This window comes from Streptomyces sp. NPDC098789 (assembly GCF_044759975.1).
Taxonomy (GTDB): Bacteria; Actinomycetota; Actinomycetes; order Streptomycetales; family Streptomycetaceae; genus Streptomyces.
Genome location: NZ_JBIWAJ010000012.1, coordinates 113,662 through 169,689, shown reverse-complemented (window position 1 = coordinate 169,689; position 56,028 = coordinate 113,662). Strand labels below are relative to the sequence as shown.

49 protein-coding genes and 1 pseudogene (2 of these 50 cut by a window edge) are annotated in these 56,028 nt (G+C 73.4%); 21 read left to right on the top strand and 29 right to left on the bottom strand.

The window, feature by feature from the left end; translation table 11 throughout:
- A protein-coding gene (locus ACIQWR_RS24130; RefSeq protein WP_404013035.1) for a PRD domain-containing protein crosses the window boundary here: on the top strand, positions 1–586 show its 3' portion. The gene continues 272 nt to the left of window position 1, outside the view; the window shows 586 of its 858 coding nt (coding positions 273–858); its start codon lies beyond the left edge, outside the window; its stop codon occupies positions 584–586.
- Between the two features lie 55 nt (positions 587–641).
- Here the strand turns inward: ACIQWR_RS24130 and ACIQWR_RS24125 are convergent, their stop codons facing one another.
- The 4 genes from ACIQWR_RS24125 to ACIQWR_RS24110 all read right to left on the bottom strand — a co-directional run bounded on the left by ACIQWR_RS24125 (position 642) and on the right by ACIQWR_RS24110 (position 6,266).
- Positions 642–1,238 (bottom strand): flavoprotein, encoded by a 597-nt coding sequence (locus ACIQWR_RS24125; protein WP_404013032.1) that lies wholly within the window; start codon positions 1,236–1,238, stop codon positions 642–644.
- Between the two features lie 56 nt (positions 1,239–1,294).
- On the bottom strand, positions 1,295–2,644 hold the full coding sequence (locus ACIQWR_RS24120; RefSeq protein WP_404013029.1) for a lanthionine synthetase C family protein: 1,350 nt from the start codon (positions 2,642–2,644) through the stop codon (positions 1,295–1,297).
- On the bottom strand, positions 2,641–5,976 hold the full coding sequence (locus tag ACIQWR_RS24115) for a lantibiotic dehydratase (protein ID WP_404013027.1): 3,336 nt from the start codon (positions 5,974–5,976) through the stop codon (positions 2,641–2,643). Before ACIQWR_RS24115 ends, ACIQWR_RS24120 begins: the two co-directional genes overlap by 4 nt.
- A gap of 110 nt (positions 5,977–6,086) precedes the next feature.
- Entirely contained in the window at positions 6,087–6,266 is a 180-nt protein-coding gene (locus ACIQWR_RS24110) for an FDLD family class I lanthipeptide (RefSeq protein ID WP_404013024.1), read from the bottom strand.
- Between the two features lie 189 nt (positions 6,267–6,455).
- Here ACIQWR_RS24110 and ACIQWR_RS24105 point away from each other — a divergent pair, with 189 nt between their 5' ends.
- Complete coding sequence (locus ACIQWR_RS24105; RefSeq protein ID WP_404013021.1) at positions 6,456–7,289, top strand: PIG-L family deacetylase; 834 nt, start codon at positions 6,456–6,458, stop codon at positions 7,287–7,289.
- Between the two features lie 60 nt (positions 7,290–7,349).
- Here ACIQWR_RS24105 and ACIQWR_RS24100 read toward each other — a convergent pair whose 3' ends face one another.
- From ACIQWR_RS24100 to ACIQWR_RS24090, 3 genes are all read right to left on the bottom strand, one after another.
- Complete coding sequence (locus ACIQWR_RS24100; RefSeq protein ID WP_404013018.1) at positions 7,350–8,261, bottom strand: carbohydrate-binding protein; 912 nt, start codon at positions 8,259–8,261, stop codon at positions 7,350–7,352.
- Positions 8,262–8,411: 150 nt separating this feature from the next.
- Positions 8,412–9,356: an AraC family transcriptional regulator gene (locus tag ACIQWR_RS24095; RefSeq protein WP_404013015.1), complete on the bottom strand. Its 945-nt coding sequence runs from the start codon at positions 9,354–9,356 to the stop codon at positions 8,412–8,414.
- Positions 9,357–9,488: 132 nt separating this feature from the next.
- Positions 9,489–10,133: a dihydrofolate reductase family protein gene (locus ACIQWR_RS24090; RefSeq protein WP_404013012.1), complete on the bottom strand. Its 645-nt coding sequence runs from the start codon at positions 10,131–10,133 to the stop codon at positions 9,489–9,491.
- Between the two features lie 257 nt (positions 10,134–10,390).
- Here ACIQWR_RS24090 and ACIQWR_RS24085 point away from each other — a divergent pair, with 257 nt between their 5' ends.
- Complete coding sequence (locus ACIQWR_RS24085) at positions 10,391–11,146, top strand: alpha/beta hydrolase (protein ID WP_404013009.1); 756 nt, start codon at positions 10,391–10,393, stop codon at positions 11,144–11,146.
- A 321-nt stretch (positions 11,147–11,467) separates the two neighbouring features.
- Here ACIQWR_RS24085 and ACIQWR_RS24080 read toward each other — a convergent pair whose 3' ends face one another.
- From ACIQWR_RS24080 to ACIQWR_RS24055, 6 genes and pseudogenes are all read right to left on the bottom strand, one after another.
- Positions 11,468–12,247, bottom strand: a complete 780-nt coding sequence (locus ACIQWR_RS24080; protein WP_404013006.1) for an SDR family oxidoreductase — start codon at positions 12,245–12,247, stop codon at positions 11,468–11,470.
- A gap of 91 nt (positions 12,248–12,338) precedes the next feature.
- The gene (locus ACIQWR_RS24075; RefSeq protein ID WP_404013003.1) at positions 12,339–13,709 is read right to left on the bottom strand and encodes an erythromycin esterase family protein; all 1,371 of its coding nucleotides are present in this window, start codon (positions 13,707–13,709) and stop codon (positions 12,339–12,341) included.
- A 133-nt stretch (positions 13,710–13,842) separates the two neighbouring features.
- Positions 13,843–14,331: pseudogene (locus tag ACIQWR_RS24070) on the bottom strand (hypothetical protein); the annotation flags it as partial.
- 75 nt (positions 14,332–14,406) lie between these two features.
- Entirely contained in the window at positions 14,407–15,411 is a 1,005-nt protein-coding gene (locus ACIQWR_RS24065) for a 3-oxoacyl-ACP synthase III family protein (RefSeq protein ID WP_404013000.1), read from the bottom strand.
- Complete coding sequence (locus ACIQWR_RS24060; RefSeq protein WP_404012998.1) at positions 15,408–15,671, bottom strand: acyl carrier protein; 264 nt, start codon at positions 15,669–15,671, stop codon at positions 15,408–15,410. The genes ACIQWR_RS24065 and ACIQWR_RS24060 overlap by 4 nt, the downstream gene beginning before the upstream one ends.
- 349 nt (positions 15,672–16,020) lie before the next feature.
- Positions 16,021–17,871, bottom strand: a complete 1,851-nt coding sequence (locus tag ACIQWR_RS24055) for a ThiF family adenylyltransferase (protein ID WP_404012995.1) — start codon at positions 17,869–17,871, stop codon at positions 16,021–16,023.
- 216 nt (positions 17,872–18,087) lie between these two features.
- Here ACIQWR_RS24055 and ACIQWR_RS24050 point away from each other — a divergent pair, with 216 nt between their 5' ends.
- On the top strand, positions 18,088–19,077 hold the full coding sequence (locus ACIQWR_RS24050) for a helix-turn-helix domain-containing protein (RefSeq protein ID WP_404012992.1): 990 nt from the start codon (positions 18,088–18,090) through the stop codon (positions 19,075–19,077).
- Positions 19,078–19,199: 122 nt separating this feature from the next.
- Here the strand turns inward: ACIQWR_RS24050 and ACIQWR_RS24045 are convergent, their stop codons facing one another.
- Positions 19,200–19,562, bottom strand: a complete 363-nt coding sequence (locus tag ACIQWR_RS24045; protein WP_404012989.1) for a hypothetical protein — start codon at positions 19,560–19,562, stop codon at positions 19,200–19,202.
- 190 nt (positions 19,563–19,752) lie between these two features.
- Complete coding sequence (locus ACIQWR_RS24040) at positions 19,753–20,547, bottom strand: MBL fold metallo-hydrolase (RefSeq protein ID WP_404012986.1); 795 nt, start codon at positions 20,545–20,547, stop codon at positions 19,753–19,755.
- 81 nt (positions 20,548–20,628) lie between these two features.
- Here ACIQWR_RS24040 and ACIQWR_RS24035 point away from each other — a divergent pair, with 81 nt between their 5' ends.
- Together ACIQWR_RS24035 and ACIQWR_RS24030 are read left to right on the top strand one after the other, a co-directional pair.
- On the top strand, positions 20,629–21,237 hold the full coding sequence (locus ACIQWR_RS24035; protein ID WP_404012983.1) for an ABATE domain-containing protein: 609 nt from the start codon (positions 20,629–20,631) through the stop codon (positions 21,235–21,237).
- Positions 21,238–21,532: 295 nt separating this feature from the next.
- Entirely contained in the window at positions 21,533–23,155 is a 1,623-nt protein-coding gene (locus tag ACIQWR_RS24030) for an RICIN domain-containing protein (RefSeq protein WP_404012981.1), read from the top strand.
- Between the two features lie 57 nt (positions 23,156–23,212).
- Here the strand turns inward: ACIQWR_RS24030 and ACIQWR_RS24025 are convergent, their stop codons facing one another.
- Complete coding sequence (locus ACIQWR_RS24025; protein WP_404012978.1) at positions 23,213–23,530, bottom strand: UBP-type zinc finger domain-containing protein; 318 nt, start codon at positions 23,528–23,530, stop codon at positions 23,213–23,215.
- Between the two features lie 177 nt (positions 23,531–23,707).
- On the opposite strand from ACIQWR_RS24025, the gene ACIQWR_RS24020 reads away from it, so the two are divergent.
- From ACIQWR_RS24020 to ACIQWR_RS24010, 3 genes are read left to right on the top strand one after another with little or no spacing between them, the layout of a single operon-like run.
- Positions 23,708–24,295 carry an RNA polymerase sigma factor gene (locus ACIQWR_RS24020; RefSeq protein WP_404012975.1) on the top strand — a complete coding sequence of 196 codons (588 nt, stop codon included), beginning with the start codon at positions 23,708–23,710 and terminating at the stop codon, positions 24,293–24,295.
- Positions 24,286–24,981, top strand: coding sequence for an Asp23/Gls24 family envelope stress response protein (locus tag ACIQWR_RS24015; RefSeq protein ID WP_404012972.1), 696 nt, complete (start codon positions 24,286–24,288; stop codon positions 24,979–24,981). Before ACIQWR_RS24020 ends, ACIQWR_RS24015 begins: the two co-directional genes overlap by 10 nt.
- Complete coding sequence (locus ACIQWR_RS24010; protein WP_404012969.1) at positions 24,978–25,364, top strand: Asp23/Gls24 family envelope stress response protein; 387 nt, start codon at positions 24,978–24,980, stop codon at positions 25,362–25,364. Before ACIQWR_RS24015 ends, ACIQWR_RS24010 begins: the two co-directional genes overlap by 4 nt.
- A 13-nt stretch (positions 25,365–25,377) precedes the next feature.
- Here the strand turns inward: ACIQWR_RS24010 and ACIQWR_RS24005 are convergent, their stop codons facing one another.
- Positions 25,378–25,920 (bottom strand): helix-turn-helix domain-containing protein, encoded by a 543-nt coding sequence (locus ACIQWR_RS24005; protein WP_404012966.1) that lies wholly within the window; start codon positions 25,918–25,920, stop codon positions 25,378–25,380.
- A gap of 216 nt (positions 25,921–26,136) precedes the next feature.
- On the opposite strand from ACIQWR_RS24005, the gene ACIQWR_RS24000 reads away from it, so the two are divergent.
- Positions 26,137–27,426 carry an NAD(P)/FAD-dependent oxidoreductase gene (locus ACIQWR_RS24000; RefSeq protein ID WP_404012964.1) on the top strand — a complete coding sequence of 430 codons (1,290 nt, stop codon included), beginning with the start codon at positions 26,137–26,139 and terminating at the stop codon, positions 27,424–27,426.
- Positions 27,427–27,432: 6 nt separating this feature from the next.
- Here the strand turns inward: ACIQWR_RS24000 and ACIQWR_RS23995 are convergent, their stop codons facing one another.
- From ACIQWR_RS23995 to ACIQWR_RS23985, 3 genes are all read right to left on the bottom strand, one after another.
- Positions 27,433–28,488: a biotin/lipoate A/B protein ligase family protein gene (locus ACIQWR_RS23995; protein ID WP_404012961.1), complete on the bottom strand. Its 1,056-nt coding sequence runs from the start codon at positions 28,486–28,488 to the stop codon at positions 27,433–27,435.
- An 83-nt stretch (positions 28,489–28,571) separates the two neighbouring features.
- Positions 28,572–29,789, bottom strand: coding sequence for a cytochrome P450 (locus tag ACIQWR_RS23990; protein ID WP_404012958.1), 1,218 nt, complete (start codon positions 29,787–29,789; stop codon positions 28,572–28,574).
- Positions 29,790–29,960: 171 nt separating this feature from the next.
- Positions 29,961–32,030, bottom strand: a complete 2,070-nt coding sequence (locus ACIQWR_RS23985) for a phosphocholine-specific phospholipase C (protein WP_404012956.1) — start codon at positions 32,028–32,030, stop codon at positions 29,961–29,963.
- A gap of 363 nt (positions 32,031–32,393) precedes the next feature.
- Here ACIQWR_RS23985 and ACIQWR_RS23980 point away from each other — a divergent pair, with 363 nt between their 5' ends.
- From ACIQWR_RS23980 to ACIQWR_RS23970, 3 genes are all read left to right on the top strand, one after another.
- Entirely contained in the window at positions 32,394–33,209 is an 816-nt protein-coding gene (locus ACIQWR_RS23980) for a GNAT family N-acetyltransferase (RefSeq protein ID WP_404012953.1), read from the top strand.
- Between the two features lie 50 nt (positions 33,210–33,259).
- Positions 33,260–33,502 carry a translation initiation factor IF-1 gene (infA, locus tag ACIQWR_RS23975; protein WP_399263887.1) on the top strand — a complete coding sequence of 81 codons (243 nt, stop codon included), beginning with the start codon at positions 33,260–33,262 and terminating at the stop codon, positions 33,500–33,502.
- Between the two features lie 287 nt (positions 33,503–33,789).
- Positions 33,790–34,875: a hypothetical protein gene (locus ACIQWR_RS23970; RefSeq protein ID WP_404012950.1), complete on the top strand. Its 1,086-nt coding sequence runs from the start codon at positions 33,790–33,792 to the stop codon at positions 34,873–34,875.
- An 8-nt stretch (positions 34,876–34,883) separates the two neighbouring features.
- Here the strand turns inward: ACIQWR_RS23970 and ACIQWR_RS23965 are convergent, their stop codons facing one another.
- Positions 34,884–35,981, bottom strand: a complete 1,098-nt coding sequence (locus ACIQWR_RS23965) for a saccharopine dehydrogenase family protein (protein ID WP_404012947.1) — start codon at positions 35,979–35,981, stop codon at positions 34,884–34,886.
- Between the two features lie 140 nt (positions 35,982–36,121).
- Here ACIQWR_RS23965 and ACIQWR_RS23960 point away from each other — a divergent pair, with 140 nt between their 5' ends.
- Positions 36,122–37,057, top strand: coding sequence for a helix-turn-helix domain-containing protein (locus tag ACIQWR_RS23960; protein ID WP_404012944.1), 936 nt, complete (start codon positions 36,122–36,124; stop codon positions 37,055–37,057).
- 8 nt (positions 37,058–37,065) lie between these two features.
- On the opposite strand, the gene ACIQWR_RS23955 is transcribed toward ACIQWR_RS23960, so the two are convergent.
- The 4 genes from ACIQWR_RS23955 to ACIQWR_RS23940 form a co-directional block, all read right to left on the bottom strand.
- A complete protein-coding gene (locus ACIQWR_RS23955) occupies positions 37,066–38,112 on the bottom strand; it encodes an EcsC family protein (protein WP_404012941.1) in 1,047 nt (348 codons plus the stop codon).
- Between the two features lie 168 nt (positions 38,113–38,280).
- Entirely contained in the window at positions 38,281–38,898 is a 618-nt protein-coding gene (locus ACIQWR_RS23950; protein ID WP_404012938.1) for a hypothetical protein, read from the bottom strand.
- Complete coding sequence (locus ACIQWR_RS23945) at positions 38,895–40,484, bottom strand: ATP-binding protein (RefSeq protein ID WP_404012935.1); 1,590 nt, start codon at positions 40,482–40,484, stop codon at positions 38,895–38,897. The genes ACIQWR_RS23950 and ACIQWR_RS23945 overlap by 4 nt, the downstream gene beginning before the upstream one ends.
- Before the next feature lie 190 nt (positions 40,485–40,674).
- Positions 40,675–41,379, bottom strand: coding sequence for a response regulator (locus ACIQWR_RS23940; protein WP_404012932.1), 705 nt, complete (start codon positions 41,377–41,379; stop codon positions 40,675–40,677).
- A 189-nt stretch (positions 41,380–41,568) separates the two neighbouring features.
- Between ACIQWR_RS23940 and ACIQWR_RS23935 the strand changes: the two genes are divergently transcribed.
- The 3 genes from ACIQWR_RS23935 (at position 41,569) to ACIQWR_RS23925 (ending at position 44,472) form a co-directional block, all read left to right on the top strand.
- Positions 41,569–42,441, top strand: a complete 873-nt coding sequence (locus tag ACIQWR_RS23935; RefSeq protein WP_404012930.1) for an SGNH/GDSL hydrolase family protein — start codon at positions 41,569–41,571, stop codon at positions 42,439–42,441.
- Between the two features lies 1 nt (position 42,442).
- Entirely contained in the window at positions 42,443–43,756 is a 1,314-nt protein-coding gene (locus ACIQWR_RS23930; RefSeq protein ID WP_404012927.1) for an acyltransferase family protein, read from the top strand.
- Positions 43,757–43,848: 92 nt separating this feature from the next.
- Positions 43,849–44,472 carry a hypothetical protein gene (locus ACIQWR_RS23925; protein WP_404012924.1) on the top strand — a complete coding sequence of 208 codons (624 nt, stop codon included), beginning with the start codon at positions 43,849–43,851 and terminating at the stop codon, positions 44,470–44,472.
- A gap of 39 nt (positions 44,473–44,511) precedes the next feature.
- Here the strand turns inward: ACIQWR_RS23925 and ACIQWR_RS23920 are convergent, their stop codons facing one another.
- The 4 genes from ACIQWR_RS23920 to ACIQWR_RS23905 all read right to left on the bottom strand — a co-directional run bounded on the left by ACIQWR_RS23920 (position 44,512) and on the right by ACIQWR_RS23905 (position 53,209).
- Positions 44,512–45,771 (bottom strand): RICIN domain-containing protein, encoded by a 1,260-nt coding sequence (locus ACIQWR_RS23920; RefSeq protein WP_404012921.1) that lies wholly within the window; start codon positions 45,769–45,771, stop codon positions 44,512–44,514.
- 208 nt (positions 45,772–45,979) lie between these two features.
- Positions 45,980–50,236, bottom strand: coding sequence for a caspase family protein (locus ACIQWR_RS23915; RefSeq protein WP_404012918.1), 4,257 nt, complete (start codon positions 50,234–50,236; stop codon positions 45,980–45,982).
- Positions 50,233–51,105 carry a hypothetical protein gene (locus ACIQWR_RS23910; protein ID WP_404012915.1) on the bottom strand — a complete coding sequence of 291 codons (873 nt, stop codon included), beginning with the start codon at positions 51,103–51,105 and terminating at the stop codon, positions 50,233–50,235. The genes ACIQWR_RS23915 and ACIQWR_RS23910 overlap by 4 nt, the downstream gene beginning before the upstream one ends.
- A 136-nt stretch (positions 51,106–51,241) precedes the next feature.
- Entirely contained in the window at positions 51,242–53,209 is a 1,968-nt protein-coding gene (locus ACIQWR_RS23905; protein ID WP_404012913.1) for a GTP-binding protein, read from the bottom strand.
- Between the two features lie 309 nt (positions 53,210–53,518).
- Here ACIQWR_RS23905 and ACIQWR_RS23900 point away from each other — a divergent pair, with 309 nt between their 5' ends.
- The 4 genes from ACIQWR_RS23900 to ACIQWR_RS23885 form a co-directional block, all read left to right on the top strand.
- Positions 53,519–54,040, top strand: a complete 522-nt coding sequence (locus tag ACIQWR_RS23900) for a hypothetical protein (RefSeq protein WP_404012910.1) — start codon at positions 53,519–53,521, stop codon at positions 54,038–54,040.
- A gap of 20 nt (positions 54,041–54,060) precedes the next feature.
- A complete protein-coding gene (locus tag ACIQWR_RS23895; protein ID WP_404012908.1) occupies positions 54,061–55,254 on the top strand; it encodes a sensor histidine kinase in 1,194 nt (397 codons plus the stop codon).
- On the top strand, positions 55,251–55,925 hold the full coding sequence (locus ACIQWR_RS23890; RefSeq protein WP_404012905.1) for a response regulator: 675 nt from the start codon (positions 55,251–55,253) through the stop codon (positions 55,923–55,925). The genes ACIQWR_RS23895 and ACIQWR_RS23890 overlap by 4 nt, the downstream gene beginning before the upstream one ends.
- A gap of 96 nt (positions 55,926–56,021) precedes the next feature.
- On the top strand, positions 56,022–56,028 hold the start of the coding sequence (locus tag ACIQWR_RS23885) for a HisA/HisF-related TIM barrel protein (protein ID WP_404012902.1). The gene runs 827 nt beyond the window's last position; the window shows 7 of its 834 coding nt (coding positions 1–7); the start codon lies at positions 56,022–56,024; its stop codon lies beyond the right edge, outside the window.

Sequence of the window (56,028 nt, the reverse complement as noted above, 5' to 3'; positions counted from 1 at the left end):
CACCCTCGCGATCGCCGTCGCCGACCACGTCGCCGGCGCGCTGGACCGGGCCGCACGGGGCATCGTCGTCGAGTACCCGCTGCAGGCCGAGGCCCAGACCCTGTACGCCGCCGAGTACGCCCAGGCGCGGCGCCTGCTGGCGGCCATCAACGAGCGCGTGGACCCGCAGCTGGCCCCCTCCGAGGCGACCGCGCTCACGTTGCACCTGGTCAACGCCGGCTTCGCCTCGGGCGACCTGTCCTTCACGTACACGATGACCGGGGTCATCCAGCAGATGCTCGCCGTCGTACGGGAGCGGTACGGGCTGGAGGTCCCCCAGGAGTCCATGAGCGCGGCGCGGTTCATCACCCACGTGCGCTACCTCTTCGTCCGCGTCCAGCAGCACCGGCAGCTGAAGGGGCACGAGTCCACGATCGGCAAGGGCATCCGCCAGCACTACCCGGAGGCGACCCACACCGCGCAGCAGCTGGCGACGATCGTCGAGCTGCGCCTGGGGCAGCAGCTGAGCGAGGACGAGGTGTCCTACCTCGCGCTCCACGTGGCCCGCATGACCGCGGAGACCGACACCGACACCGACACCGCCTGACGCGCGGTGTGGCCCGCCGGGACCGGGGCCGTTCCCTCGCGTGCGGCGGCGCGCGTCAGGCCTCCCGGACCTCGGCGAACGCCTTCGCCGCGCACTCCAGCGCGGACCCCAGCTCGCTCCCCCACCCGTCGGTGCTCCTGCCCTCGTGCACGGAGGTGCCCGCGCCGGGGGGCACCACGTGGAAGCCGTCCTCCGCCAGGGTGCGCAGGTTCCGTCGGACCGCGGGGCGGCGCAGCGCGGTGGCCGGGATCGACGGGCCGATGACCACGGGGGCCAGGGTGTTCATGACCATGGTCAGCGCGAGGTCGTCGGCGATGCCCGCCGCGCACTTCCCGATGAAGTTGACGGTGGCCGGCAGCACCAGGACCAGGTCGGCCCACTCCGCCAGCTCCTGGTGCGGCACCCGGCCCTGCTCGGTGTCCCACGCGGGGCCGCTGACCGGCGCCTGGGCCGCGGCCGCCAGGGCCCGCCGGGAGACCAGGAGATCGGCGGACGCCGTCAGGCAGACCCGTACCGACCAGCCGCAGGTCACCCTCAGCCACATCACCCAGGTCGGCATCTTCACCACGTCGAAGGCGCCCGTGCCCACCATCAGGACCTGCCCCCGGGGCAGCGGGACGAGGTCGCGTGCCGTGGCGGTGCCAGAACTCATGGTGGGTCTCCTCGGAGGGGCGGCGCGGGGTGAGGTGCGGGCGGTCGGGGTGTGCGTCAGGACAGGAGCAGCACCCGGTCCCAGTGCGGGCCCTCCTCGGCTCCCCCGGGCAGCATCGACAGGAGGGTCGCCGCGACCCCGGCCGCCCCTTCCAGGAGCCCGCCGTTGTCCACGGCCCGCAGCGGCTGCGCACGGTCCCAGCCCCGGTCGGACCGTACGGGTGACAGGTGACGGAATCCGAAGGGTGCCTCCGGCCGCGCCAGGGCGGCCAGCTCCTCGGCCAGCGGTGCGGTCCGATCGAGCAGTTCCCGGTCCCCGGTGAGCCGGCCCAGCCGCCACAGGCCCTGGAGGAACCCGGCCCGGCCGTGGCACAGCGTGGGGCCCTTGAGGTGGTGCTCGGTGTCGGGACGGCGCAGCAGCGCGCGGGCGGCGTCGAGGGCGAGCCGCTGCCAGCCCCTCTCTCCGGTGAGCCGGGCGGCCCCGGCGAGCGCGTTCGCGATGCCCACCGCTCCGTAGCACCATGCCCCGCCCGAGGCGGCGGCGGCGTGGGCGGAGGGGGGCGTACTGCCGCCCGCACTCCGCACGACTTCGTCCTCGAAGGCCAGCCGCGGCTCCCAGTAGGGACCGGCCGCATCGCGGTCGGCCCGGTCCGCGAGCCAGCGGCCCATCCGCTGGACGGCGTCGAGGTGCCCGTCCACCGTGACCCCGGCTTCGGCGCAGCGGACGAGCAGCGCCAGCGGGCCCGCGATGCCGTGGGCGAGACCGAGGTTGAAGTCCCCGCGGGGGAACAGCTCCTGGTCCGCGGGGGTGGCCTGGAGCGGGCCGGGCACCCACCAGCCGGGGACCGGGTGGCCGTCGACCGTCACCGGCCGGGACAGGGCGGCGAGTCGGGTGAGGGTGGCCCGCAGGGCCGGTTCGGCCGCGGCCCGCTCCTGGGGATCCCCCTCGGCCACCGCGCCGAGCAGCAGCCGCCCGGTGCCGGCGGCGCCGGAGATCACGTCGTACGTCGACCAGTCCACCCCGGTGCGGGACGGCGGGGCGGCGATCCCGGCCAGCTGCCGCGTCGCCAGGTGCTCGGTCAACTGGTGGCGCAGCCGCGGGTAGTGCCCGCCGCGTCGTGCACAGGCCTGCGCGGCCGCCAGTACCGCGGCGGGCCCGTGGTAGAGCCCCGCCGAAGCCGTCCCGTTCAGGGCCCGCGCGGCTACCGAGAGCTGGGCGTGGGCGGCCGGGAGCCGGCCCGGATCGCGACCGGCGAGCTCCGCGAGGAACAGCGCCGCGCCGGCGTTGCCTTCGAGCGACACCGGGTCGCCGCGCTCGCCGCGATGCCGGACGAGTGCCTCGGGGTCGGCGAGTGCGTCCGCCACCCGTGCGACGGCCGACTCGATCAGGGTGGTGGCCGTGGTCACCGCTGGTGCCTCCTTCGGTCGGCGTTGCCCGTCAGGCAGGAGCGGGCGGCGGCGTAGGCCCGCCGTTCGGCGTCCCGGTCGGGGCCGAGCAGGCGGTTGCAGGTCATGTGCAGGAGGCCGGCGAGCACGCGGGGCAGCGGCGACCAGCTCTCGCCGGCGTCGGCGAGGGCGTCGAGGACCTCCCGGTACGCGCGCAGCCGGGCGGCCTGGTCGTTCAGCGCGGCGAGCACCTCCCGCCCGGCCGGGTCTCCCCCGAGCACGGGCCACCCGCCGACCGGGTCGACCAGGCGCAGCCACTGCGCCCGGTCGACCCGGAACCCCTGCGGGAGGTCGTGGCCCGCCGTGTCGGCGGCGAGCCAGGCGGCCCCCGGCTCCTGGGGCCCGTACCGTTCCCGCGCGGACGGGCCGCCGGCGGCGCGAGTGGGACCGGGAGCGGGAAGGGGCGCGGGGTCGGGCGGCGGGCCGAAGGCCTGGGCGATCGAGGCCATCGACATCGCGGCGAGGGTCTCCGGTGCCCACCGGAGCCCACCGGCCGCCTGGCCGCGGGCCGCGCGCGGCAGGGCCAGGGCCACGCGGCTGTCGGCGGCGAAGAAGCGTTCGGCGGCCTCCTGGGCCCGCGGTCCGCCGTAACGCTCCCACTCGGGCTCGTAGGCGTCGAGGACGCACCGCCCGATCAGGCCCGCGGCGGTCCACTCCCGGACCGCCGCGCGCAGGGCGGGCAACAATCGCTCCCACAGCGGTCCGGCGGGGCCGTGGAAACGCAGCCGGAGGTGGTCCTCCTGGTCCCGGTAGCGGATGAAGAACCACCGGTCGACGAGCTCCCGGCACTCGGCCGGCAGGCCGGCCAGGAACGGGGTGAGCCGTTCGAGGAGGAAGGCGGGGACGTGCCGTTCGGGGAGGTAGAGCTTGGCGTAGAGCCATTCGCCGCCCACCTCCGACGACCGCGTTCCCGCGGTCCGCGCCGGATCGGCGGTGCGCGCCGGACCCGCGGGCCGTGCCGCGCGCGGCGCCACCGGTTCGTCGGCGCCCGTGAAGGCCAGCGCCAGTTCGGCCGGCCGGGACGCGCCGTCCGGGTCGCGGAGCCAGCCGCCGGTGCGTTCCCCGCCTCCGGGGACCTCCGTGGCGAGGAGGTCGCCGTCCTTGGCCAGCGCGTCCCGGAGCACCTCCAGGTGCCAGGCGTCGGACAGGTCGAGGCGCAGCCGGTGGTCGAGCCGGCTCAGTACGATCCGCTGCGGGACGCCCCACTGCTCGCGCCACCGGGCCACCGCGGCGGACCACGCGGCCGGTCCGTGGGCCGTGTGCTCCGCCAGTTCGTCGAGGCGCCAGGTCGCGGCGAAGAGGATCGTGCGGCCGTAGCGGACGCGCGGCATGAAGGGAGCGGTCCTGACCGGGCCCCAGTCCCAGGGGGTGCACATCCGGGTGCCGTCCCGGCCGAGTTCCAGCAGGAACCGGGCGGCGTTGGGCGCCTGGCCGCGCAGGTCGAGGGCGTGCGAGGTGTGCGGGAGCAACCTCAGACCGGTGGGCAGGTGGACCGGGTAGAGGTGGTCGGCGTTCCCGGCGACACCGATCTCGTCGAGCCGTACGGCGTGCGCGCTCGGATCCGGCGGCAGCCCGACGGCCACCTGGCGTCCGGCGGTGCGCGGGCTGTTCGCGATGTTGAGCGCCCGTGCGGTGCGCGGTTGGAACGCGACGGTGAGGTGTGCGGCGCCGGGTACGTCCCGGTGCACGGCGGCGGCCAGTTCCTCGGTGATGCCGCCGGTGAGCCCCGCGAACCGTCCGAACGTCGCCCCGGCCTCGGCGGGCGCGGGGCCCGGCCCGGCGACGAGCAGGAAGTCCCCGCGGTCGAGCGCCTCTTCGGAGTCCGCGACCAGCGTGCAGAACATCTCGCAGGACCTCGGCAGCCGTGCGGGATCCGGCTCGCCGCGCACGAGCCGCGCCACGAGCTCGTCGTCCAGGACCACTTCGGGGGCCGCCCCGTCGCCGGCTCCCTCACGGGCCCGCTCACGGGCACCGGCCCGGACCGCCGCCGCGGCCAGTCGGCCGAGCAGCAGGTCGCGGGCGCGCTCCGGCGCGGTGTGCGCCTCCTCGGTGCGCGAGGAGGCGGGCCACTCGTAGCCCGCGGGCGCACCCAATCCGACCGTGTCGTCGAGCAGTTCGAGGACCGGGACGACCCGGTCGGTGCCGTAGCGCTCGATGAAGTCGCGGTGGTACGAGCGGAGCGCCGGCATTCCGGGGCCCGGCGGCGACAGGCGCCACAGGACGTCCACCGCGCGGGCGGCCTCGTCGGCCACGGGCTGCGGCAGCCGCACGTCGGCGCCCAGGGCCAGGTCCACGTGGACGAGCCGGTCGTCCTCCCGCGCCCCTCCGAGCCCGCGCAGTGCGGCTTCGAGGTCGGCGAGCGCAGCGCGGCGCCCGCCGGGCGCGGCCGCGTCGACCCGGTCCCGGGCCGCGGCCGCCTCCCGGAGCCCGGTCAGAACCGGGAGCGGTGCGCCGGCCGACTCCTGGGCGCCGGCGAGCACCCCGATGAGGTGGGTCAGCGGATCGCCGCCGTCGAGCACCGGCCGCAGGCCCGTGACGAGGAATTCCTGCCGGACCAGTGTGGTGAGGAGTCCGGCGACGGCGCCGGCCCGGGCCGTGGGGAAGCGTCGTTCGAGCGAGGTGATCGCCTCGCCCGCGCGGATGCCGTCCGGGGACGAGGCCAGTTCGAGGGCGGCGGTGACCACGGGAGTGACCCGCACGGACACCTCGCTGCGGGCGGCGTCGCCCGCGCCGGTGCCGGGGTTGGAGGGCGTGGCCATCACGAGCCGGCCGCCGCGCGGGAACACCCCGGTGTGTGCGTGCACGGTGAGGTGCGGCAAGAGAGCGCCGTCCAGTTCCAGTTGGCGGATCAGTCGGGAGAGCCAGTCCAGATCCACCCGGGTGCGACTGGAAGCGGGCTCCGGCCAGGACACTTTCGCCGAGGTGCCGATGCGCACGGGGGCGACCCCGGCGAACAGCCCGAAGGGGGTGCAGCGGGAGCGCATCCTGGCCTCGTAACGGACCACGGACAGCGCGGCCTTGCGCAGTTGGCCGTCGGTGCGCGGAGCCAGTCCCCCGGGCTCGGTGCTCGACTCGACGAGCCGTGCCAGCGAGGCGCTGGCGACGTACAGGGCCTCCATGAACGGAGCGTCGCCCGCCGCCGTGCGCAGGAGCCGCTCGCAGGCCGAGCGGCTGTCGGGCGCGCCGTCGGGGGACGTACGGACGGAACCTTCGAGGGCGCCGCGTGCCGGTGCCCGCAGCAGGGCGACGGGTGCGGCGCGGAAGTACGGGCGGTGCGCGGCCTTCGGCGGCATCGGGAGCGGTCCCCTGACGTTGGCGGCGGATCGGACGAGCGGGTGCGGGAGGAAGCGACATGAGGGGACGGGCGAGGGGGCCGGCGGCCCGGGGCCGCCGGCCGCCTACCTCAGCACCAACACATGCTCTGGAGGCAGGAGCTGCAGCTGATGCTGGTGAAGCCGGCCTCGGGTCGCGTCGTGTCGACCTCGATCCGCACGTCGATGTCGAAGAGGTCGTCGGCCAGGTCGGTCAGGTCGGTCAGCGGCGCGGCGAGCTCGGCATCGAGTTCGGGGGCGAGCGTGGGCATCTGGTTCTCCTCTGTGGGGAGCGGTGTGCGTCCGACCGCCAATCTGGCAGCCGCTTCTAGAAGGAGTCTCGAACCCCGCTTACCGGGCCGGGTCGGCCGACACCCCTCACCCACCCCGCGTGTGCGTCCCTCGACCGGGTTGAGCCACCATGTTCGGAACACGACGTATTTCCGCAGGAGGACTTCCCCATGACTGACCGGCCCTTGACCCTCATGGCAGTGCACGCCCATCCCGATGACGAGGCCACCGGAACGGGAGGGGTCCTCGCGCGGTACGCGGCGGAAGGCATCCGCACGGTCCTGGTGACGTGTACCGACGGCGGTTGCGGCGACGGGATCGACGGGGCCAAGCCCGGTGATGCCCAGCACGATCCGGCCGCCGTCGCCGCGCTGCGCCGCAAGGAACTCGAAGCGAGCTGCGAAGTCCTGAAGATCAGCGACCTGGAGACGCTGGACTACGCCGACTCCGGGATGATGGGGTGGTCGAGCAACGACGCCCCCGGTTCCTTCTGGCAGACGCCGGTGGAGCAGGGCGCCGCCCGGCTCGCCGACCTCATGCGGCACTACCGGCCCGACGTGGTCGTCACCTACGACGAGAACGGCTTCTACGGACACCCCGACCACATCCAGGCCCACCGCATCACGATGGCCGCGCTGGAGCTCACCGACCTGAGCCCGAAGGTCTACTGGACGACGATGCCCCGCTCGGGGATGCAGCGGTTCGGCGAGATCATGCGCGAGCTCCACGGGGACAGGCCGGCGCCGGACCCGGCCGAGACCGCCGCGCTGGCCGAGATCGGCCTCGCCGACGACGAGATCACCACCTGGGTGGACACCACCGCGTACAGCGGCCAGAAGTTCGACGCCCTGGCCGCGCACGCCAGCCAGGGCGAGAACATCTTCTTCCTCAGGATGGGCAAGGAGAGGTTCGCCGAATTGATGGGCGTCGAGACCTTCCTGCGCGTTCAGGACACCACCGGCACCCCCGTGCCCGAGACCGACCTCTTCGCCGGCTTGCGCTGATCGCTCGGGGCTGATCGCTCGGAGCGGGCCGATCGGCGGCGGCCCGCCCGGGCAGGCCGGTCAGTCGCGGCGCCACAGGGCCGGGACGTTCGGCGGCTCCCAACCGGACACGGCGGTGTGCGCCTGGATGCAGGTGTACGCCGCCGAGCCGTAGGTGACCCGGTCGCCGGCCCGGTAGGTGGTTCCCGGTGCCCAGGTGCCGGAGGGCGGGGTGCTCGGGCCGGGCGGGGTCGCGGTGGGCGTGGGCGAGGGCGAGGGCGAGGGAGTCTGCGCGACGTCCAGGACGAAGTCGAAGGTGCCCTCCTTGCCCGGTCCGGCCTGGCGCACGTTCATCAGCAGCCGGGCGTCGAAGATCGAGTCCGTGGAGTTGCGCGGCTCCCCCGGGAAGTACAGCTGGGTGGTCAACACCGGCCGCCCCGGGGCCTGGACCTTGACGTGGATGTGCCGGGTGCGCCCCGGGTACAGCCCCGGCACGATGGTGGCCAACCGGAACCCGCCCTGGGCGTCGCTGAACTGGTGCCCGCGGAAGCCGAATCCGGTGTTGTCGTAGGCGCCGTTCACATCGGCCTGCCAGAAGTCCAGCAGGACGCCCTCGATCGGCCGGCAGGCCCGGCCGAAGACGTAGCCGCTGACGGTGAGCCGGGTGCCCGGGGTGGAGGCGGTGACCAGGGAGGTGCGCAGCGGGGAGTTCGGCTTGAAGTAGGGGCCTTCGGTCTGGGGCACGGTGGGGTGGTCGCCGTCGTCGCAGGTCGGGGTCAGTTCGAGTGCGGCGCCCGCTCCTGCCTGGTCGCGGGCCAGGGCCACGCCGCCACCTATGAGCAGCGGGGTGGTGGCGAGGGCGGCGGCCTTGAGGAAGTTCTTGCGGCTCAGCCGGCTCGGTCGGCTCGGGCTGCCGGCGGGGGCGGGGACGGGTGCGTCCGGTGATGCGGACCGGGACGGATCGGCGGTGTCCTGTTCTCCGGGGCTGGGCATGGGTCGGCTCCTTCACACGCGTGGGGCGGGAGGACGGGCGGGGGAACGACGGGCGGTGGTACGACGGGTGCGGGGCCGGACGCCGGGCTGCGGTGGGGCGCTGCCCGGGGCGGGGGACACGCACCCGGTCGGCACCCGGCCCCGTCGGCGTCAACCTACGGTTCCCGTCGCGGCGGCAGCGATGGACGGGATCCGGGGATCGTGGTGAATTCCTCCGCCCGTCGGCCCGGACCCCCGGTCGAAGGCCGCCCGGTAGTCCCCGGGGCTCAGGCCGGTCTCCCGCCGGAAGAACCGGCAGAAGTACGCGGGGTCGGCGAAGCCCGTGTCCCGGGCCACCTGCCTGACCGTGAGGTCGGTACGGGCGAGCAGCCGCTTGGCCTCCAGCGTCTGCCGGCGGCGGATCAACCGGCCCGGTGTCTGGCCGGTGGCGGCCTTGACCAGCGCGTGCAGATGGCCGGCCGAGACTCCCAGCTCCTTCGCGCAGGAAGCCACGGAGGACTCCGCCCCGCCCTGGGCGGCGATCAGGCGGGTGAAGGCGGCGGCGAGTTCGACGGCCCGGCCGGCTGCCGCGGGCCCCCGCTCCCGGCCCGGCTCGCAGTTGCGCAGGGCCCGGACGATCAGGATGTGGAGGTAGGCGCGCAGCACCCCGGCGTACCCCTCGCGCAGGGCCCGGTACTCGCGTTCCATCTCCGCGAGCAGGTCCGCGATCCCGTCCTGGCGGTCGCGCAGGCGCAGCCAGGGCCGGTCGGCCAGCTGGTCCAGCGCGGTGGCGTCGTCGGGGTGGGAGAGGAGGAAGTCCTCGTTGAACAGCATGACGCGGCCGGTGAGTCCGTCGGCGGCCTCCCAGTGGTGGACCTGCCCGGGCGTGATCACGCACAGGTGCGGCGGCTCCAACGGCCGGTGGACGAGGTCGAGGACGTGTGCGCCGGTGCCGCCGGTGACGTGCACGATCTCGTAGAACGCGTGCCGGTGGGGGAAGTTCGCGCGGGAGAGCGGCCCGATGGAGTCGAACGATCCGATGGCGAAGGGCAGGAGGTGCGGGAGCGGGACCTCCAGCCGGTGCAGCGGCAGCTCGCCGGTCCGGGGCGTGCTCACGAGGTGGTCCGTAACGGATTCATCGGGCCAGTCTGCGACGGGCCCGATGAATTGGTCCAGACCACAGACCGGCCATCGCCTTCGGCCCGGCCCCACCCGATACGGCCGGACCCCCCGTCCGAACGGAACCGGCTACTTGCGCCAGAACAGGTGGTGGCTCACCCCGCTCGGGCTGGGAACCACTTCGAGGTGGAAGCGGTCGAGCAGCTCGTCGGGGGACTCCCACAGCCGTACGCCGGTCCCGAGTTCACACGGGGAGACCACCACGTGCAGGGTGTCGACGAGGTCGGCGTCCAGGAACTGGCGGATGGTGCTCGCGCCGCCACCGAGCCGTACGTCCTTGCCCCGCGCGGCCTCCCGAGCCCGTTCCAGGACGGCGGCGGGGGCGCCGTCGACGAAGTGGAACGTGGTGTCGGACAGGGTCAGAGAGGGGCGCGCGTGGTGGGTCATCACGAACACGGGGGTGTGGAAGGGCGGCTCCTGACCCCACCAGCCCTGCCAGTCGTGGTCGAGCCAGGGCCCGCGCTGGGGGCCGAACTTGTTGCGGCCCATGATCTCCGCACCGATGTCGCGGGCGTAGTCCCGCGTGAAGTAGTCGTCCAGACCCCTGCTGCCCCCGGGATCGGTGCGCATGGGCCAGCTCGCCGTGGCACCGGCCCAGGCGAACAACCGCCCGGGGTCGACGTGCCCGAACGGCCGCTCCAGGGTCTGGTCCTCCCCCGCACCGATCCCGTCCCGGGAGACGTTGAAGTTCTGGACCCTCAGCAACTGCGCCATGCGTTCCTCCTGTGTCGTCACCACAGGTAAGACCGTCCGGACCGGAAAAACTCATCGCCACGCCACCTCCATCGCCGTCCCGAGAAAATGGGTTGGCGCGCGCGGCGGGCGCTGTTATGTTTCCGGTGACCGTGCCGATGGACGAGGAGGTGGTACCCGTGGAACCAGTAACGACATGGGTGCTCCCTCGCGGGGTCATGGTCGGGCGATAGGTCGTCCGGGAGCGCCGTTCACGCGCATTCCCGAAAGGCACGACCATGCGATTCACTTCTGAACAGCTCCTCGACGACGGCGTTCTCGAACGCGAGTTCACCCTCGGCGACATCCCCGGCATCCTCTGGACTCCCTCCCCCACGCCCGCACCCTCGCCCGCCTCCGCACCGGCGCCGCTGATCCTGATCGGCCACCCCCCGCTCGGACTGCGCAGGATGTACCCCCGGCTGGTGGGCCGGGCCCGGCACTACGCGACGGAGTACGGCTTCGCCGCGGCCACCATCGAGCTCCCCGGCAGCGGTGACCGGCCCCGTTGGGACGTCGCCGAGCAGGCGCGGGCCGACCTGCGGCGGGCCATGGCGGCCGGCGAGCCGGTCGGGGGCGAGATCATCGACGCCCTCATCCTCCCGCTGGTCGAGAAGTCGGTGCCGGAATGGCAGGCCGCCCTGGACGCGCTCCTGCTGCTTCCCGAGATCGGCGGTCCGGTCGGGTACGAGGGGGGAGTCATCTCCATCGGCGTCCGGCTCGCGGCCGTCGAGCCGCGCATCGTGGCCGCCGGATTCTTCGCCGGGAGCCTGATTCCCGCCAGCATGTTCGAGGAGGCCCGGCGGGTCACCATTCCGCTGCACGTGCTGCTCCAGTGGGACGACGAGGGCAACGACCGCCAGGCGGCCCTGGACCTCTTCGACGCCTTCGGCTCCCAGGAGAAGACGCTGCACGCCAACATGGGCGGGCACACCGGCGTCCCGCAGTTCGAGCTCGACCCCGGGGCCCGTTTCTTCGCCCGGCACCTGCGCTAGGGCGTGTTTCGAAAGTGGCGCCGGGCGCCCGAAGGGCGCGGCTCGCGGCGTCTGGTGCCGTGCATCGCAAGGCGGAGGATCGCCCGCCTACTGGACGTAATCGGGCGTTCCGACAACGCCGCGAGGTGCGGTACCAGGCGTCGCGAGCCAGGCGGGACTTTCGAAACACGCCCTAGCGCCGTGACCGGCGCCGGCCACGGAGTGGTCCGGCCGCCGGGTCAGTAGGCCCCGCCCCGGCCCGGGCGGTACGGCGGCACTCCGCGCCGTACCGCCCGGCCGGGGCGACACCTCGAACCCGCCGCCGAGGCCGTCCCCTTCGGATCACCCCGGCGTGATCGGGCCGAGGTAGGTGCCGCCCGACACGTCGATGGTCTGGCCGGTCACCCAGCGACCCTGCGGGCCCGCCAGGAAGCCCACCACGTCGGCGATGTCCTCCGGCTCCCCGATCCGCCCCAGCGCGGTGATCGCTTCGAGGCCCGCGACCGCCTCGGGAACCGCGGCGTACGCGGCGACCATGTCGGTCAGCACCACACCGGGCTCGACCGTGTTCACCGTGATCCCGCGCCGGCCCAACTCGTTGGCGAGCGAGGGGGCGAGGGCGGCCAGCGCCGCCTTCGTGACGGTGTAACCGATCTGGAGGGGGTTCGCGATGCGGGTGGCCGCCGAGCCCATGTTGATGATCCGCCCGCCGTCCCGCAGCAGCGGCAGCGCCTTCTGGACCACGAAGAGCGGCGTGCTCACATTGACCGCCAGGAGCCGCTCGAACTCCTCCTCGCCGAGCTGCCCGATCGATCGGGCCGAGTGCATGCCCGCGTTGTTCACCAGGATGTCCAGGCCGTCCGCGCCGTGCTCCGCCAGGCCGACGGCGAGGCCCTCGAACAGCCGGTCCACCGCACCGCGCTCACCGAAGCGGGCCCGTACCGCGAAGGCGCGGCCACCGGCCTCGGCGATCCCCGCCACGGTCTGCGCCGCAGCCGCCTCGTTGCCGCCGTAGTGGACCGCGACCAGCGCCCCCTCGGCGGCCAGCCGTAACGCGACCGCACGGCCGATTCCCCGCGAACCACCCGTCACCAGTGCGGTGTTGCCGTCCAACGCGCCCATGCTCGACTACCTCCCGTGGTGCCCCGGTCGGATCCGGGGCGGTCCACCCTATGCGGCCGTGGTGTGGTGCAGCGCGGCTCGGCGCGGCGCTCTAGAGGCTGGTGGCCGCGTGGACCCGGTCGAGGTGGATGAGGACGTCGTACGTCCCGGTGAGGGCGAGGGTGGGGAGCAGGTCCTTCGTGAAGGACGAGCCGGCCTCGTAGGTGGGGCGGGGCGTGCCGAGCCAACTGCGGCCCGCGGCGGACAGGGTGCGCAGGTCGAGGTAGTAGTCGCGGTAGCGCACCCTGCCGAGGGTGTACTCCTGCATGTCGGGAGTGGCCGCGGGGACGGTGACCTCGCGCCAGGGGCTGCCGAGGGTGGTCGCGGTGAGGAACGAGCCGCGCCCGAAGGTGAAGCCGGCGGCGACGTAGTCCCGGCCGAGGGCCCCGCGCAGGAAGGCGCCCTGGGTCGTGGGGTACATCACCGGGTCGCTGGCCAGGTAGCCCACGTGGCCGTTGTGCGCCGAGAGCAGCATCTTGTCGCCGGTGCGGCGGTGCCACCAGGCGGTGTTGTCGGCCATGACCCGGTCGCGGAAGTGCTGCGCGGCGGAGACGGATGCCGGGTCGGACAGGTCGAGCGAGGCGAACGCGAAGGTCTGGGCGATGCTCCGGGCGTGCTGCTCGGCCCAGGCGTAGGCGTCGCCCCCGGCCCCCTTGCCCGCGGTGACCAGGTCGAACGCCTGCTGGGCGGTGGTGGCGTCGAGGCGCCGTTCGGCAACGGGCTTGCGGAGGTACGCGAAGACGTCGTCCAGGGGGCGCAGGCCCGCGTACAGCGCCTCCAGGCGCGCGACGTCCTGCGGGCGGTTCGCGCGGACGTACGAGACGACCCGGTCGAAGACGGCGTCGCCGAGCCGCGGAGCCCCGATGTCGTTGCCCATGAAGCGGACCTTGCGGCCGGGGTGGCGGTCGTTGTACCGCCGCATCCAGGCGATGAGGTCGACGAACTCCTCGCGCTCCCAAGGAGATCCGGTCAGCGCCTCCTCGGCCGTCCGCCGGGCGTCACCGGGGCCGCCCTGGACGTACTCGTCGATCCGCAGACCGGCCGTCCAGCTCATCTCCAGGGCGAAGGTGGTGAAGCCCTTCTCCTCGACCAGGTGGCTGAAGACGCGTTGCTTCATGGCGAAGAACTCGTGCGATCCGTGGGTCGCTTCGCCCAGTCCGACCACCTTGGCACCGCCGATCATGGCGTCCAGCGCCCGCAGGTCGATGGTGTTGCCGCCGGGCTCCGTCGAGCGCAGGGGATGCGCGGCGTGCTCCAGCGCGCGCAGCGCCGCCGCCTGTTGGTCCCTCGCGCCCGCGGGGGCCGGCGGGCCGGGCGTGGAGGTGGCGGCCGAGGCCGTGGATGCCAGGAGGGCCGTGGCGGCGACCCCGGCCGTCACGGCGAGCAGCCTCCGTCGGCCGATCGCCTCGTGGTACGTGGTCATGCTGAACTCCTCGGCTCGTTCCCGTTCCCCGGAGGGGTGAAACGATCATGACTCGGGCCCGGTGCGGACCACGCTGGTGGCTTCCTCCGGGTTTGCCCGGGGGCTATCCCCCGGGCCCGGGCCGGCCCGGCGGCTAGAACAGGCCGGTTCGCACGTGGTGCGTGAGGTCGTCGAGGATCTCGCGCAGCCACGGGCTGCGGACCGCCGGCCATCCGACCAGGGTGTGCTGGAAGGTCCCCCGGTCGGCGCGGAACAGGCGGTGGGCACGCGGCGGGGGCGGGTCGTCACGGAGCACCCCGTCGGGCATGGTTCCCGAGGGGCGGCGAAGGTGTGGCGCGGGGAAGGCCATCCACATCCATATCCCGAACGGCAGGGGCACCGGGTGCGCCGATGCGTTCGGTCCGGCCGGGCTCCAGGGTTCCCCCGTCTGCGGGTGGGTCGGTACGAGGACCATGTCGGCGTCCGGGCCGGGTGCGAGCAGTCCCGGGCCGGCCAGGACGGCCCGTCGCGCCGCCCGGTCCGCGGGCAGCAGGGCATCGAGGGCGCGCTGGAACACGTCCGCGATCAGGCCGGGCGGGACCGTCACGGAGCGGCCACCGGAGGCAGCCAGCAGGTGGGCCAGGAGCTGGATGCCGGTTGGGCTCAGAGGGCCTGGCCCCGGCTCCAACAGGTCCGGAATCCGGCCGTGTCGGGCGGGCTACAGCCAGCGCTGTACCGTTCCGGCCCAGGTCATTCCCGCGCCGACCGCGGCGTGGAGGACGGTGCTCTCCGGCTTGAGACGGCCCTCGGCCCGCGCCACGTGCAGGGCCATGGGGATCGAAGCCGCGCCCGTGTTGCCGAACGTGTCCGCCGTGACGACGAGTTGCGCGGGCGAGATGTCCAGCCCCCGGCTCAGGGTGCGCAGCATGCGGGGGTTGGCCTGGTGCGGAACGACCAGGTCGATCTGGGCCAGGGGCAGGCCGGACAACTGGACGAGCGACTCGACGATCCGCGGGAAGACGTCGTGGAAATAGGCCGCGACCGCCTTTCCGTTCATGTGCAGGTAGTGACCGCCTTCGGAGACGGTGTGCTCGCTGGTCGGCTCCGCGCTGCCGCCCGCGCGGATGCCGACGATGTCCGCCAAGGAGCCGTCGGTTCCCTGCGTGCTGCACAGGATGCCGCTTCCCGCGGCTGCCGGGCCGACGACCACCGCACCGGCCCCGTCGGCGAACAGCACGCCGGTGGACCGGTCGGCGGGGTTCTGGAACTTGGAGAACGCCTCGGCTCCGATGACCAGGGCGCGCCCCTCGGGACAGGACGCGGCGAGGATGTCGCGGGCCATCTTCAGGGCGTAGAGGAAACCGGCGCACGCGCCGCCGACGTCCGTGGCCCAGGCCCGGTCCGCGCCGAGGCGGTGTTGCACCCGGCAGGCCGTGGCGACGGCGAGTTGGTCCGGCGTGCTCGTGGCGACGAGGATGACGTCGATGTCCCGTGGGGACAGCTGGGCATCGGCGAGGGCCTGCTCGGCGGCCGCGACGGCGAGGTCGGACGTGGCCTGCGCCGGTTCCGCGTACCGGCGCTGCGTGACGCCGGTCATGCGCTCGATCCATTCGGGGTCCACCCCGTATTGGTCGGCGATGTCCGCGTTGCTGACGCGGCGTCGCGGGATGTGGACGCCCAGTCCGTGGATCCCCCACGCGGCGGGAGGTTCCTGCCCGCTCACGTGAGGATCCCCTGGGCGACCGCCTCCGCCACGACCTGCGCGCAGCGCGCCACGGTCATCTCCTGCTCGGCCAGCAGCGCGTCGTCGACGGGGGTGCGGAACTGCTCCTCGGCCCGGACCGCGATCTCCACGACCTGGAGCGAGTCGAGGTCGAGGTCCTCGACCAGTCGGCTCTCCGGGGCGATCTCGTCGGCGGGGCGATCGGCGACGGCCGCGACGATGGCCGTGATCCGGTGCAGGGTGTCGGAATGCGTCGTCATGTTGGCATTTCCCGTGTTCGGGGACCGGGGAGGACGGTCGTGGGGTGATGGGGAGGGAGGTGACTCGGCGGAGCTCGGGGAAAGGTTTCCTCGCAGGCGTGGCGGGCCGGGGGGTTCCTCCGGCCCTGCGCACCGTGCGGTCATGGTGGTGACCGGCCCCGTTCCGGACGGGGGCACGTGCGCGCCACGGCCCGCCGATCACGAGCTCGCGCGTCCTCACAGTAGCGATGCGGAAGCATTGACTCCGGCCCGTCACCCGGGGGGCACGCGATCGAATTGATCTTCGTATCGTGCGCCCCACGAGTGCGCTCCTCACGCCCCTCGCGCCCCCCGAACAGCCCACGTCAGGTCACGCGACGGTGCTCCGGTCGCCCGCGGTGAGGACCTCCAGGTCCGTATAGAAGCGTCCCGAGGGCCGGGGCTGGCCCAGCAGGATGCGGCGCGCGGCATCGGCGGTGAGGGCGCCGCCCAGTGCGACGCCCGAGGCGAGCTGCGGCCAACTGCTGAGGGTGACGCCGATCTGGTCGATGGAGGCGGTCAGTTCGGGGCTGATGCGCTCCCGGTCGACCATGGCGAGGATGACGTCGACCATCTCCTCGGGGGTGAGGTCCGCCAGGTCCTCGGAGGTCGTCCCGCCGAGCAGGCCGTGCAGGAGGGGCCGGTCGGGCTCCAGGTCGAACCGTTCGACGTCGAGGAGCCCCCGGTCGTTCGCGTCCATGACGACGGGGACGCCCAGTGACCGGGCGCGCTCACGGGCGGCGATCTTCACGTACGGGGTGTCGCACTCCTCGACGAGGAGATCGATCGGACCCGCGCCGCCGGTGAAGAACTCCTCCATGGTGTCGTCCGTCAGGCCTCCCTGGAAGACCTCGACGTCCAGCCAGGGATCGATCTCCAGCATCTGACGGGCCGCGAGCACGCACTTGTTGAGACCCAGGTGGTGCACGCCCGCGCGCAAGCGGTTGAGGTTCGAGACGCTGAGCGAGTCGAAGTCGGCCAGCTTGAACGATCCGCCGATGCCCTCCATCGCGAAGGTCAGGGCGGCGCTGCTGCCGACCGAGAGACCGATGACGCCCACCCGGCGTCCCAGCAGCCGGCGCTGCTGGGCGCGATCGATCCGTCCGCGGTTGCGGTCCGTACGGACGAGGCGGAACTCCTCCCTGGGCAGCAGGTGCACCAGCCGACCCGACCACGGGTACCAGACCCAGGTGCCGTACTCCTGGGGAGCGACCCCGGCCAGCTGTTCCGTCACGGCCCGCTCCACCGACTCCGGCGAGGACCGCAGCCGGGGCTCGCGGCTGGTCACCAGTTCCGCGAGCTGGTCCTCGACCGTGTCCAGCACCTCGCGGACCGCGCCGGAATCGAGCAGGGCCTGCATGCCGAGCCGGTCCCCCTCGCGCCCCAGCTCGAAGAGGACCGGCTGCCAGCACGCGTCCGCGGGCGCGTCACCGCTCACGCCCGGGGCAGCGGGCAGGCGGATGGGGTCCCGCCTCGGCCCGTCGGCCCGGGCGCGGTGGGCCCGCGGGCCGTCGGGAGTCCCGGCGGCGCCGAGCCCCGCGCGCCGTGCGGGGACCACCGAGGCCGGGAAGATCCCTTCCAGTTGCTCCACGAGCCAGGTGAACTCGTCCGCCGAGACCCCCGGGCGGTACAGCATGATCTGCACGTCCTCGGTGTACCGCGCGACGTAACGGCGCGTCCCGGGGACCGGGCGGAAGCCGAACCGCTCGTGGAAACGATCCTGCCCGTCGGCGGTACCGGAGGTCCCGATCATCGCCTTCGCACCCAGGTGGCGCGCGGCCCCGATGGCGAAGGCGTTGAGATGGACCCCCAACCCGAGCTTGCGCGCCTGGTGCTCCACGACCAGGCGGCTGTGCTCAAACGTTTCCGCGATACCGAGGCCGTACTCCCGCAGCACGTCCTCGTAGCGCTCGGCGCCCAGGTACGCCCGCGTCTGGAAGAGGTCGCCCGTCTCGGGCGTGGAGAGCCTCACGTACCCCAGCGGCGGGCCGTCGGCGTCCCGCCTCCCGATGAAGTGCCAGGCACCGAAGTCCAGCGCCTGGTCATCGGCGTAGCCACCGTCGGAGGTGCGGAAATCGGGCCGGCGGCCGCGGTCGAAGAGGATCCTCGCCCGCAGCTCGCGGATCCGCCCGATCAGCTCGGCCCCGTCCGGGTCCCCGGTCCCGACGCGGAACGCGGACACGTGCCAGGGCACGCTCCCGGTAGGAGGAACGTTCTTCATCATCGGCAACCCACTTCGGCTAGCGCACATGGCTCGTTTGTGCTCCGGGGGCGCGCGCCCCGCGCACCCGAGATCACAACGAGCGCCCCGATGATCGGTTGCACGCCCGGCGTGCGTCAGCAGCGGTTCATTGGCTGCATCCTGGTCTTGTCAAAGAGATCCAACAGGGAGCGCCGGATGTGGTCAGTGGTGTCAACGGGCGAGGTTCCGGCGGGAGATCGGTTCGACTGGTACTCCGACGTCGTGTCGAGCGAGGTGATGCCCGCCACCCTCAGTTGTGAGCGGCCCGCAGACTTCCAGGGGGAGGCAGCGGTGCTCGACCTGGGCGACATCCGCGCGTCGAAGTTCTCCCTGGCGCCCCTGCGTTCGCGGCGCACGGCCGCGATGATCCGGCGCGGTGACCCGGAGGAGTACCAGCTGGCCCTCCTGCGCAAGGGAGCCACCTCGCTGTCGCAGCACCGGAGCGAGTGCACCATCGGAGCCGGTGACCTCATGCTCTGGGACACCTCCCGGCCGTCCGACAACCAGATGCCGACCGGGGGCGGTCAGGTCCAGGCGACGATCCTGATGCTGCCCCGGAAGGTCCTGCCGCTGCGCACCCAGAGCCTGGACCAGGTGCTGGCCCGGCGCATACCGGGCGATCGGGGCCTGGCAGCGATCCTGGCGTCCTTCATGACCTCGCTCGAAGACCACGGAGCCGAATGCGCTCCGGCGGAACTGCGTCGCCTCAGTACGGTCGCCGTCGACCTCGTGGCGGCGTGCCTGGCCCAACAGCTGGACACCGAGGACCGGTTGCCCGCCGAAGTGCGCACGCAGGCGCTGGTGCAGCGGATCCACGCCTTCATCGAACACAACCTCGGCGACCCGGAGCTCGACCCTGCGGCGATCGCCGCCCACCACCACGTCTCCGTGCGCACGCTCCACCAGCTCTTCCACGGCCAGGAGGAGAGCGTCTACGCCCGCATACGCCGTCGCCGACTCGAACGGTGCCGCGCCGACCTCGCCGACCCGGGACTGCGCACCCGGCACGTCAGCGCCATCGCCGCCCGCTGGGGCTTCAGCGGACCGGTGGTGTTCAGCCGCTCCTTCCGCGAGGCGTACGGCATCAGCCCGACCGAGTTCCGCGCGCTGAGCATGAACGTCGTGCGCGCCGAGCATTCGGCCTGACGTGCGCTCCGGCTCCTCCCCGCCCGTCCGGTACGGGGACGGGACGGGGAGGAGCCGACCGAGGAACCGGCCGAAGAACCGGCCGAGGACCCGGCGGGCCGCTTCCGGTCGGCGCGGGCGGCTCAGCCGTCCACGTGGAGGTGCCGGAGCGGGTAGAACTTGCCCGTCAGGGACTGGTTCTTGCCGAAGACCTGCACCTGCACGTCGCCCGGGGTGGGCTCGTAGCTGAACCAGCCCGTGTGGTTGCCGGTGTTCACCCAGTTGGCCTCGGTGTTGAAGGCGGGCCGTACGTCGAGGTCGCCGGCCCCCTCGAAGCAGCGGCTGAAGCCCATGAACTTGGTGAACTTCACCTGGTCGCCGCCAGCGGTGCACGGGACCTCGACGAGCGCCTTCTGCGCACTGGCGTCGGCCGGAGCGGCGAACGCCAGTGCGGAGGCGGCGAGTACGGCCGCCGCGGCGGCCCTGGTAACGAACGGAATGCGCATGTGAACGTCCTTGCAGTGAAGGGAACAGGACGCTTCATGTTCCGGAACGCGCCTGCGCCGGCGCTCCGCGCTGGCCGCTAGGTGCCAGCGCTCGGGAGGAACGGCACCAAGGTGACACACGGCGCATACGCTCGCCCGCTCGTCCCGTGCGGCCCCTGGGACCGCGGCCCGAGCGCCGTCCGTACGCGCATCAGGCCTGCCGGCCCCAGTCCGCGTCCAGTCGGCCGGTCAACCCCGCGGCGGCGAAGGCGGCTTCGAGGTCGGCGCGACCCTCGGTGAAGTGCGCCCAGCTGTCGCAGTGCACGGGTACGACGCGGCGGGCACCCAGGATCCGCGCGGCCTCGGCCGCCTGCGCGCTGTCCAGGACGAGCGGCGCGCCGTCGAACAGGACGGGGAAGCGCGGGGCTCCCGCGAAGAGGACGGCGGTGTCCACCGGGCCGAAGCGCTCCGCTATCTCCTCGACCGCCCGGAGCGAGGCGTTGTCCCCGCTGACGTAGACGGTGGGCAGGTCGTCGCCGGTCAGGACGAAGCCCACGACCTGACCGGTGATCGGTTCGACCTCCTCGCGCGTCCCGGGTCCGTGTACGGCGGGCACGCCCGTGACGGTCACCGTGCCGCCGTCGGGGCGCTTCAGCTCGATGGATTCCCAGTCGGCCAGCCCCTTGGCCCGGCCACCGAGGCGCTGCCCGCCGCCGGGGGTGGTGAGGGTGAGGGGCACCTCGGCGAGCAGGGTCCGGCCGGACGTGTCGAGGTTGTCGGGGTGCTCGTCGTGCGAGAGCAGCACGACGTCGACGGGGCCCAGGTCCGCGGGCTCCGCCTTCGCGGGGGCGGTCTTGGTCAGGGTCGCGCCGCGTCCCGGGTAGTCGCCGGGGCCGTCGAAGGTCGGGTCGGTGAGGAAGCGCAGGCCGCCGTACTCGAAGAGGGCGGTCGGGCCGCCTAGCACGCGCACGGGGAACTGCTCGACCGGTACCGGGAACGAGGACATGGAGATAACACCTCACGGATAGATACGAGTGAACCGTGAGATGACCGTACCGGCTTCTCACGGATAACCACAAGCCGTACCATGAGAAAGGTGAAGGAGTCCTTGATGGAAGAAGCCGTCCCCCCGCCCGCCCGAGGCGAGGAGGAGCACCTTTCCCTGGCCCTCGTCAACAGCGCCCTCGCGCTGCCCGGAGGGCACACGCTCGATCTCCTGTCGACCCCCGCCCGGGCGAACCACTGGCTGGCGGAACGTGACCTCGCGCCGCTCGACGCGGGCATGCGGGAGATGTGCGCGGCCCAGCTGCGGTCGATGCGCGAGCAGGTCCGGTCGCTGTTCGCCGCCCGCGCCGCGGGACTGCCCGCCCTGCCCGCCGCCGTTGCCGCCGTCAACGACGCCATGACCCGCGTACCCACCGCCCCGCTCCTGAAGTGGGACGACGAGAGCGGCCCCCACCGGGTCACCCCCCACCCCACCAGCGCGATCGTCGACCACGCCCTGGCGGCGCTCGCCGCCGACGCGGCCGATCTCCTCACGTCCCCGGACTCCGAACGCCTCACGGCGTGCGGCTCCAGCCCCTGCAGCCGCTACCTGCTCCGGCACGGTCGCCGCCACTGGTGCTCGACGCGCTGCGGCGACCGCGCCCGCGCCGCCCGTGCGTACGCCCGCCGCACCCAGGGCCCCGACGCCTGAGCGGGGGGCAGGGGAGGCGGCACCGGTCGCCGGCCGACGGCTCAGGGCTGCGGGCTGCGGGTCGCCACCGACCGGTCGCCGGTCGTCGCGCGACGGGGCGTTTGATCATGGCACCGCCCGCCCTGTCACTCCGGATCGTTCCGGGTGCGCGGCGCAGCACGCGCATGCGTGACTGGGCGCCGAAGGTGCTCGGCCGTCCGGCAGGACGAACTGCAGGGCGGCCACGGGACGGGCCGTCATCGCCGGCGGTACGAGTCACGGACGACCAGTGCACGAGACTCGACCGGAAGGTGCCATGAACACCCATCTCAGGCGTGCCGCGCAGCTCTTGACGGCCCCGGCCCTCGCCCTCGCCGTCATCACCCCGGCCCTCGCCGTCGCCGCGACTCCAGCGGTCGCCGCGGCGGCGGCGGATGCCTACACCTTCGCCAACGGGGACGGCACCCTCAACGCGACGGGCAACAACGACGGCAACCAGATCTCCGTCACCCCCGACGGCACCAACTACACGAGCTGGCGCCTCATCAAGCTCGCGGAACCCGGCCAGTTCAACATCGCGAGCACCTCGTCCGGGAAGTGCGTCTACGCCTCCCAGCCCGCGCAGCAGCAGTCCTGCGGCAAGGACGGCGAGCAGTGGCACTTCCGCCCCGTCGACGGCAAGCCCAACTCCTTCGGGATCGTCCGCCGTGACGACTCCAGCGGGACCGAGTACTGCATGGACAACCGGGGCGGCCTCCACCTGTGGGGGATCCTCGCCCAGCCGAACGTCTGCAACGGCAGCGCGAGCCAGGAGTGGAAGGTCCCCGCGTCGAAGGCCGTCGAGGCGAAGAGCCTCGCCCTCGACTACTACGCGGACCTGTGTTCCAAGAGGACGTCGACCTGTTCTTGGACCGAGAAGTCCGAGGGAGCGCCCGAGGCCCTGCCCCGTCAGATCGCCTCGTCCGTCTGGTACAACGCCACCGACAGCACGATGAAGCAGATCTTCACGACGATCTACCACTCCGGCTGGGAACAGTCGTACTCGGCCGGCGTCTCCACCTCCGTCGGGGTCACCACGCCGGTCCAGGCCATGATCTCCAGTCAACTGTCCGCGACGCAGACCTACTCCTCGGACGAGACGACGATCAACGGCATCGCCGTGGACGTACCGGCGAAGAACTACGCCTGGGTCGACTTCGCGGCCGTCGGCAAGAAGGTCACGGGCACCTGGACCTTCGACACCGACAACCAGCCGTGGACCACCGACGCCACCGTCACGGTCCCCGTCGTCAACGCGACGGCCGGCTCCACGATGTACATCGCCCGCACCAGCGCCGGCACACCGGGCAGTGACACCGGCAACACCCGTACGGACGTCAAGGCGCAGGTGCTGGCCACGACCGAGAGCGCCGACCTGGAGGTCCCCGAGGGCGCCACCGCGACCGTCGAGAACAACACGGTCAAGCTCACCGACGCCGCCGGCAAGCACATCGCCACCGTCCGGCCCGGCGTCGTCCAGGAGCCGAACGGCGCCACCCACGGGGTGGGCCTGGCCCTGGAGGGGAAGAAGCTGACCCAGACGATCCAGGGCGTCACCGGGGACACGGTCACCGGTGTCGTGACGCCGCCCACCCTCTCGGTGCGTGACGGCGTGCAGGAGGCCGGCGGGGCCCTGGTGAAGGGCGCGGGCAAGCCGGGCACGGTCGCGATGGCTCCCGCGGGCCTCCTCGACAAGCCCAAGACCGAAGCCGAGTGGAACAAGTGCATGGTGAAGCACCTCGGCAGCTCGATCTACATCAACACGGTCGTGGGAACGGCCACCGGGGCGATGGCCGGTGGCGCCGGCGCCGTACCGGGCCTGGCCATCGGCCTGATGACCGGCACGGTCAAGGGGCTCGGCCAGGCGATTTTCTTCTGCGGCACGGGCCCCAAGAAGTAACCGCCGCCCGCTCCTCCCCGGCGTCACGGTGGCCGCCGGCCGCCGCGACGCCGGGGATCACGACGGTTCGGGACGGAGGAAGAGCGAGTCCGGGTAGCACCAGGCCCAGTCCTCGCCCTTCTCCACAGAGCGCGCCAGCGCGTGGCCGGTGGTGTCCGCGTGGCTCCAGGCGTGCTGGCCCGGCGAGCTGTCGCAGCACCCGACGTGTCCGCAGAGCAGGCACTTGCGCAGGTGGACCCAGCTACCGCCGGCCGCCAGGCACTCCACGCACCCCCGGGCGGCGGCGGGGGGCTCCTCGGCGGGCGCCTGGTCGAGGTGCCCGCAGCGCGGCTGCTCGACCCGGCCCGCGTCCGGGGCCACTGTCCATCCGGTCATCGCCGCTCCTCCTGGAACCAAGGCCGAACGTGTCTTCCGTGCGTCCGACACGTTGGGGAGGCAGTTCGTTACGCGCTTTTCGCGGAAATCGCGGGAAGGAGGGAATCCGCGCCGGCCACGTCACGAAGTGGCGCGCCGGGTGTCCAAGCGGAGACGGAAGGCGAGAGGAGCCGACAGGTGCCGGCTGAACCGGACCGGGGCGCGGTGGACGGCCACACGGCGGTCCCCGTCGACGACGGGCTGCTGACGGTGCGGGCAGCGGAAGGGGACGAGGACGCGTTCGAGGTGCTCGTGCACCGGTACGGGCCGCGCATGCTGCGGCTCGCGACCCGTCTGTTGGGCAGCGTTTCAGAGGCGGAGGACGCGGTGCAGGAGGGGTTCGTCAGCGCGTGGCGGGGACTCCCGGAGTTCCGCGGGGAGGCGGGCTTCGGGACCTGGATCCACCGGATCGTGACCAACCGGTGCCTGAACGCGCTGCGCGCCCGCAGGCCCGTCACCGATCTGGACGCCGTTCCCGAACCGGCCGCCCCCGAGCACCGGGCCTCCCCCGCCCGCGCCGCGGAGTCCCGGGCGACCGCCGAGGCCTTGAACGTGGCGATGGCGGGCCTGTCCTCGGAGCAACGGGTGTGCTGGGTCCTGCGGGAGGTCGAAGGGGTCCCGTACGAGACCATCGCCGACACCGTCGGCATCAGCCAGGAGGCGGTACGCGCCAGGGTGTTCCGTGCACGACGCTGTCTGACGGAGGCGATGGCCGCATGGCGATGAGTGCGAACCCGGATCCCCACGAGCGCGGGCCGGTGCAGCCGGATCCCGGTCCCGAGGAGCTCGGGGTCGCGGAACTGCTGCCTTGTGGACGGGACCTGGCCGATCTGTGGGAGGAACCCCGCTCGGGCACCGAGCGGGCGCACCTTCCCGCGCGCCCCGCCGCGCATCCTCCCGCGTGCCCGCACTGCGCGGCCGCCCTGGACGACCTGGCGCGGCTGCGCGATGCCGTCCGCGCGGACGGGCCGGACGATCCGGACGGCGGGCTCGGTGGCGCGGCGGACCTGGACGGCGCCGCACTGATCGAGCGGATCATGGGCGTGGTGCGGCTGGAGCTCCGGCCCGGTCGCACCCTGCCGCTGGGTGAACCGGAGGAGGACGGGTGGATCTTCGAGGCGGTCGCGGCCAAGGTGCTGCGCGCCGCGGCGGACGGTGTGCCCGGGGCCCGTTCGGGCAGCTGCCGGATCCGCCCCGAGGAGGCGGGCGGGCGCGGCGCGGCGGCGCGCGGGCCCGTCGATGTCGAGATCGAGGTGACGGTGGGCATGACGCGCAACGCGCGCGAGGTCGCGGAGCTGGTGCGCGCACGGGTGCGGGGGGCCGCGGACGCGGCCCTGGGCATGGAGGTCGCAGCGGTGCACGTGCGGGTGGCCGACCTCCACGAGGAACCGCTGCGGGAGGACGGGGCATGACCACGGACCGGGATCTACCCGAAGGCCTGTCGGCGCTGGTGGCCCGGGCGGTGCTGACGGTGCCGGGCGTCGCGTTCCTGCGACCGGGGCTGAGTGCGCTGCTGCGGGCGTCGGCGCCCGGGCTCGTGCGGGGCGGGTCCGGGCGCGACGCGGGCGCCGCGCCCGGGGTCCGGTTCGAGCGCGGCGCGGCCGGTGGGGTCGTGGCCGCCGAGGTGGAGGTGGTGGTGCACCGGGGACACCGCGCGGTCGACGTCACCCGCGCCGTGCGCGAGGCCGTGCGCACGGCGCTGGGGACGCCCGGGCGGGTGGCGGCGCCTGCGCCGACGCCCCTGCCGGTGTCCGCGCCGGTCCGCGTCAAGGTGACCGTCACCGGCATCGTGTGAGGCGGGCCCCGGTTCAGCCCGGCAGGACCGCCGGGAGCGTCTGCACCAGTACGAGGATCAGGAGCCACGCGGAGAGCGCCGCGGCGGTGAGCCCCAGGTCCCGCTCGCTGACCGGGCGTCCACCAGGGACCCGACCCGGTCCGGGCCCCCTGGCCGGGGCGTCCGGGCGGCCCTCCGGCTCCGGAACGCTCCGGGGGCTCCGGCGCGCCCGCGGAACCGGGCTGGTCCGCCCCGCCTCGGGCGCTGCGGGCACACCGGGGCCGACGGAACCGGCAGGGCCGGACCGGGCTGCGGGGGCGCGGTGCGCCGCGCGCTGCTGGGGCTCCTGGGCCAGGCCCCGCAGGAAGCGCGCGTACGCCTCGCGCCGCTTCCCCGTGGGCGAGGTACGGCCCGCTTCCCAGGACCGGACCGTGGCCGCGGTCACGCCGAAGGCCGAGGCCACCTGGCGGGGAGTGAGCTTCCAGGCTTCGCGGAGCCGCTTGCGCTCCCCCGGCTCGGGCAGCGTGCGGGTGCGGGGGCTCCGGGACGGTCCGGGGGCCGATTTCACCGATGTCATGCCCATAGGACAAACGGCAACGGGATCCGTGACGGCCCGATTCTCATGATCACCCGAATTCCGCATTCGTCGTACCGGCGTGCCGACACGCCACCCGTTTCCCACCTCCCGCATCCCGCATCTCGCATCTCGCATCCCACTTCACGCATCCGATCCGGTCCCCGGCGGCGAAGGAGGGGTGGAGCGGGTGGAGCCACCACGAGGAGGTCGGTAGCGGTGAACGGTCGTGACCGTCAGGGCAGCGTGATCGTCGTGGGAGCGGGTCTCGCCGGGCTCACCTGCGCACTGGACCTGGTGCGGGCCGGGGTACGGGTGAGCGTGCTGGAGGCCTCTGACGGAGTCGGCGGCCGGATGCGCAGCGACCTGCGCGACGGGTTCGTGCTCGATCGCGGCTTCCAGGTCTTCAACACCGGATATCCCCAGGTCAAGCGCCGCATCCGGCTGCCCGAACTGCGCCTGCGCCCCTTCACCCCGGGCGTCCTCGCCCACCTGCCGGACGGCGAGCGGGTCCGTTTCGGCGATCCGAGCCGGCGCCCGGGCGACACCGCCGCCCTGCTGGCCGGCCGACGCACCCGCCTGCGCGGGCTCGCCGGCCTCGGTGCGCTGACGGCACGGGACGCCCTGGCCCCCGCCCGGGCGCTGCGGCGGCTCCCGGAGCGCACGACCCGGCGGGAGCTGGAGCGCTGGGGGCTCGACGACGCGCTCGTCGACGTGCTCATGCGGCCGTTCCTGGCGGGGGTCTTCCTCGAGGACGCCCTGGAGACGTCGAGCCGGATGTTCCACCTGACCTGGCGCAGCATGATCCGGGGCACCTTGACCCTGCCCGCCGACGGGATCGGGGCCGTTCCCGACCAGCTGGCACGCGCTCTGCCCCGGGGCGCGCTGAGCCTCGGGGTGCGCGTGCGCGCCGTTTCCGGCGACGGGGTGGTCCTCGCGGACGGTGGCTCCCGCGAGGCGCTCGCCGTCGTGGTCGCCACCGACACGGCGTGCGCGTCCGCGCTCGTACCGGCCGTCGGCGCACCCGCTCCGACCCGCACGGTCACCACCTACTACCACGCGGCCGCCCGCTCGCCGCTGCGCGAACCGACCTTGCTGGTCGACGGCCGGCGGCGGTTCCTGAACACGTGCGTGCTGACGGAGGTGGCCCCCGGCTACAGCGCCGACGGCCGCGCCCTGGTGTCCACCTCCGTCCTCGGCGAGGACACCCCCGCACACCGCTCGGCCCTGCCGGCAGCCCTTTCGGAGGTCTACGGGACGGACGCGACCCGGTGGCAGGCCGTCGGCGCGGTCACCGTGCCCGGCGCCCTGCCCGCGATGCTGCCGCCCTGGCCGCTCAGCCGGACCACGCGGGTCGAGGAGGGCGTGTACGTGTGCGGGGACCACCGCGCCACGGGCTCCGTCCAGGGCGCCATGGCCTCCGGGGCCCGCGCCGCCCGTGAGCTCCTGGCCGATCTCGACGGCCGCGCGGCGTCGCGGGGGCGCGGGCGAGGGCCCGGCCGCGGGTGAGCGGCGTTACGGTACGCGGGCGGTCCACTCCGGCGTGGCGAACTTCGTCGCCGCCAGGTCGCGGGCGCGGGAGAGCTCCTGCGGGGTCACCGTGTCCTCGGTCAGGCCGTAGCGACCGCGGAAGGCGCCGACCATCCGGTCGATGACCTCCTCCCGGGAGAGCCCGGTCTGGCGGCGCAGCGGGTCCACCCGCTTCTTGGCGCTCTTCGTCCCCTTGTCCGAGAGCTTCTCGCGGCCGATGCGCAGCACCTCGGTCATCTTGTCGGCGTCGATGTCGTAGGCCATCGTCACGTGGTGCAGTACGGCGCCGGCGCCGGACACGATCCGCTTCTGGGCCGCGCCCGCGATCTTCCCGGCTTCGGTGGCGATGTCGTTCAGGGGCTGGTACCAGGCCTTGACGCCCATCTCGCCGAGCGCCCCGAGGACCCAGTCGTCCAGATAGGCGTAGGAGTCGGCGAAGGAGAGTCCCGAGACGAGCGACTGGGGCACCGAGAGGGAGTAGGTGATGGTGTTGCCGGGCTCGATGAACATGGCTCCGCCGCCCGAGATCCGGCGCACCACCGTCATGCCGTGCCGGCGCGCGCCGTCGGGGTCGACCTCGTTGCGCAGCGACTGGAAGCTGCCGATGACCACGGCCGGGGCGCCCCATTCCCACACCCGCAGGGTCGGGGGCCGCAGGCCGGCGGCGACCTCGTGGGTGAGGACCTCGTCGAGGGCCATGTGCAGGGCGGGTTCCTGCGGGGGCATGCGGATCAGCCGCCAGTCGTGCGCGGCCCACTCGGTGGCCTGGGCCAGGGCGCGGCGCACGGCGATGGCGATGCCCTCGGCGCTCACCCCGAACATCTGGGTCCCCTCGGGCAGGGCGGCGGTGATCCGGGCGGCGAGCTCGGCGGCGTCGGTGTCGGCGGGGGCGCCCTCCAGGGCGCGGTCGACGGCGTCGAGCGCTTCGTCGGGTTCGAGGAAGAAGTCGCCGGAGACCCGGACGCCGCACAACACCTCTCCCGCGCGCTCCAGATCGACGACGACGAGCTTGCCGCCGGGAACCTTGTACTCACCGTGCACCGGGAACGTCCTTCGGGGGTTGCTACCGGCCCGTTCGATTGAATTGACCGGTATTGACATGACATCCCACGTTATCCGAAGCGCTATCCGAAGCGCACCGGCAGGTATTTCACCCCGTTGATGAAGTCCGAGCGCAGCCGGCGGACCTCGCCGGTGAGGGTGACGTCCGGGTGGCGGCGCAGCAGCTCGCGGACGAGGGTCTTGATCTGGGTGCGCGCGAGGCCGGCGCCGAGGCAGAAGTGCGGGCCGCCACCGCCGAAGGTGAGGTGCTCGTTCGGGGTGCGGCGGACGTCGAAGACGAAGGGGTCGGCGAAGACCTCCTCGTCCCGGTTGGCGGAGGTGTAGTAGGTGACCACCTTCTGACCCTCGGCGATGTGCCGGCCGCGCAGGGTGGTGTCGCGGGTCGCGGTGCGCCGGAAGTTGTGGATCGAGCCGCCCCAGCGCAGGAACTCCTCCGTCGCCGAGGTCCACAGGGCCGCGTCGTCGGGCGCAGCGGCCAGTCGGGCGCGCGCCGCCGGGTGTTCGATCAGGGCGAGCAGGGTGTGGGAGAGCAGGTTGCGGGTGGTCTCGTTGCCCGCGACGCACAGCAGGACGAAGAACATGTTGATCTCGTCCGGGGTGAGCCGGTCCCCGTCGACCTCGGCGTGGACGAGCGTGGAGAGGATGTCCTGTCGGGGCCGGGCCCGCCGTTGCGCCGACAGCTCGGCGCAGTAGGCGTAGATCTCGGCGGCCGCGAGGTCGCTGTCGTGCTTGCCCGCCGAGATCTCCGGATCCTGGCTGCCGGCCATCCGGTTGCTCCACTCGTAGACGAGCCGTTCGTCCTCCTGCGGTACGCCGACCATCTCGCAGATGGTCTGGATCGGCAGCCAGGAGGCGACCTCGTCGACGAAGTCCATCTCCCGGCCCGGGGTGACGGCGCGCTCCACCAGGGCGAGCGCCCGCTCACGGATCCGGACCGCCAGGCCGCGCACCACCCGGGGCGTGAATCCCGCACTGACCAGCGCGCGGTAGCGGGAGTGGCGCGGGGCGTCCATGCCCAACAGGACCAGGCGCAGGGACGCCAGGGCCTCGGGGTCCTGGTCGCGGATCATGAAGGAGCCGAGTTCGGTGGACCACAGCTCGGGATCGCGGCTGATGGCCTTGACGTCGGCGTGGCGGGTGACGGCGTGGAAGCCCGCGTGCCGGCCCGGCACCTCGTGCCAGTGCACCGGGTCCTCCCGGCGCAGTCGGGTGAACAGCGCGTGCGGGACCTCGCGGGCCCAGGTGTCTTCGAGCAGGTCCATGTCGCCGGTGTCCAGCACGGGGCGGTCCTTTCGTCGGCGGAGAGGCTGCTCTCCTGCTGACGAAGTGTCAAGGGATGCTGTGCGATCCGTGCCTTGGGTGCGATGGGTGCGGAGCCGGTCGGCGCGTACGACGCCCCCGCCCCGGTGCCGGGCGGCATCGGGGCGGGGGCGGGGCGTGGGTGCGTACGGTCAGGACGACTGGTCCGTCAGGATCGCCGGGTCGGAGAGGCCCGACGCGCCGGTCTCCACCTTGCCCGCGAAGCGGCGGGCGAAGTTCGCGGTCTCGGACGCGGTGACGCTGACGTCGTACCAGCGGCGGGTGTTCTTCAGCGGGACGCTGTACGTCACGGTGGCCCCCTTGGCGACCGTGAGCCGCTTCGGGCCGCCGCCGTAGGCGTTGGTGACCGTGAGGGTCGCGGTGGCGGCCCCCGCGTTGGTGAGGGTGAGGTCCAGGTTGCCGGTGGTGGCGTTGTGGCGGGCGGTGACCTCGGGGCCGGCGGTGGTACCGGGGTTGCGGAACCCGCGCAGGAAGCCGTTCGGGCCGTGCACGGTCAGGTCGGTGACACCGGCCGAGTAGGTGGTGTTCCAGGTGTCCGTGATCGACTTGCCCGCCTCGGTGGTGTACGTCCAGGGGGCGTCCGTCCGGTTGCCGGAGGTGACGTAGAACTGCGCCCCGAGGTCCTTGCCACCGCTGAAGGTCAGCCGGAACTTGCCCTCGCCCGTGAGGGCCGCGCCGTCCACGTACGGGGCGTACTTCAGCGGACGCGTCGACCGCTGCCCCTTCTCCTGGCGGGGCATGCTCGCCACGGCCGGCGGGGTGGCCAGGAAGTCGGGGTGGCGGTCGCGGTCCTGCGGCTGCCACATACCGGTGTCGGGCAGCGGGGCCGTACCGGTGTCCTTGCGGGCGAAGTCGAAGGCGGAGGTCAGGTCACCGCAGACGGCCCGGCGCCAGGGCGAGATGTTGGGCTCCTGCACGCCGAAGCGCTGCTCCATGAAGCGGATCACGGAGGTGTGGTCGAAGGTCTCGGAGCAGGAGTAGCCGCCGGTGCTCCAGGGCGAGACGACGAGCATCGGCACGCGCGGGCCGAGCCCGTACGGTCCGGCGACGTAGCCGGCCTTGCCGGGGAAGACGTCGAGGGCGGTCGAGACGGTCGACAGGCCCTGGCCCGCGTTCGCGGGGGCGTACGGCGGCACGACGTGGTCGAAGAAGCCGTCGTTCTCGTCGTAGGTGATGAACAGCGCCGTACGGGCCCACACGTCGGGGTTGGAGGTGAGCGCGTCCAGCACCTGCGCGATGTACCAGGCACCGTAGTTCGAAGGCCAGTTGGCGTGTTCGCTGAAGGCCTCGGGGGCGGCGATCCAGGAGATCTTGGGCAGCGTGCCCGCGGTGACGTCGGCGCGCAGCCGGTCGAAGTAGCCCTCGCCGGTCCGGGCGTCCGTACCGGTGCGGGCCTTGTCGTGGAGCGGGTCGCCGGGCTTGGCACCCCGGTAGTTGTTGAAGTAGAGCAGCGAGTTGTCGCCGTAGTTGCCGCGGTAGGCGTCGCTGATCCAGCCCCAGGAACCGGCCGCGTCAAGGCCGTTGCCGATGTCCTGGTAGACCTTCCAGGAGATCCCGGCCGCCTCCAGTCGCTCGGGGTAGGTGGTCCAGCCGTACCCGGCCTCGGCGTTGTTGAGGACCGGGCCGCCGCCCTTGCCGTCGTTGCCCGTGTGGCCCGACCAGAGGTAGTAGCGGTTGGGGTCGGTCGAGCCGATGAACGAACAGTGGTAGGCGTCGCAGATGGTGAACGCGTCGGCGAGAGCGTAGTGGAACGGGATGTCGTCGCGCGTGAGGTGGGCCATGGTGGCGGGCGTCTTGGCGGGCACCCAGTTGTCGTACTTGCCCTTGTTGAAGGCGCTCTGGCCGCCCGCCCAGTCGTGGTTGAGGCCCTGGAGGAATTCCATGCCGAGGTCGTCCGACGGCGGCCTGAAGGGCAGGGTCTCCTTGCCCGCGTTGTCGCTCTGGTGCCACACGGACTTCCCGCTGGGCAGGGTCACCGGACGGGGGTCGCCGAAGCCGCGGATGCCGCGCAGTGCGCCGAAGTAGTGGTCGAAGGAACGGTTCTCCTGCATCAGGACCACGATGTGCTCGACGTCGGCGATGCTGCCGGTCGTCCCCTGAGCGGGGATGGCCGCGGCGCGCGCGATGCTCTCGTTGAGCATCGTCAGGGCGGCGGCGCCGCCGGTGAGCTGGAGGAAGCGGCGGCGGTTCAGATCTGCCATGGCGGGAGGGACCTCTGCTTCGATCGAGAAGTGGTGGAGCGCCCCCAGGACATCCTGCGCGGGGTACCGGAGAGGGAGCCTGACGTGAAGGTGATGGATACGCCAGGCGAACGTCAGTCGGATTGCGCAGGAGTTCGGCCATTCACCGGACCGCTCCGGGCGCGCGGCCGGTACCGCGGAAAAGGACTGGCCACGTCGGGTCCGCGGCCGGTACGGTGCCGAAGGACGTGACCGGACCGAGGAGGTGTGACCCATGAACGCTGTATGCAGGTGGGCACTCCCCCATTCCGTCACGGTGGGCGGCTGACGCAGGTGTCGCCGGGGGTGCCTCAACGACAAGGCACTCGCGAAAGGGCGAAACCCATGGATCCCCTACGTCACACCCCTGTTCCCACCCCGACCGCCGGCACGGGCGATCGCGTCACCACGATCACCCGGACCGCGGAGCACCAGTGGCACGCCCTGGAGGACGGCCGCGAGATCGGCCGCAGCGACGTGTCGGTCCGGCCCGACGGGCGCCTCTTCCTCAGTGTCGACGCCTGGCACGCCGATGCCTTCGACCGGCTCGCGGCCGCGATGGTGGCGGACCTGCCGGTCCCCCTCCACGCCGTGGTCGACGAGGAGGACCTCGACTCGATCGCCGGGTGGCAGCGCGCCGGCTTCACGATCGGACGGCGGGAGCGGGAGTACCTCGTGCCCACCGACCCGGCCCGCACGGGCCTCGACGGCGCACCGACGCCCGCGGGCGTGCGGATCGTGCCCGTCGGAGACGCGGAGCGCGATCCGCTGTGCGCCGTGGACCGCGCGATCCGCGACGAGGTCGAGGCCACGGTCGGCTGGCGGCGCATGCCGGCCGAGGTGATCCCGCTCCCGGCCGGGATCACCGTCGTGGACCCCGCGGCCTACGCCGTGGCGGCGCGGGGCGACCACTACGTGGGCATGGTCCGCTTGGGGCCCTTGCCCCGCCAGCCGCGGATCGGCCTGATCGCCGTACGGGCCGACGAGCACCGCCGCGGCATCGCCAGGGCGCTGCTGGCCTCGGTCCTGGGCGGGCTGCACCGCTCCGGGGTCGCGACCGCCCGGGCCGAGGTCGACGAATCCAACACGGCGGCCACGGCGCTTTTCGAGGGCATCGGTGCCCGAACCGCGGGCCGCACCGTCGAGTGGGTGCGCAGCTGACGCGCCGACGCATTTTCCACAGTTCCATTCATTGCCGAACCCACCGTCACATGACGGGGAAGCGAGTCGACTTGCCGAGAACATCAGGCGCCCTGGAAACCGAGGGCACCGTCACCGAGTGCCTGCGCAACGCCACCTTCAGGGTGGAGCTCGAAAACGGACACAAGGTCCTCGCCCACATCAGCGGAAAGATCCGGAAGAACTACATCAAGATCCTTCCGTTCGACCGGGTGATCGTGGAACTGAGCCCGTACGACCTCACCCGCGGGCGCATCCTCTACCGCTACAGGTAGCAGCCGCGGGCGGCCGGGCTCCGACGGTGACGCACCGTCGGAGCCCGGCTCGCCGAGCAGGTACCGGGCTTCGCGTTGCGGACGGCCGGGGGCCTGGCCCAGCCGCAGCGGCGCCCTCGGCGTCCCTGCGGACTGGGACACGGGCGCGCCCCAACCGATACGTCACCGACAAAACGGGCCCGTACGGTTCGGACGTATCGCCGCAGCCGGCCTCACAGGCTCAGCCACACCCGCACGGCTGTCGCGGCGCCGGCCCACCCCACGACGCTCCGAAGGTCGACACGCGCATGCCCGTACCCACCCCGTCCCACCGGCTCCTGTTCGCGGCCGTCGCCGTCACCGGGCTCGCCCTGGTGACCGCTTGCGGCGGATCCGCCCACCCCGCGGACGCGGCCCGCCCCACGGCCGTCGCCCACCCCGCCACGATCTCCCCGCCGGTCGATACGGGGCGCACCACTCGCGTCACCTACGACCTGGGCGACACCGCCTACGCCCCGCCCGGTCTGGACGGGCAGCTCACGGAGTTGAGGGCCGCGGTCACCTACCCGCGCGAGCTGGGCACCGGGAAGCACCCTTTGGTGGTGATGCTCCACGGGTGGGCGGACACGTGTCAGGCGGGTGACAAGCCGGTACGCCCGTACGCCTGGCCGTGCGGCGCCGACGCCCGGCCGGTCGACAACCACCTGGGCTACTCCTACCTCGCCGACGCCCTGGCCGAGAAGGGGTACGTCGTGGTGTCGGTATCGGCCAACGGCATCCAGGCCCACGAGACGAAGCGGGGCACCGTCGCGCGCGCCGGCCTGCTCGACGAGCACCTGCGGATGTGGCAGCAGCTCTCCGAGGGCAAGGGCCCCCTGCAAGCACTCGGTCAGCTCGCCGGCCGGGTGGATACGGAGCGCGTCGGCACCCTGGGGCATTCGCGCGGTGGCGGCGGCGTCCTGTCGGAGGTCCTGGACAGCCACGCCCGGGTACCGGGGGTGGACATCAGGGCCACGATGGCGTTCGCGCCCGCCATGAACGGGATCGACGCCGCGAAGGAGCGGATCAGCCGCGTGCCGCTCACCGTGGTCGCCGGAACCTGTGACGCCATGTGGGACGACAGCAAGATCCCCCTCGCGATGGCGGCCGGCAACCCCCACGCCCGGCACGTCGAGCTGAAGGGCGGCAACCACAACTATTTCAACACCGTCTGGACCCCCGGCAGCGGGCCGGCCTTCGCCACGGACGACGTCGCCCTGGACCACCGCGACCTCGCCGGCGGCCGGTGCAGGAGCACCAACGGCACCGGCGACCCCGTGCGGCTGGGGCCCGCGGAGCAACGCCGGGCCGCGATCGACGCGACGACCGCGTTCTTCGGCGCCCACCTGAAGTAGCGGGTGCCTCAGCCGGTGGTGCGGAGGGTGACGTGGGGGGCCAGGGCGGCCAGGAAATCGGGGGCGTCGAAGACCTGGCCGGCGGAGGCGACGCCCGTGGTGCGGACGCGGCCGGTCAGTACCCGGTCGAGGGCCTCGACGACGAGGGGCGCGGTGACCGCGTAGATGTCCCGGCCCTCGGCGACGACGCGGCGCTCGACGCCGTTCGCGCGGACGACGGCGTCCACGAGGAAGGTCTGGTCGGAGCGGCCGAGCTCGTCGGTGGCCGCGGGGGCCGGGGTGTCGGGCGAGGCGATGTCCCGGGCGGCCTCGGCGAGCATGTGGGTGTGGACGTCGCGGATGGCGAGGTGGTCGGTGACGGTGACGACGTCGGCCATCGTGAACTCGGTGATGACGGGACGGGGGCCCATCGGGGCGGGGAACGGCCACTCCACGGTGGGCGGGGTGTCCGTGCGGTACTGCCACGCGCCGTCGGCGTAGCGCAGGCGTCGGTCGCCCCGGCGTTCGCGCGAGACGCTGCCGGACAGGCGCGTTCCGGCGGTGGGGTGCCAGTGGCTGAGGCCGTAGGCGATGTGCGCCTCGTCGGCCCGCTTCCAGTCGCCCATGGCGGTGGTGACGAGCAGGTCGCCGAGGCCGCCGAAGAAGGCCATGGCGGGGACGATGACCGCCCCGGCCTCGCGGGCGCGGTCGGCGTAGTGGGCGAAGGTGTCGAGGTTGGCCTCCAGCTCGGCGGCGACGTCCAGGTACGGGATGCCGGCCCGCAGGGCGGCCTCGATGACGGGGCCCGTGGTCGAGGCGAAGGGTCCGGCGCAGTTGATGACCGCGGCGGCGCCGCTCAGGGCGAGGTCCAGCGCGGCCGGATCGTCGACCGTGGCCGGGCTGGACCGCAGACCGGTTTCGGCGGCCTGGGCGTCGAGCTTCTCGCGGTCGCGGCCGGAGAGGACCGGAACGTATCCGCGGGCGAGCAGCTCCGCGACCACGAACCTGCCGGTGTGCCCGTAGGCGCCGTAGACCGTGATGGTGCTGCCCGTCGGGGCGCTGCCCTCGCCGGCGCTGCCCGCAGTGCCATGGCCCGTGGTGTCGCTGCCCGTCGTGATGCCGTTCATGAAACCGCTCCCCTGTCGCGTTCGACGCCCTGCCCGATCCCCGTGTTCGCGGGGCCGGTCCGGGCTGTTGTGATCATCCTGTCGGTCGGGGCGGGGGGTGCGTGAGTGGCGGAAACGACGCGCCCCGTACAGTTTCGGACATGCATCACGTCGCGTTGGCCGTCACGGACGGCATGCTCCACTTCGAACTGGCGCTGGCCTGCGAGGTCTTCGGATCGGACCTGACGCACCTGGTGGACCCGTGGTACCGGTTCACCCTGTGCGGGCCGGGTCCCGTGACGGTCGGCCGGTTCCGGATGGAGCCCGACGCCGGTCTGGAGGCGCTGACGACGGCGGACACCGTGATCGTGCCGGGCTGGGCCGACGTGGACCAGGACCCGCCGGCCGAGCTCGTCGACGCGGTGCGCGCCGCGCACGAGGCCGGCGCACGGGTGGCTTCCCTGTGCACGGGTGCGTTCGTCCTGGCGGCGGCGGGGTTGTTGGACGGGTGGCGGGCGACCACGCACTGGGCGCACACGGGCGAGTTGGCACGGCGCCATCCCCGGGTCACGGTGGACCCCGACGTGCTCTACGTCGACAACGGCAGCGTGCTGACCTCCGCGGGGAAGGCCGCCGCGATGGACCTGTGCCTGCACCTGGTGCGCCTGGACCACGGAACCAGGGTCGCGAACGTCGTCGCGCGGCGCCTGGTGGTGCCGCCGCACCGCGAGGGCGGGCAGGCCCAGTTCGTCACCACGCCCGTGCCCGAGCCGGGCAACCATCCGCTGGCCGAGCTGCTGCCGTGGGTCCTCCAGCGCCTCGACGAACCCCTGACCGTGGAACACCTCGCACAGCGGGCCGGCATGAGCTCCCGCCACCTGGCCCGCCACTTCAAGGCGGTCACCGGCACCACTCCGCTCCAGTGGCTGCTGGCCCAACGGATCCGGCACGCACAGGAGTTGCTGGAGGGGACGGACGCCACCGTGGACACGATCGCCACGGCCACCGGCATGGGCACCGCGACCACCCTGCGCCGACACTTCAGCCGCACCGTCGGAGTCCCGCCCGACACCTACCGACGCACTTTCCGCAGCTGAGAGATCCCCTAGGGGGTGTCCGACGGGAAGGACGGCGGGAGCGCGTCCTCCTCCCGGAGCATCGTGATCAGGCCGATGCCGTCGTCGTCCGGCGCCGGGTCGGCCACGCCGTGGTCCGGGACCGGGGCGCCGATCAGGTCGCCGTCCGACTTCTCGATCAAGAAGCGCTCGCGGTAGGCGTCGCGGGCCGAGACGGCGACGCGATCGATGAGCAGGTAGCTCAGGCCCGCGCCGACGGCCATGCCGGCGACCGGCACGAACTGCCCGAGCTTCTTCTTCGGGAGCTGCTGCGCGAACTTCGTCGCGAAGCGCTGGACGATCCTGGTGAGGACCTTCTCGTTCAGCTTCGTCCACGGAGCGTTGCGCACGAGCAGCTGGGTGAGCTGGGAGAGTTCGGCGTACGCGGCGGCCTTCGCCGACGTGCCCGTGGACATGCCGAGGGCGATCACGGACATCACGAAGACCTCCTCTTCGGGATCGTTCGGGTCGTAGCCGTAGTAGAGGGCCGTCGAGGCGACCACCCGCGTGGCGAGGCCGAGCATCATGGCGGTGTCCGCGGCCATCGCGCCGGCCACGGTGCCGATTCCGGGTGCGGCGCCCGCGCCCGCGCCCGCGATCGTTCCCACGCTGGCGAGCACCTCGCCGCCCGTCACCGCCGCGGCCGATCCCAGGCCCGTCGCCGCCGCCGAGAGCGCGTGTCCGTACCGCACCGCGTTGTGCCGGGCGACCTCGTCGACGACCTCCAGGTCGAGCTCGCGTATCCCGCCCAGCCCGCCGGTGTCGTGTCCGGCCCGCCGGTACTGCTCGACCACGCGCTTCTTGCTCACGGTCCGGCTCGCGGTGCCGCTCACGGCCTTGCCGAGGCCCCTGGCCGCCCCGCCGTACGCGGCGACCACCTTGTCGGCGCCCGGGGCGTTGCGCGCTTTCTGGCCCAGCGCGGTGAGGCGGTCACGGGCCTGTCGCGGAAGGAGGTTCCTCGCCTGCTTGTCGAGGGAGGCCTCCTTCCGCTTCTGGAGCCGGTCCCACTCCCGTTGTTCGTAAGCGGAGAGAGTCATGTGGTCGCCTCGGTATCGAAGTGCTCGGAAGCAGTTCCGCGCGGTCGCGGCCGTAGGTGGCGCCACTGGGCGGGGAACTCCTCGCAGGACACTACGTGTTCGAGGCGGTGCGCGGCGCGATACCGTCCAAGTGCCTGACGTCGCCGTCTTGGGCCGCGGCGCTCCCTGCTACCCCGGCGCCTCCCGACCGGACGGCGGGCTCGCTCCGAAGGCCGGGACGACCACGTACTGGGGCCCGCAGCGCACCGGGAAACCGGGGTCCTTGGTCAGCGGTCCGACCGGGCTGTTCTCGTACACGCTGACGACCACCCTGTCCGGCGGGATGTCCTTGCGCGTCTTGGCGTGCGCCAGGGTGCACACCAGCTGGCTCAGCGCGGTGTTGTCCAGCTCCCCGGTCGAGATCGACAGGGGTACGTAGAGGTCGACCCCGCCGTCCGTGGCGAAGGCGCTCGGCTGGCGCGGGAACAAGGGGACGTGGTTGCTCAGGCCCCGGGCGCGCTCCCCCTCGGTGGGACCCTCCAGCAGGAGGTTCAGGGCCTGCTGCGGAGTGGTGGTGCCGTTGCTGGGACGCGATGCCTGGCGGATCCCGTACGGACTGGCGAAGTACAGCTCCACGCTCCGGATCCCGCCCGGCCGCTGCGGCACGCCGGTGGCGGGGCCGCCCGCGCGGACCGGGCCGGTGGAGCTGATGCCGCAGCCGGAAAGGGCGGCCGACGCACCGGCCACCAGCACCGACACGGCGACGACCGCCACACCCGCGCGTGCGCGGACGGTGCGGCCCGTCACGACGTCTCCTCGGGCCCGGGGCGGCCGGGATCCGCGGCGGCCGTGCGGGCGTCGGGCGCCGCCCCGGCCAGCGGGAGGGTCAGGGTGAACACCGCGCCCTCCTGCGGCCCGGGCGCGTTGGCCGCGGTGAGGGTGCCGCCGTGCAGGCGGACGTTCTCCTCGGCGATGGCCAGTCCCAGGCCGCTGCCCTCGGAGCGCGGCCGGGCCGAGTCCGCCTTGAAGAAGCGGTCGAAGACGTGCGGCAGGGCGGCCCGTGCGATGCCCGGGCCCGCGTCCGTGACGGTCAGGACCGCGGTGGCGTGCCGCCCACAGGTCCGACCGCGCACGGTCACCGGAGGCCGGCCGTGGTGCAGGGCGTTGCCGACGAGGTTGGCGAGGACCACGTCGATCCGGCGGGTGTCGATCCGCACGGGCAGCGGCCCGGGCAGGTCGACGACGATCCGTGGATCCCCCTGCCAGCCGCGCAGCCGCAGGGTGGTGGCCAGTGCGGTGCGCAAGTCGCTCTCCTCGGCGTGCAGTTCGGCGCGGCCCGCGTCGAAGCGCGCCACCTCCATCAGGTCCTCGACGGTACGGGCCAGCCGCCGGGTCTCGGCGGCGACGAGGGAGGCCGCGTCGGCCGAGTCCGGTGGCAACGCCCCCGAGGCCGCGTCCTCGTCGAGGACGTCGGTGACGGCGGTCATCGCGGCGAGCGGCGTGCGCAGTTCGTGGGCGACGTCGGCGGCGAACCGGCGGGCGTTCTCCTCCAGGCGCCGCAGTTCCGCGTCGTCGCGCTGGAGTTTGGCGGCCATGGTGTTGAAGGTGGCGGTGAGCCCGGCCAGTTCGTCGTTGCCGATGACGTCGAGCCGGGTGTCGAGGCGTCCCTCCGCGACCTGTTGCGCTCCGCGGCGCAGACGGCGTACGGGCAGCAGGACCCGGCGGGCGGCCAGCAACGCCGGTACCAGCGCCAGGGCCAGGGCCGGCACGATGCCCACCTCGGCGGCCGTCACCAGCGCCGAGATGTCGGACGCCTCCTTGTCGAGCGGGAACACGGCGAAGACCCTGAGTCCCGTGGGCTGCGGGTCCCGACCCTCGTCCGTGGCCGCCAACGGAACGGCGACCGCGAGCCAGGGCCTGCCGTCGTGCGCGAAGCGCTGGTAGGCGGAACCGGTCCCCTCGCGCACGGCGTCCACGAGGGCGGGCGGCACCCCGGGCGCGACCGGCGGCCGCACCACGGGGCCGCTCCCGGACGCCCGGGTCCACTCGGGAACGGAAGTCGGGACGGGGCCCAGCGCCGACACCGGGGCCGCGTCCCCCATCACGGCACTGGTGGTCCAGGCGCGCGAGCCGCCCGCCAGGTCGAGCTGGAGGGTGAGGGTGCGCAGGTTCGCGGCGCTCGGCGGCATCGACAGGTCGGGGGCGAGGGAGGTCAGCTGGGTCCGCAGGTCCCGTACGGCAGCGCTCTGGGTCCGCTCCAGCGTGGCGGCCCGGGCTCGCTGGAAGGTGAGCACGGCGGTGAGCAGCGACCCGAAGGCGGTGGCGAGCAGGAAGGCCACCACCAGACGGGCCCGCAGTCCGGTGGCCCACGCGGTCCGCCGGTGGCGGCTCACCGGGGGCGCCCCGACGGGACGTGGTCCAGCGGGACGGGGTCCACCGGGACGCGGTTCCACGGGATCCGGCGGCCGGGGACCCCTGCCGCGGCGGCCGTGCACGCAGCGGCCCGCCCTGCGGGAGCGCGGCGTACGACGACCCGGCCCGCGGCAGCGCGGAGCACGGCGGCGCGGGTCACAGCGGCGCGGCTCACAGCGGCCCGAAGCGGTAGCCGAAGCCTCGGACGGTCTGGATCATGACCGGCCGGCGCGGGTCGTCCTCGATCCGGCCGCGCAGCCGCAGCACGCAGGCGTCCACGAGGCGCACGTCGCCGTGGAAGGTGTACTCCCAGACCCGCTCCAGCAGTTCCTGGCGGGTGTAGACCCGGCCGGGGTTGTCGGTGAGGAAGAACAGGAGCTTCAGCTCGGCCGGGGCGAGGGAGATCTCGCCGCCGTTCTTGAACACCATCAGGGCGGCCCGGTCGAGGGTGAGCGGCCCGTGCTCCTCCGGCCCTGCGGGGCGCGGCGCGGCCGCCCCGGCCTCCGGGTCCGCGGGGGCGACCCGGCGCAGCACGGCGCGCATGCGGGCCTCCAGCAGTTCGCCGCTGGCGGGTTTGACGAGGTAGTCGTCAGCGCCCGCCTCCAAGCCGACGATCATGTCCATCTCCTCCCCCCGCGCGGAGAGGATGACGATCGGCACCTGCGAGACCGCGCGGATCCGTCGGCACACCTCCAGCCCGCTGATGCCGGGCAGCATGAGGTCGAGCAGCACCAGGTCAGGGCCGAAGTCCTCCAGCGCGAACAGTCCGTCCTCGCCGGTGGCGGTGGACTCGGCCTCGTACCCGCGGCGGCGCAACGCGAGCATGACGCCCCTGCGGATCGCCGGGTCGTCCTCGATGAGCAAAACGCGAGCCATGGGTCCTTCCGGGCATTTCGGGGAACTGCGGCCATTCTTCCTGATTCCCGGCGAGGAGAACATGACGGCACCATGACGGTCCGCACCGGCTCGACCGGGTTCGCGTGCCGATGACGGGTCGACCCGTGGTCCATGACGGGACGATGACCAACCCCGAAATCGGCTCCGGCGGCTGTTTGGCTGATCCACATGAACCACATGGACCACACCACAGACCTCGATCACACTCCTCGCCCCGCTCGCTCCGGCATGCGCCGGGCGACGGCCCTCTCCGCCGCCGCCCTCCTCGGCGTCCTCGCCCTCACCTCGTGCGGCAACGGATCCGGGAGCACGGACGACGCCGCCGCCACCGGGGCGGACGCCGCGCGGCAGGACCCGTCCGCGTCGGCCCCCGCCACGGGCACGGGCACGCTGAAGAAGCCCGCGAAGCTCCTCTGGATGGGCGACTCCATCGCCGTCGGCGAGGCCCTGCCCGTGACGGCCGCCCTGAAGTCCTCCGACATCGCCGTCACCTCCATGGCCTCGGACGGCGGCGGCGGCGTCCTCGGCCCGACCGAGCTCAGCGAGTCCACCTGGAAGGCCCTCGCCGACCAGCTGAAGTCCGTGCACCCCGACACCGTCGCGTACCAGATCACCACCTACGACTGGGGCAGCCCGCAGGAACAGCGCCAGGGCTTCGAGAAGCTGATCGCGACCGTCAAGGCCGCCGGAGCCCACCTGGTGCTGGTCACCCCTCCGCCCTTCGACACCTCCGGCTTCTACGCCGACCACAAGGCCGACATCGACTCCGCCCCGGGGGCGGCGAAGGCCGCGGTGGCCGCCCACCCCGCCGACGCGTCCTTCCTCGACGCCTCCGCACTCTGGGGCACCGATGCCACCGCGCCGCAGGCACAGCGCTCCTCCGACAAGACCCACTCCTGCCAGCAGGGCACCGCGAAGTTCGCCCAGTGGTTCAGCACGGAGCTGGGGAGGCTGGCCGGCTTCTCCCCCGCCGACCCCAAGGGCTGGGCCAACGGCGAGTGGACGAAGTCCGACGTGTTCGCGAAGCTGAACTGCTCCTGACGTGCCGCCCACCCAGATGGCGGGAGCCCCGGCCCGACCCCGCCCGCACCGCCGATCGGCCGGGCCGCGGCCCCACGACGACGCCCGGCTCGCGCACCTCCCGCCGCTGGACGGGCTGCGCGGTCTGGCCGTCCTCGGTGTGCTCCTCTTCCACCTCGGCGACCTCCCGGGCGGCTTCCTCGGCGTCGACCTGTTCTTCGTCCTGTCCGGGTTCCTGATCACCGGGCTCCTGCTGCGCGAGGCCGCGGCGAACGACGGACGGATCTCGCTCGCCGCCTTCTGGGGCCGCCGGGCCCGCCGGCTGCTGCCCGCCCTGGCGGCGGCCCTGGCGGGGACCCTCGTCCTGACCGTCCTGCTGGGCAGTCCCGCCATGATCCGGTTCGCCCGGCAGGACGCCCCGTGGGTCGTGGCGAACCTCGCGAACTGGCACTTCGTCGCCGAACAGGTCGGCTACTTCCAGGCGACCCCGACCCGGGTGTTCACGCACCTGTGGAGCATCGCCGTGGAGGAGCAGTTCTACCTCCTGTGGCCGCCGTTGGTGCTGCTCCTCGTACGGGCGGGCCGCGGCGCGTCCGGGACCCGGGCCTTCGGTCCCCGGGCGCTGGCCGTCCTCGCCGCCGCCGGCGCGCTGGCCTCGGCGGTCCTGATGGCCCTGCTGCTCAACCCCGCGGACACCACCCGGGTCTACGAGGGCACCGACACCCGTGCCTTCGCGCTGCTGCTCGGTGCGCTCGCGGCGGCCCCTGCCGTACGGAACCGGGTGGCCCGGCTGTCCGAGCGGGCCGCGGGGCGGCTCGCGCTGGTCCCGGCGGTCCTGCTCGCGGCCGCGTGGGTCCTGGTCCCGGGCACCGGGCAGGTCTTCCTCTTCCAGGGCGGGTTGCTGCTCCACTCGGCCGCTGCCGCCGCGCTGATCACCCTGCTGGCGCGCGCACCGGGGACCCCCCTCGGCCGGGTCCTGGGGCTGCGCCCGTTGACCGCGCTGGGCGAGCTCTCGTACGGGCTCTACCTGTGGCACTGGCCGCTGATCCTGCTGCTGGACCACGCGGGTCCGCAGCTGCCCGGCTGGGCCCGGACCCCCTGTCTGGTCGCCCTGTCCGTCGCGGTGGCGGCGCTCTCGAAGCGCTTCCTGGAGGACCCGGTCCGCTACCGCGCCCGCTGGGCGCACGGCCGCGGCGGGGCCCTCGCCGTGGTGGCCACCCTGGCCGCGCTCACCGCCCTGTGGCTGGCGCTCCCCCTCCTGTCCCCCGCCGCCTCGGGCACGCATCCGGGCCCGACGGTGGACGTCACCCAACTAGGCGCCCCGGCTGCGGACTAGGGGGTGTCCGGTCCTGTCACCGAAAGGGTTCTCCGTGTCACGGACCGGTCACAAGGGCCCCACCGCGGGTCCGTCCCGGCGAACATGGCGCAATGCGCACACAGCACACCACCGCCCTGCTCGCGGCGGCCGCCGCCCTCGCCCTCACGGCCTGCGGTCCGCAGGGCGGGTCGGGCTCGGACAAGCCCGCCGGCGCGGGCACGGCGCCTTCCGCGCGCCACACGCCGGCGCCGAAGGCCTCGGCCGCTCTTCCCCAGCTCGTCGGCAAGGGGCTGCAAACGGCCCAGGACGAGGCCCAGGCCGCCGGGTTCTACCGCTTGAAGTCCCACGACGCGCTCGGCCGCGACCGGCTCCAGGCCCTCGATCGGAACTGGAAGGTGTGTTCGCAGACCCCCGCCGCCGGTGCGGGAATCGACACGAGCACGACCGTCGACTTCGGCGCGGTCAAGCTCGAAGAGACCTGCCCCGCCACCGACGCACCGGCCCCGAAGCCCGCCGGGGACACCATGCCCGACTTCGTCGGCACGGGCATGAAGGCCGTGCGCGCCGCCCTGCCCGCCAACGCGAGCATCACCGTGAAGGACGCGGTGCAGAGCCGCATGGTCCTTCAGGAGTCGAACTGGAAGGTGTGCGCCCAGGACCCGAAGCCAGGAGCCGCCCTCACCGGCCAACCCGTCGCCTTCACCGTGGCCAAGACCGACGAGACCTGCCCCTGAGAACGGGCCCGGGCGGTACGGGTGTTGGGGAGCAGGGGGTCAGGACGTCGGGGGCGTCCACTTCTGCTGGGCGGCGCCGGTGCAGGTCCACAGCTGCAGCCGGGTCCCGTTGGCGGGGTTGCCGCCCGTGACGTCGAGGCACTTGTTCGCCTGTGGGTTGACGATGTCGCGGGCCCCGGACACCGTCCAGCGTTGGGCGCCGGTCCCGTTGCAGTCGTAGAGCTGCACCGGGGTGCCGTCGGCGGCGCCGCCGCTGGCGACGTCGAGGCACTTGCCGAGCGCCCGTACGGTGCCGTCGGCGCCGAGGGTCCAGCGCTGGGCGCCGGTGCCGTTGCAGTCGTAGAGCTGGACCGGGGTGCCGTTGGCCGGGTTGGCGCCGGCCACGTCGACGCACTTCCCGGCGAGACCGCTGATCTGGCCGCTGCGCCCGTCGGATCCGCTGTCGTAGGAGGTGACGCGGACGTGGTCGACCACCAGCTGTTGCGGGAAGGCCGTGCCGCCGTCGGGGTCGCCCGGCCAGTAGCCGCCGACCGCGAGGTTGAGGATCAGGAAGAACGGCTTGTTGAAGGCCCAGCTGCGGCCGCCCAGGTCGGCGGGGGTCCGCCGCTGGTAGACGGTGCCGTCGACGGACCACGTGACCGCGTCGGGGGCCCAGTCGACGGCGAAGGTGTGGAAGGCGTCGGCGAAGGCCTGGCCGCCGGGGAGGGAGTACGCCGCCCCGATGCCGCCGGAGCCGGAGTAGCCCGGTCCGTGGAGGGTGCCGTGCACGGTCGACGGTTCGAAGCCGACGTTCTCCATCACGTCGATCTCACCGGAGTTCGGCCAGCCGACCTGGCCGATGTCGTCGCCGAGCATCCAGAAGGCCGGCCACATGCCCTGGCCCCGCGGCACCTTGAGCCGCGCCTCGACGTGTCCGTACTTCTGGGTGAAGCGGCCCGCGGTGTTCAGCCGGGCCGACGTGTACTCGCAGCGGCCGTACCAGCAGGCGTAGTCGGAGGGGTTCTCGCGACGGGCGGTGATGACCAGGTGGCCCTGTCCGTCGAGGGCGGCGTTGCGGTTGCCCGCCGTGTAGTACTGCCGCTCGTGGTTGTTGACGTTGTCCCCGGTCTCGACCTGCCACTTGCCCGGGTCGACGGCGGCGCCGGCGGGTCCGTCGAAGTCGTCCGAGAAGGTCACGGCCGCGGCGGCCGTCGGCGTGGGGGCCGGGTTGCCGCTGGCCGGGGCGGTCAGGCCGCCCCAGCAGACGAGGGCGAGGGCGCATAAGAGCGCGCGTCGGTGCCAGGTGGGATGCACGGTCATCACATCGTTTCGGCGTGGGGGGGGGCGCGGCGGACTCATCCTGGCATGTCCATGCCAGGGCATACGACAGCCCGTCGCCAGGGAGTGAACGCGGAACCGGGCCGTCCGGGACCCTTCGTTCACTACTTGATTCAAGGTGCAGGCCACGGCGGCGTCAAGATGCCTGCACCCTCCGCGCCATTCGGCCCGGCTCCGCGGGTCGGCCGGGCTATGCCGGCCGGTCCGGCTGGACGCGGCGGTAGAACGCGATGTCCCGACCGCTGACCACGACGATGTCCCCGGAGTCGGTCAGTCCGAGATCGTCCACGGTGTCGAGGAAGATCGCTGTCACCGACGCTCCGAGGTGCAGGTCCCACACCCGCACCCTCCCGTCCCGCCCTCCGGTGACGGCCACGGGCCGACCGTCCAACGTCCCGCACACCACCGCGGACGCCCCTTCGGCATGCGCGTCGACGGAATCGCCGACGAGTTCCCGGGCGTCCAGGTCCCACAGCCGGACCGCACCGCCCTGCGCCGTGGCGATCGCCATCGGCCGGCCGTCCACCACCGCACACGCCACCGCGTACACCATGCTGTCCTGTCCGGGCAGGAGTCCGCCGCCGTGCGCGCCGCCCAACAGGTCCCACACCCGGACCGTCTCGTCCCAACCGCTGGTGACCGCGATCAGCCTGCCGCCCACGGCGACGCACGCCACGGCGGCCACCCCGCCGACGTGGCCCGTCAGGGGTTCGCCGAGGGGTTCCCGCCGATCCAGGTCCCACGCCCGCACCGTCCCGTCCAGTCCGCTCGTGACCGCCACCGGTCGGCCGTCCACGACCGCGCACGCCACCGCGTACACCTCGCCGACATGGCCCACCAAGGGGTGACCGAGCGGTGCGTCGGCGCCCAGGTTCCACACCCGCACGCCGCCCTGCTGCCCGCAGGTGACGGCCGTCGCCCGACCGTCCACCGCCGCGCACGCCACCGCGTACACCTCGCCGACATGTCCGAGGAGGGGTTCGCCGACCGGCTGCCCGGTGTCCGCGTCCCACAGCCGCACCGCGCCGTCCACGCCTCCGGTGACGACGGTCGGTCGACCGTTCACCACCACGCACTCCACGTCGGACACCCCGCCGGGGTGCGTGGGGAAGGGCTGGACGCGGGACGGCGCGTTCCGTGGGTTCCAGACCCGCACCGTCCCGTCCTGGCCCCCGGTGACCACCACGGGCTGGCCCTCCACCTCCGCGCACGCCACCCCGTACACCGCGTTGGTGTGGCCGGTGAGGGGTTCGCGGACGAGTTGCCCGGTGCGCAGGTCCCACACCCGCACCGTCCCGTCCCAGCCGCCGGTGACGGCCACCGACCGGCCGTCGACCTCCGCGCACGCCACCGCGTGGACCACGTTCGTGTGGCCGGTGAGCGGACCGCTGGAGGGCCGGCCGGTGCGCAGGTCCCACACCCGCACCGTCCCGTCCCAACTGCCGGTGACGGCGATCGGCCAACCGTCCACGACCGCGCACGCCACCGCGTGCACCTGGCTGTTCTGGCTGGTGGCCCGCTCACCGATGGGCCGGCCGGTGCGCAGGTCCCACCGCCGCAGGGTCCCGTCCTGGCCGCCGGTGACCGCGATCGGCCGGCCGTCCACCTCCGTGCAGGCCACCGCGTTCACCGCCGAGGCGTGGCCGGTGAGGGGCTTGCCGACCGGTCGGCCGGTGCGCAGGTCCCACACCCGCACCGTACCGTCCCAACTTCCGCTGACGGCCACCGGCCGGCCGTCCACCGCCGCGCAGGCCAGGGCGTGCACCTGGCTGGCGTGGCCGGTGAACGCTTCGCCGACCGGCGCCCCGGTGCGCAGGTCCCACACCCGCACCGTCTCGTCCCAGCCGCTGGTGACGGCCACGGGCCGGTCGTCCACCACCGTGCACGCCACCGCGGCGACCCCGCCGAGGTGGCCGGTGAGGGGTTCCCCGACGGGTGCTCCGGTGCGCAGGTCCCACACCCGCACGGTCCCTTCCTGCCCGGTGCTGACGGCCACCATCCGTCCGTCCACCACCGTGCAGGCCACCGCCAGCGCCGCACCGTGCCCGATCAGGGCGTCCTGCTGCGCGGTGCTGAAGCGGCTTCCGCTGGCCCAGGAGGGCGCCCACGAGCCGCCGGGGAGTTGTTTGACGAGTCTTTGGCGCAGGGACGTGGCGCCGGCGCGAGCGGCATCGAGTGCGAGGACCTGCCGCCGCTGCGCGGGATCGAGCGGCAGGTGCAGGTGCAGGTGGGCGCGGTAGACGGCCGCGTTGAGGCGGGGGACGTCCTGCCCGACGCGGCGCAGGTGCGGGGTGAGCCCCCGGGGCGCGACGTGGACGAGGTACTCCGGGTCCTCGACCAGGGCGTCGAGCAGCTCCGCTTCCGCGGCGTGGTGCGCGAGGTGGTGGAGCGCGTAGGGGTGGGCGCGGCCCCAGTCGCGGGTCGCGTCGGCCCGGTGGGGGACGCGGTCGCTCAGGACCCGGGTGTAGGCAGCGTGGATGCGGGTCGCGTCCGTGTCGTGGCGCAGGTGTTCGGCCATGGCCTCGTGGTAGAGGCGGTAGGCGGAGCGACCGTTCTCCACGGCCTCCACCACGTACGACCCGGCCGCGCGGCGCAGCCACAGGAGGTCCTGGTCGGTGTAGGCACGGCCGGCGATCTCACTCGCGAGGGAAGCCCATACGTCCTCCCAGGGCAGGCCCTGGCCCTGTGCCCACGCCAGCGGTCGCAGCAGGTCGGTGGCGCGCCGGGCATCGGGCCCGAGCCGCCGCTCCAGGTCCTGGCGCATGGCGTCGGTGGCGTGCCGGGGCAGGCCGGCGCGCCATCGCCGTCCCGTGTCGGACGGGATCGTGGGGGCCGCGGCGAGGGTGAAGGCGGCGAGGCGCGCGACGAGGAAGGAACGGTCCGCGGCCGTGGCCACGGCCTCCGCGACGGCCAGGACCCGCTCGGGCCGTTCGCGGTAGGGCGAGCTCTGGTGGGAGCCGAGCAGGATCCGGGCGGCGTAGGCGGTGACGGCCTCCCGGTCGGCGTACCGGGGGGCGTCCAGGTCGACCGTGTCCTCGACGGGGATGCCCAGGCGGTCCAGGAGGTAGGGGCGGGTGCCGAGCAACAGCCGGATCCGGCCCCGGGAGTGCGCGATGAGCGGGCGCAGGACACTGCTGCACAGGGTGTCGGGGGTCGCGGCCTCGTCGAGGGCGTCGATCAGGACGGTCAGCGGTCGCCGGCGCCCGTCCAGGGCGTCGAGCAGCTCTCCGACGGTGGTGGCGCGTACGCGGGCCGCCGCGCCCAGGGCGTGCAGGACGTCGGTGTCGGTGAGGCGTTGGGCGTAGATCGCGGTGTCGAGGGCGCCCGGGCCGATCAGGTCGGCGGGGATCTGCAGGGCGCTGGTGGGGACGGTCCTGCGGTGTTCGGGGTGGGACAGGGCCGCCACCACGCCGAGCACGGCGGTCTTGCCCGAGCCGGGTCCCGCGGTCACCACGCGGGCGGCCGACGCGGCGGGGCCCGGCGGCTCCTTCAGCCATGTGCCGATCGCCGCCAGCGCGGCGTGCCGGCCGCTGAACCACCACTGCGGGTTGGCGTCCTGGTGGCGGGCGCCGGAGTGGTGCCCCATGGCGCGGACCAGGAGGCGGGCGGTGAATTCGGTCTCCCGCAGCCGGTCCTGCTCGTCGAAGGAGGCGGCCTGCTGGAGGGCGAGGTCGACGTCGTTGAGGCGGACGTCGTGGCGCGGGTTGGGGAAGAAGGCCGGGGGCTCGCCGTCGAGGCCGGCCAGGGTGAGTGCGATCCGCTGGTGCCCGGGCCGCTTCTCGGAGTCGTTGACGTGCTGGACGACGGCGTTCACCGAAAGGCTCCCGGGGGCGTGGCCCGCGACGGACAGGTCCGTCACCGCGTCCCGCAGCAGCGTCGGGAAGAGGGCGGCCACGGCCTGCTGGTGCGGCTGGGCGGAGGAGATCACCACGAGCCCGGACCCCGGGGTGCGGCTCCAGCCCGACTCGACGCGGTTCAGTGCGGCGGCGGCGAGCTGGTTGCCGCCCTTGGCGCTGTAGCAGGCGTCCAGCATCAGCATGACGCGTCGCACCCGGGTGTCCTGGAGCATCGCGCGGGCGAGGTCCGTGGTGCGCAGCGAGGTGTAGGACTTGCGGTTCGGGTCGGTGTCCGTGGTCAGCAGGACGTGCTCGCCGCCCGCGTCGAGGACGTCCCCGTGGAGGGACAGGTAGACGGCGAGGAGGTCGTCCGCGCGGCGGTCGGCCGCGCAGCAGAAATCGTTGAGGGCGTCGGTGAGCTGCTGTTTGCTGGGGTTCAGCGGCAGCGCGTCGTAGTGCTGGTAGCCGAGGGTCTCGGTGAACAGTTCCACGATCCCGGCCCGGGCCTCGACCAGGCCGGGCCGGTTCCAGACGGGGTTCTTCGGGTAGTCGGCCACGACGGCGGCGATCAGGAAGCGGCGTCCCTGCCCGCCCGGGGCCGCGTCGGTCACGCGAGGGCCTCGGCGACGGCCTTCCCGCACAGGGCATCGGTGAGGTAGGCGGTGGCGTCGTGGGCGTGCGCCCCGGTTTCGAGGAGCCCGGAGCGCAGTTCGTCGCCGAAGGCCGGCCGCAGGTCCTTCACCAGCGCGACGACGTCACCGTGCCCTGCGAGGTTCGTCCAGGTCAGGGCCTTCCCACCCGGCCAGGTTCCGCGGGCCCGCGCGCGGGGGCCGGTCGGTGCGGGGTCGAGCCGGTCGAAGACCAGGTTCCTGATGCCGAGCGGCGAACCGATCGTGACCAGGGCCCGCACGCCGTGGTCGGGCAGGGCGCACAGCGCCTCGTAGGCGACGACCGAGCCCAGCGAGTGGGCGACCACGACCCGGGTGTCCGGGCCGATCGCGCCGATCACGCGCTGGCGGACCGCGCCCCGTACGGCCGGATCGGTGAGGTAGGCGCGTACCTGCTTGAGGTCGGCGACCATGTGCCGCAGTGCGATGTCCGCGAAGAACCGCGATCCGGACAGCGCGCGCAGCGCGGCCTGCGCGGAGCCGGGCGTGGCGAGGAGGGTGTCCTGCGCGTCCGGCGGCACGACGCCCGGGTCGCTCTGCGCCGCCGCCCGCCACCACGCGCCCAACAGCTCCTGCTCGAAGGGGTCGTCGACGTCCTCGGCGGTGTACGGCAGGTCGTCGACGGAGAGCATCTGGCCGGACGGCCGGAACAGGTCCCCGTAGAAGGCCATCGCCACCTCCGACGCGTCCAGCGAGCCGCCCGCGTCGACCCGGCGCAGACCGTCGCCCAGCGCCGGCCACCAGGCCGAGAGCAACATCCCCTCCCCCTGGACCTGTTGACCGATCCCGTGCACGCACACCACTCGGGCCATTCGGCCCACCCCCTGAGACACGACCCTGGAACACGACCCTGGAACACGACGCGAAGGCACCTGCCCAGAGGCACTACTACCAGTCGCCCCCGGCCCGCCGCAGGCGTTCGCCGGACCTCCGGGCAGATGGCCGCGCTCAGCTCGGGCCGCTCCCGGTGGCGCGGGCCCCACGGTCCGTGCCCGCCCGGGCGCGCTGCACGGGAGCGAGGCGGTAGTGGCTGAAGGCCGTCTCCAACACGCCGTCGCCGCTGGTGAGTGCGGGCAGTTCCCGCCCCAGGCCGTGCACGCGGTCCGCGGGCAGGAGGCCCTCGACCACGTACGCGTCCCCCCGCGCCGCCGGGGGTTCCGGCTGGGCCCGGTGCCGGGCCAGCGCGAGCGCCACCGCCGCGTGGGCGTCCTGCGGGAAGTCCAGGCGGAACCGGTGCACCGGCTCGTGCACGACCGTACCGGCCCGGCGCAGCGCCGACATGAGGACCAGCCGGGTGAGCGCCCGGAATTCCCCGGCCGTGCTGCGGATGCTGCAGAATCCCGAGTGCGTCATGGTCACGGTGCAATCGGGCACCTGCCAGCCGAACGGCCCCCGGCCCAGGGTCGCGCGGACCGTCTCCTCGACGGCGCGCATGTAGCCCGGCGGCAGCGAGCCGAGCTCGACCTCCCTGCGGAAGGCGACGCCGCCGCCGACCCGACCCGGCTCCACGCGCAGCCCCACCGTCGCCAGGAGCCGGTTCCCGTCCTGGTCGATGATCTCGTGCGCGGCCCCCGTACCGGTGACGCGCTCGACGCAGATCGGGGTCGTCCCGTGGAAGGAGACCGTGATCCCGTACTCCTGTGCCAGGGCGGCCGCGAGGACTTCCTTCTGCACCTCGCCGTACAGCGAGACCGACAGCTCCGGGCCGTCCGGGTCCTGCCGCAGGCCGATCAGCGGGTCCTGTTCGGCGAGTTGGGTGAGGGCGTGGTGCAGGGCGCCCCGGTCGGCGGGGTCGGCAGGTGCGACGACGGTCTCCAGAGAGGGGGCGGCGAAGACCCGCCCGTAGGGGCGGCCGTCGGGCTCCTGACCGAGCACGTCCCCGATCCGGACCGTCGACAGGCCGTGCAGCACCGCGATCTGGCCGGCCCGGGCCACCGGAGCGCGCACCGCGGCGCCCCGGTCGAAGACGGCCAGGTCGGTGACCTTGGGCCGGGCGCCCGCGCCGACGCCCGCGACCGGGACCCGGTCGCGGACCGCGAGTCGGCCGGAGAAGATCCGGGCGTAGGCGATCCGCTCGCCGCCCCCGCCCCGCTCCACCTTGAACACCCGCGCCGACAACGGCGCCCGGACATCGGCGCGTTCGGCGGGGAGGAGGTGCTCGATGCCCTCGACGAGGTCCGCGATCCCGGCGCCGGTGATCGCCGAGCCGACGTAGACCGGGTGCACGCGCCCGCTGCGGGTCTGCGCGACGAGCGCGGACCGCAGCCGCTCGTGGGGGACGGACCGCTCGTCGGCCAGGTAGGCGCCGAGCAGGGCGTCGTCGTGGGTGGTGAGCACGTCCAGCAGGTCCTGCGTGAAGGCGGTGTCGTCCGGGGCGAAGGCGGCGACACCGGCCGAGGCCGCGCCGAGGTCGGCCACGACCCGCCCCATCGGGATCACGGCCACGTCCAGGGTGCGCCGGACCTCCCGCAGGACGCGGGCGTCGTCGGCGCCGCGCCGGTCCACCTTGTTGATGAAGACCAGGGTCGGGATGGCGAGCCGCTTCAGCGTCCGCATCAGGACGCGGGTCTGCGGCTGTACGCCCTCGACCGCGGAGACGACGAGGACGGCGCCGTCGAGGACGCCGAGGACCCGCTCCACCTCGGCGATGAAGTCGGGATGGCCCGGGGTGTCGATCAGGTTCACGGAGAGCGCCGAACCACCGCTCCCGAGCGGGAAGTTGACGACGGCCGACTTGATGGTGATGCCGCGGCGGCGTTCCATCTCCAGGCTGTCGGTCAGGGTGTTGCCGGCATCGACGCTGCCGATCTCGCCGATGACCCCGGCCGCGTACAGCAGCCGTTCGGTCAGGCTGGTCTTACCGGCGTCGACGTGGGCCAGGATGCCCAGGTTGAGCGTGCGTGAGGCGGTGTGCACAGAGCGTCATGTCCTTCAGGTGGATGATCGTTCCTTTCGCGGGGGACATGAACGAACGGCGCATCGATCGGCTCCTCGGTGACGTTGGGCTCTCCCCCGACGCTCGCACACCACCCGCCCCCGCAGCCACCGCATTTCGGCACGGGCGGGCCTGCGGAAGCGATCCCGGGCGCGGCGCCGGCCTCCACCCCTCCCCTCCACCCCCGCTCTCCACCCCTCCTCTCCACCCCCGCTCTCCACCCCCGCTTCCACCCCTTCTTCCACCCCTGGGTCCAGGTGCCGCGGGCCGATCCCCAGCAGTCTTGAGGCATGACAACGACCGAGTGGATCACCGACATCGCCCTCCTGCTGATCGTCTTCCGCCAGCTCCGGGAAGGCCGGCTCGACCTCAAGACCTTCCTGATCCCGCTGGGGATCGTGGCCTTCGTCGCCAACTCCTATCTGGACACCATTCCCACCGCGGGCAACGACCTGGTGCTCATCGGGCTCCTGGTCGCCGTCGGCGCCGCGCTCGGCATCGCGGGCGGTATCTACACCCGGATCCGGTCCCTCGACGGGCACCTCCTGATCAAGGCCGGTGCGGTGTCCGCCGTCCTGTGGGTCGTGGGCATGGGCGCCCGGATGGGCTTCCAGCTCTGGGTCCAGCACGGCGGCGCCGCCGCCGTCGGGCGGTTCAGCGTCACCCACCAGATCACCACCGAGAAGGCCTGGGTGGCGGCGTTCGTACTGATGGCCCTCACCGAGGTGGTCACGCGAGTGGCGACGATCTTCATCCGGAGCCGCACCACCGCCGTGACCCGCCCCGTGGCCGTCCTCGACCGCACGGCCTGACCGTGCAGTACGTTCTGCACATGCCCACGACCCACAGCGCTCCGCCTCCGGGAAGTACACCGCCCCCGGAGGCGGTCCCGCATCCGGTTCCCGGCCAGGACCCCCGCGTCCGGTGGGCCCTGACCCTGGCGGTGATCGTCGTCGGCGTCGTGACGGTCCGGCCCATGGGCGTCACCGGCCGGGGCCTGGCCGTCGCCGCGCTCTTCGCCCTCTGCACGGCCGCACTGCTGGCCCGGGGCCTGCCGGAGAACCCGACCACGCAGCGGTTCGCCCTCCCCTGGCTGACCGGCGGAGTCCTCGCCGCGGCCGGCCTGATCGCGGTGAGCAGCAGCGGAACGGGCTATCTGTTCGCCTTCTTCCTGGCCGGTCACATCGGCTACCGGCTGGAGACGAAGTGGGCGCTGGCCCTCGCGGCGCTGTGCAGCGCGCTCTGCGCGGGCGTCCTGTACTTCGACCTCGGGCCGGGGCACCAGCAGCTGCCGTGGACCCTCGGCCTCTCCACCGGCGCTACGGTCCTGGTCGGCATCCTCAACCGCAGTCAGCGCCAGGCGGTGCGGGCGGTGATCGCGGCCTCCGAGTCGGCCGAGCGCGCGGCCCGGGCCGAGGCGCGCACGGCCGTCCTGGCCGAGCGCGGCCGGATCGCCCGGGACGTGCACGACGTACTGGCGCACTCGCTGGCCGGGATCAACATGCAGCTGGAGCTGACCGACGCGTTGATCGAGACCGGCGACCTGGAGAAGGTCCGGGAGGCCAACGCCAAGGCCCACTCCCTCGTCAAGGAGAGCCTGCGGCAGGCGCAGTGGACCGTGCACGCGCTGCGCGAGGACGCGCTGCCGCTGATGGAGACCCTGACCGCGATGGTCGAGTCCTCGGGCCACCGCGACGCCCTCACCGTCACCGGTACGGTCCGCGAACTCCCGACCCGGGTGACCCAGAACCTGCTGCGGATCGCCCAGGAGGCGCTGACCAACTCCGCTCGGCACGCGCCCGGGGGAGGCGTCGGGGTGGAGCTGACGTTCGCCGTCGGATCGACGACACTGAAGATCCGCAACGGCCCCGGCACCCGCGCGGTGACCGCGGGTCCCGGCAGCGGGATGGGGTTGATCGGCATGCGCGAACGCGTCGCGCTGTTGGAAGGAACCGTCACCGCGGGCCCGGTCACGGAAGGGCCGGACCGGGGCGGTTGGCACGTGGAGGCAGTGATCCCGGGATGAGTGAAGTGAGCGAGCAGCAAGAGAAGTTGCGGGTGGTCGTCGCCGACGACCAGGCCGCCGTGCGGGAACCGCTCGCCGCGGTGCTCGGACTGGCCGACGACATCGACGTGGTCGCGGCCGCCGCGGACGGGACCGAGGTGCTGGCGGCGGTCGCCGCCGGGCCGGTGGACGTCGTACTGATGGACCTGCGGATGCCCGTCATGGACGGGATCGAGACGACCCGCCGGCTGGGCGAGCAGTACCCGCAGGTGGCGGTGGTGGTGCTCACCACCTTCGCCGACGACGAGTCGATCCTGGGCGCCCTGGGCGCGGGAGCCCGCGGGTACCTGACCAAGAACGCCGGACGCCAGGACATCACCCGGGCCATCCGGGCCGCTGCCGCCGGCCAGTCCGTCCTCGACCGCGAGGTGCAGGACCGGCTGCTCGCGACCGTACGGACCACGGCGACGGCGTCGCCCGCGGCGCGGCCCGCCCTGCCCGCGGACCTCACGCCCCGCGAACGCGAGGTCCTCGCGTTGATCGGTCGGGGCCTGCCCAACCGGGGCATCGCCGAGAAGCTCTTCATCAGCGAGGCCACCGTCAAGACCCACATCAACAACCTGTTCGCCAAGGCGGACATCCCCGACCGCGCGGCCGCCGTCCGCCGCGCCATCGAGGCCGGCCTGGCCTGACCGGCGGGTGTGGCGCGTTCGCGCCGTATCCGGGCCGGGCGTCGGCTTCCTACTGTGCTCTGCGACGGTCACACCGCGCGCGTGGAGGGATCCGTGATGGGGA

Bases quoted from the DNA above. Each gene is read 5' to 3' on its own strand.
- ACIQWR_RS24125 (WP_404013032.1), bottom strand. From the start codon at position 1,238: ATGAGTTCTGGCACCGCCACGGCACGCGACCTCGTCCCGCTGCCCCGG.
- ACIQWR_RS24115 (WP_404013027.1), bottom strand. From the start codon at position 5,976: ATGCCGCCGAAGGCCGCGCACCGCCCGTACTTCCGCGCCGCACCCGTC.
- ACIQWR_RS24110 (WP_404013024.1), bottom strand. From the start codon at position 6,266: ATGCCCACGCTCGCCCCCGAACTCGATGCCGAGCTCGCCGCGCCGCTG.
- ACIQWR_RS24105 (WP_404013021.1), top strand. From the start codon at position 6,456: ATGACTGACCGGCCCTTGACCCTCATGGCAGTGCACGCCCATCCCGAT.
- ACIQWR_RS24100 (WP_404013018.1), bottom strand. From the start codon at position 8,261: ATGCCCAGCCCCGGAGAACAGGACACCGCCGATCCGTCCCGGTCCGCA.
- ACIQWR_RS24090 (WP_404013012.1), bottom strand. From the start codon at position 10,133: ATGGCGCAGTTGCTGAGGGTCCAGAACTTCAACGTCTCCCGGGACGGG.
- ACIQWR_RS24085 (WP_404013009.1), top strand. From the start codon at position 10,391: ATGCGATTCACTTCTGAACAGCTCCTCGACGACGGCGTTCTCGAACGC.
- ACIQWR_RS24080 (WP_404013006.1), bottom strand. From the start codon at position 12,247: ATGGGCGCGTTGGACGGCAACACCGCACTGGTGACGGGTGGTTCGCGG.
- ACIQWR_RS24075 (WP_404013003.1), bottom strand. From the start codon at position 13,709: ATGACCACGTACCACGAGGCGATCGGCCGACGGAGGCTGCTCGCCGTG.
- ACIQWR_RS24060 (WP_404012998.1), bottom strand. From the start codon at position 15,671: ATGACGACGCATTCCGACACCCTGCACCGGATCACGGCCATCGTCGCG.
- ACIQWR_RS24050 (WP_404012992.1), top strand. From the start codon at position 18,088: ATGTGGTCAGTGGTGTCAACGGGCGAGGTTCCGGCGGGAGATCGGTTC.
- ACIQWR_RS24045 (WP_404012989.1), bottom strand. From the start codon at position 19,562: ATGCGCATTCCGTTCGTTACCAGGGCCGCCGCGGCGGCCGTACTCGCC.
- ACIQWR_RS24040 (WP_404012986.1), bottom strand. From the start codon at position 20,547: ATGTCCTCGTTCCCGGTACCGGTCGAGCAGTTCCCCGTGCGCGTGCTA.
- ACIQWR_RS24035 (WP_404012983.1), top strand. From the start codon at position 20,629: ATGAGAAAGGTGAAGGAGTCCTTGATGGAAGAAGCCGTCCCCCCGCCC.
- ACIQWR_RS24030 (WP_404012981.1), top strand. From the start codon at position 21,533: ATGAACACCCATCTCAGGCGTGCCGCGCAGCTCTTGACGGCCCCGGCC.
- ACIQWR_RS24025 (WP_404012978.1), bottom strand. From the start codon at position 23,530: ATGACCGGATGGACAGTGGCCCCGGACGCGGGCCGGGTCGAGCAGCCG.
- ACIQWR_RS24015 (WP_404012972.1), top strand. From the start codon at position 24,286: ATGGCGATGAGTGCGAACCCGGATCCCCACGAGCGCGGGCCGGTGCAG.
- ACIQWR_RS24010 (WP_404012969.1), top strand. From the start codon at position 24,978: ATGACCACGGACCGGGATCTACCCGAAGGCCTGTCGGCGCTGGTGGCC.
- ACIQWR_RS24005 (WP_404012966.1), bottom strand. From the start codon at position 25,920: ATGACATCGGTGAAATCGGCCCCCGGACCGTCCCGGAGCCCCCGCACC.
- ACIQWR_RS23985 (WP_404012956.1), bottom strand. From the start codon at position 32,030: ATGGCAGATCTGAACCGCCGCCGCTTCCTCCAGCTCACCGGCGGCGCC.
- ACIQWR_RS23980 (WP_404012953.1), top strand. From the start codon at position 32,394: ATGGATCCCCTACGTCACACCCCTGTTCCCACCCCGACCGCCGGCACG.
- infA (WP_399263887.1), top strand. From the start codon at position 33,260: ATGACGGGGAAGCGAGTCGACTTGCCGAGAACATCAGGCGCCCTGGAA.
- ACIQWR_RS23970 (WP_404012950.1), top strand. From the start codon at position 33,790: ATGCCCGTACCCACCCCGTCCCACCGGCTCCTGTTCGCGGCCGTCGCC.
- ACIQWR_RS23965 (WP_404012947.1), bottom strand. From the start codon at position 35,981: ATGAACGGCATCACGACGGGCAGCGACACCACGGGCCATGGCACTGCG.
- ACIQWR_RS23960 (WP_404012944.1), top strand. From the start codon at position 36,122: ATGCATCACGTCGCGTTGGCCGTCACGGACGGCATGCTCCACTTCGAA.
- ACIQWR_RS23955 (WP_404012941.1), bottom strand. From the start codon at position 38,112: ATGACTCTCTCCGCTTACGAACAACGGGAGTGGGACCGGCTCCAGAAG.
- ACIQWR_RS23940 (WP_404012932.1), bottom strand. From the start codon at position 41,379: ATGGCTCGCGTTTTGCTCATCGAGGACGACCCGGCGATCCGCAGGGGC.
- ACIQWR_RS23935 (WP_404012930.1), top strand. From the start codon at position 41,569: ATGAACCACATGGACCACACCACAGACCTCGATCACACTCCTCGCCCC.
- ACIQWR_RS23925 (WP_404012924.1), top strand. From the start codon at position 43,849: ATGCGCACACAGCACACCACCGCCCTGCTCGCGGCGGCCGCCGCCCTC.
- ACIQWR_RS23920 (WP_404012921.1), bottom strand. From the start codon at position 45,771: ATGACCGTGCATCCCACCTGGCACCGACGCGCGCTCTTATGCGCCCTC.
- ACIQWR_RS23910 (WP_404012915.1), bottom strand. From the start codon at position 51,105: ATGGCCCGAGTGGTGTGCGTGCACGGGATCGGTCAACAGGTCCAGGGG.
- ACIQWR_RS23900 (WP_404012910.1), top strand. From the start codon at position 53,519: ATGACAACGACCGAGTGGATCACCGACATCGCCCTCCTGCTGATCGTC.
- ACIQWR_RS23895 (WP_404012908.1), top strand. From the start codon at position 54,061: ATGCCCACGACCCACAGCGCTCCGCCTCCGGGAAGTACACCGCCCCCG.
- ACIQWR_RS23890 (WP_404012905.1), top strand. From the start codon at position 55,251: ATGAGTGAAGTGAGCGAGCAGCAAGAGAAGTTGCGGGTGGTCGTCGCC.